The organism is Tolypothrix sp. VBCCA 56010, assembly GCF_050875635.1.
Classification (GTDB): Bacteria; Cyanobacteriota; Cyanobacteriia; order Cyanobacteriales; family Nostocaceae; genus Hassallia.
The window spans coordinates 1-57,198 of record NZ_JBPAOH010000022.1; the positions used below are offsets into that span (position 1 = coordinate 1).

Genomic DNA, 57,198 nt, shown 5'->3' on the forward strand with positions numbered 1-57,198 from the left:
CGAGCCTAAGCCCGTCAAAAGACTGGAAAAAGTCCATGACAAATGGGTAATGAGGTATGCGTGACAAGCACCAAATCATTGAGGAGCCGTGTGAAGGGAAACTTTCACGCACGGTTTTGAAGACCAACGGGGTTGGTGACAACCTCGTTGAGTTTAATAACCTGGCAACATTATCAACAGGAATCAATTTTGTTAATCCAAAAGCTTTAAAAAAAGCGCAAAAAAGATTAACGAGATTACAGCGTCAACTATCGAGAAAAATTCCAGGTAGTAATCGTTATAAAAGACAAAAGCTGAGAATATCTAAACTTCATCGACGTATCAGTAATATACGTTATGATGCGACCCATAAAGCAACTACATATATCTGCAAAAACCACGCAGTAATTGCTTTGGAAGATTTGAATACCTCAGGAATGTTAAAAAATCATAGGTTAGCAGGTGCTGTCAGTGATGCAAATTTCTATGAATTCCGCAGACAGGTTGAATACAAAGTAATTAGATATGGTGGAACTGTCGTAAAAGTTGATAGATTTTACCCATCTAGTAAAACCTGTTCAAATTGTGGAGAAGTTCAAGAAATAAGTCTTTCTGAACGTGTTTATGTGTGTCAGAAATGTCAGCATATTCAAGACCGAGATTTAAATGCATCTGTGAATTTAGAAAAATATGCACGGCGGGCTAAACCGTGCCTGGACGTTAAGGGATAACCGCTCCCATGCTCCCGTGGAAACGTCAAATAATGTCTAGGTTTGTCTAGGTTTTATGTAGCAGTAATTTATATCTAGAAGTAGCCAGAGAATCACTAGCGAGAGCTTCAGAAGTTAATTTAGCATAATTGCTTGTTGCCTGAAAGCGAATTCGTATTACATTTCTTAATGATGGCTGTGGAAAATGTGGAAAAGCTTCGATAGTTCTGTTCCACTGATAATTCCACAAGCCATTACCTGTGGAAAAAGTTGTGGAAAAACCCGATAGTTTTTCCACAGAGTAATTATACTCAATGAATTTTGGCAGATAGTTAAAGTTTATTTTTGGGAACTAGTCATATTAATGCGATCGCTTAATTGACGTAAGGTTTGTACCAAAGTGCGATCGCTTTCTTGTAGCTGAGTTATTTTATCGCAACTATAAATCACCGTTGTGTGGTCTTTACCCCCAAAAACTTCTCCAATTCTCGGCAAACTCAAATCTGTGTGCTGTCGCATTAGATACATACCAATTTGACGTGCCCAGCTTATTTCCCGTCGTCGCGAGTTGCCTTTTAAATCTTCAATTGAGACATTCAAAGCATCAGCTACTACCGATAAAATTGCTTCTGGAGTGGCTGGCAATTTTTCAGTTTTTGGTTGTAAAACTGGTACGAGATTTTCCACAGTCATGGCTAAACCCCAAATCGAAATATACGCCACTGCCCGAATTAAGGCTCCTTCTAACTCGCGAATATTAGAAGTGTAATTTAAAGCTATATATTCAACTACATCTTGAGGCAAGATAATATTTTCGTATTCAGCTTTTTTTTGTAAAATTGCCATTCTCGTTTCTAAATCTGGCGCTTGGATATCGGCAATTAACCCCATCGAAAAACGAGAACATAAACGTTCTTGTAAGCGGGGAATTTGGTTTGGGGGACGGTCGGAAGCTATAATAACTTGCTTGCCAGCTTCATATAAAGTATTAAAAGTGTGAAAAAATTCTTCTTGCGTAGACTCCTTACCCTCAAGAAATTGAATATCATCTACTAACAGTACATCAGCCGCTCGATAATGCTCTCGAAAACCTTGTCTGTTATCATTACGGATGGCAGTAATTAAATCATTAGTAAACTGCTCGGTAGAAACATAAAATATTTTAGAATCAGAATAATTTTCTCGGCGATAGTGTCCAATAGCCTGCATTAAGTGGGTTTTTCCCAATCCGACACCACCGCATAAAAATAAAGGATTAAACTCTCTTCCCGGAGATTCAGCAACAGCTAATGAAGCAGCATGAGCCATCCGGTTATTTGCACCAACTACAAACCGCGAAAATACATATTTATAATTTAATTCAGTAGTTATCGTTTTGCTTTTAGAAGCATTTTCTAAAATATTATTTGGAATAGGAACTGCCTGAGTCAGCTCTCCTTCATTCAAAAAAGAAACTTCATCACCTTGAGCAACGGTAAAATAAATTTCAACAGGATGACCAAGAATGTCTTGTACTACACGAGCAATTGTATTTATGTAATACTTTTGTAACCAATTACGCGCAAACGGGTTAGGAGTAAGTATCACCAAGCAATTATTTTCTAATCGCTCTGCACTAGCAGTTTTAATCCAAGTTTCAAAGGTGGGACGGGATAATTCTAGCTGTAAGCGCTCCAATACCTGAATCCACAGAGTTTTTATGGGAATTTCCATGTTACATACCACCTTTGCTGCTAATCGTCAAAATAGAAGATATAAGCAAGCACCCATTTAGCATTGCTCAGATGCTCTAGACCTAGAACAAGCTTTTAAGTTGTAATTATTCTTGTTCCCGGTAGGCAAGATCCTACCACTCACTGACTCATAAAGGAGTTACACGCAACACATGAAGATAACACATGACTTTGGGCAAAAAAAAATTGATACCAGAAGTTTGCCTCAACCTTGGGCAGCAACTGGTATTATGTTAATGCTACTGAGTGGCGCAGTGGTGTTTCTTGGGGGCTGCTCGTTACCTATCGGTAGTGCTGGTATTGAAAGTCAAAGAAATGATTCTCAAGCTCAAGTAGAAGCCCAAAATACAAGCGATCGCGATCCAGTAATTGCCCCACCACCAATTCTCGCCAAGTCTGGAGATCCTAACTTTGTAGTGGGAGTAGTACAAAAAGTCGGACCTGCGGTAGTGAGAATTGATTCTACTAGAGTCGTAAATTCTCGTACACCAGATGAATTTAACGATCCATTTTTTCGGCGCTTTTTCGGAGATCGGCAATCAGAACCCAGACAAACAATAGAAGGTAGCGGCTCTGGGTTTATAATTAACTCCGGAGGTCAAATTTTGACTAATGCCCATGTGGTGGATGGTGCTGACACGGTGACGGTAACATTGAAAGATGGTCGGACTTTTGACGGCAAAGTGCTAGGCGAAGACCGGGTAACTGATGTTGCAGTAATTAAAATTGCCGCAAATAACCTGCCCACTATTGCTCTTGGTAACTCCGAGACATTGCAACCGGGCGAAGCAGTAATTGCTATTGGCAATCCTTTAGGTTTAAATAATACCGTAACCTCTGGCATTCTCAGTGCTACAGGTCGTTCTGGTAGTGACATCGGCGCTAGTGACAAGCGCGTTGATTACATTCAAACAGATGCTGCTATTAACCCTGGTAACTCTGGCGGACCGCTGCTAAATGCTGAAGGTCAAGTGATTGGGATGAATACAGCGATTTTGCGTGGCGCTCAAGGATTGGGATTTGCCATCCCCATTAATACAGCACAACGAATCGCCCAGCAATTAATTGCCAAGGGAAGGGTGGATCATCCTTATTTAGGTGTCGCAATGGCAACGCTGACCCCAGAAATTAAGAGAGTCATCAGTAATGCTTCTGACGGTCAGCTGAAAATAACAGCAGATAAAGGAGTATTGATTCGCGGTGTTGTTCGTGGTTCGCCAGCCGCGACAGCCGGATTACGAGCAGGTGATGTGATTCTCAGTATCAATAACAAATCTGTTGCCAAAAATGAAGAGGTACTAAAAATATTAGAAAATAGTCAAATAGGTAGCCCGTTACAAATACAATTGGAGCGGAATGGACAAACTGCACAAGTCGCAGTTAGCCCTGCACCTCTACCTGCTCCACGAGAAAGCTGATTTTACTAAGATAGCTAATAGTTGTGAGCTATTAGCTATTAAGTAAACCTAAAATATTGTTTTGATTCGTAGTGAGCGGTTTACCGCTCAAATATTCAATTTTAAGGGCTGAAGCCCTTACTACCTAAGAAAAAGAGTTATATTATGGGTGAACTACGAAAAATTATTCAATTAGGCAATCCGATATTGCGCTCCAAAGCTGCGGAAATTGAAAATATCCAATCCGAGCAGATACAAAAACTAATTGAAGATTTATTGACAACAGTTGCTGATAGTAACGGTGTGGGAATTGCCGCGCCTCAAGTTGCAGAACAAAAGCGTTTATTTATCGTTGCGTCGCGTCCCAATCCCCGGTATCCCAACGCCCCAGAGATGGAACCAACAGCGATGATAAATCCGAAAATAACGGCACATTCAAATGAAATTGTCAAAGGTTGGGAAGGTTGTTTAAGTATTCCTGGAATTAGAGGATTAGTTCCCAGATATCAAGCGATAGAAGTAGAATATACTGACCGCAATGCCAAGTTACAAAAACAAGAATTTACTGATTTTGTAGCGCGTATTTTTCAACATGAGTACGACCACTTTGAAGGAATTGTTTTTTTAGATCGGCTAGAGAGTACTTTAGATATAATGACTGAGAACGAGTATCAACAGCGGATTGTTTCAACTAACAATGACGACATTAATGAAAAATCTGAAAATTTAGTGTGCCAAAAGAGAGAAGATGTAGTATAATTATATGCTTATTTAATCAATAATCATCACCCCAATACTGTTTAGAAAGGCGATGCACCAGTAAAAATGCCAAGTTTGCCGTGACAAATTTAATGACTAAATTTTATTTGGTTGCCTTGGTCATTTTTTAAAACCTGTATACAATACTAAAGCTTGTCCATTCGCGGTTCTTCTGTCAGGAATCTCACGGCGCATGAGCTTTTTTGTCTCGTTTCCGCGTGTTTCCTCAACCCAAATTTGATAGGTGTCTTTATCGAAATATGCCTCAGTAACACCAACAAAAGAACAAGAAGCATTGATGATACGGAATAGTGGATCTGAAGGTGCTTGTTTATTAGTTGCATAAATTAGCCCACCGAGAACTTCAGTAAAACCATTATCTGTAGTCTCAATTTTGGTTTTACTTCCTTCTGTCTTCAAACCAAGAATCCACAGCTTGGCGCCGCGATTGACTACAGCAGTTTCTACACTTCCTTCAGGATTAAGCTGACGTGCCCAAATATGTTGGGCAGGGTTGAGTAATCTAATTGTATGCATTGCAGCATCATCAATGAATAAATCTCCGGTTCCTTGGCTTTCGAGGTCAAGACCCAATATGCTACGGTAAACAATAGTTCGATTAGCAACGTTCTTCCATTTCAACTTAGAATTATATGCGACGAAGAAGTTTTCAATGATGAGAGTAGGTTGACTGCCGTCCGATGCAACTATCTCTCCAGAACCGTTTAGCACTCCTTCAGTTCCCAGAAATCTTCGCACATTTCCTCTAAGTTTGAGAGAACCATTGATTGTAAAAATTCCTGGTTTTGGCACTACTACTGTCGTGGCACCAGAATCAATCGCCGCTTGAAAAGCTGCTGTATCATCCTTTTTATCACTTGCGATCGCCCCAAACTTCTCGACGCTTACCCATGTTTTTGGATCGTCCCACTCTAGCTTCGGAAATTGTTTAATTGTCAGTTTAAGCGATCGCGATGGTGAAGGAAATTTAGAAAGGATAGGGTGAGAAGCAAATTCATCAATTGCGTTTCCTTTGACGCTTTTTGCCGCGTTTTTTGCATTAGTATTATTTGAAAGAACGTTGCTGTAACCAGAAGATACTACGTTTCTTGCATAGATAAATCCCACAGAAGAAATTGCCGGTGTTTTGCTTGCACCACCGCGACCAATAAGCTTGGCATTTACTAGCGTCAAAGTACTTCCGCGATCGTTACCGGTATGAGGATTGCTACCATTGATAATTGCAGGTACAGAATTCACACTATTAAACTTCTCCAGACTAACTACTTGTCCGCGATTGTAGAAACCTGCTCGCTTCTGATCGCGGACAGTAATATTCTGCATTGATAAACCGTTTATACCGTTGTTAGTGCTTATCCCCTCATCAAATCCAATTATTTCAACATCCTCAACTAGCAACGGACCGACCTCACCATGAGTCAGTGCTAAACCAGTTGTACCTTGATTATCAGAAGAGATAATTTTAACGCTTCGTACTGCACCTTGATTGTTGGCAACAAAATTGAGTCCTTGCGCTCCTGGATTATTTTTGCCTATATTGATAGTGAGATTTCTGACGGAATTGCTAAAGCGTTGAGCTACCTGACTTGCTTTAAACTCTTTAGAGTTTGGATCTAAATCTGGGTTAAACCCTGTAGAAATAACAGGTCGAGGCTTGTCTGGGTTTTGGAACTTCGGAGAACTATCGTTTAGTTGTATAACAACACCATCTCGACTTTGCCCTTGCAGCACAATACGTTTGTAGTCAGAACGGAAAGGAACTCCGTTAGCCCAATGCAAGCTATCAGAAATGTTATACACCCCATTGGGTAAGTAGATAACTCGTCCCTGATTGGGAAACTGACTCAACGCCTTTTGGATAGCCGCAGTATCATCCTTACCATCGTTGGGTATGGCTTTATACTCAGGCGATGTGACATCAATTACTGCCGCGCTTTGAGGGTATCGGATATTCTCATTAATTCTAGGAATAGCTTGCGCGATCTGGACTTCATTATTGCTACAGTCAACACAAGTAACAGCAAGGGGAATCGCGACGAATAAGGAAGAAAGTAGTTTGAATAGTGATGCCGGAGTAGAAATCACAAGCGTATCTTCTCTTGGCTAATTTACTACTAGCTATTTACATTCGTCAAAAGAAGAATCCGTAAAAACTCGGATGATTTTCAATCATGTTGATGTAGTTAGTGCATCTAGAAAAACTGAAATAGGATGACTCTTTACCCAAGGAAAGGAAATCAAAAAACAGCATCGGCGATCGCACTAAACTTTTTGTGGTATACGACAAAGGTACGCGATAATAACATGCATTCTCAGGTAAGCTGCAATAAAAGCAAAATATAAGGCAAAATTTTGAATAATCTGATTGACATTGCAGACCGATTTAAGCCACAAGGTAAGGTTATTGACATCCAGGAATTTGGGCATGGCAATATTAATAGCACCTTCCTTGTAACTCTGGATTCCCTAGAAGAAAAGCATTTTATTCTGCAACGCATCAACACGCAGGTGTTTCGTCAACCAAAACTGGTGATGCAGAATATGAGTATCTTTACTCTTCATGTAGGCGATAAGCTGAAGGCTTTAAGCTCCGCTTATCGCCTGCAACACACCCCCCCAAATCGCCGCTGGGAAGTACCGCGTGTACTTTTGACACAAAACGCCCAAAATCACTTTATCGATGCTGAAGGCTCATTCTGGCGGGCAATCAGCTTTATTGAGGCTGCGGAGTCTTTTGACATCATCAAAGATAGCAATCACGCTCGCGAAGTCGGTTACGCGCTGGGTATGTTCCATAACCTAATCAGCGATTTGCCTACCGAAAAACTCGCTGACACTCTTCCAGGATTCCACATTACACCGCGCTACCTCCAGCAATATAACGAAGTTCTACCTAAAAGTAGCGTCAGCCAATCTGCGGAAGTCAAGTATTGCTTGCAATTTGTAAGCGATCGCTCTTCTTGGGCACACGTTTTAGAAAATGCCCAAGCACAAGGACAACTGCATCTGCGCCCAATTCACGGCGACCCCAAGATAAATAATGTCATGATAGACACCACAACCGGGCACGCTATCAGTATTATCGACCTGGACACCGTTAAACCAGGCTTGGTTCATTATGATATCGGGGACTGCCTGCGCTCAAGCTGCAATTTTTTGGGAGAAGAAACAGACCAGTGGGATATGGTGCGCTTTGACACCGATATTTGTCAGTCTGTTTTGCAAGGTTATCTCTCAGTAGCGAGAGAATTCCTCACTATAAGCGACTATGAATATATGTACGATGCAATCCGCTTGATTGCCTTTGAGTTGGGATTGCGATTTTTCACTGATTATTTAGCGGGTAATGTCTACTTTAAGATTAAGTACCCAGAACATAATCTGAATCGAGCGATCGTCCAATTTAAGCTCACCGAAAGTATCGAATCTCAAGAAACCGCTATCCGCGCTATCATTCAGGAAATGCGATGAACGAGCAAAATTTTTCTTTGCAGCCATTTAATTTAACAAGCTCGCTGTCTGATTTAAAGATTACAGGCAGTATCGCTCGAAACGGCAATAAATTAACTATTTCTTATGCACTGCTTGGCGATTTGACAAAAGTCGAAATTCCCACACCAGCTGACTTGTTAAAGCGCAAATACGATCTTTGGGAAGAAACGTGTTTCGAGTTATTCGTTGGAATTAAGAATTATCCTGATTATTGGGAGTTTAATCTTTCACCAGCCGGACATTGGAATGTCTTTCACTTAGATAATTATCGGCAAGGGTTACAAGAGGAAATGGCTGTTACATCGCTACCTTTTAGCGTTGAGCAGAAATCAGACGCTTTGTTGGTTGATTTAGAAGTTGATTTAGATCAGTTTATCCTGGCAGAGCAATCTTTAGAAGTTGGAATTACTACTGTGATTAAATCGAAAGATGGTAATCTTAGCTATTGGGCATTAACTCATTGTGGTGAGGAAGCGGATTTTCATCGACGGGAAAGTTTTATTGTTGAATTGTGAGATAGTTGTTGATGTGTCGGGTAACGAAGTTTGAGGAAATCAACATGCATCGAGAACAACTCGCCAAATGGCTGCTTGGAGCTGCTGCGCTTTCAACAATTATCATTCCCATCGCTGTGGATGCAGTTTTACTAGCAAACGCTCATATGAATAACCCTGCATGGCTACCTCATGCAAAACTGCATTGTGCCATGTCGTTTTTTGCGGGTGCTTCGTTGGGACTTGCTGCTTTAGCGATTTTGTTAGTTCGTCCGGTAAGCGATCGCTTTTCGATGGGTCTTGCTGCATTTCTCGGTTCTGCCTTTTGGATTGGGCTAATTGCTGCCGGATTCTTGCCGGGAACTTCTTACGGGTTTCTTAACGATCCAGTTTTTGGTAATATTCGTGAACCTGAGTTAGGTGGAATCACGATTTATCCGAATGTCGCGCTTGGTGCGATTACTATTGCGATCGCGATTGCAGGTTATTGGTTAACAAGTCAGGCAAAGTCGATTGACCAATCAAAGTGAACAATCGTTATGCTTATTTGCGATCGCTTTATTTTCAGATGAGGTGAAGAGCGATCGCCTAATTTTCAGATTATACGATACTAAAATAACTTGATTGAATTAAGCGCAAGAGCGATATGGATACATTTATTGTTAACAAGGTGATTTCGCAGTAGCACTTTGCGCTTAGATTCGGCTTGAGATTTTGCCACAGTCATTGCTCAACACCTGTTTAGTTACTGTATTTAAATGCTAGTAAGCACACAGAGCAAAAACAGCGATCGCCTGACTTTTAAGTAACGGTTAGTGCGATCGCACTGTAGACTCCCCAGCTTTTCTTAACTGTCGCATCAGCAAAAATACTAACAATCCGATAATCATCCACTGACAAATAACTGCCAGAAAGACCGATATGAATGACTCTGGGTATCCTGTGGGATATAAGATAAGAAGTGGAGCAGCGATTGAAAACAGCCACGCAAATGTATTGTTTCCGGGGTTGGAGAACAGCATAGCTACAATTACCAGTGGTAATATCATTACCGCACCCACCGTGCCAGTAGCCCATAACACGCGCTGCTCAGTTTTCATCAACAACATTAGTTGAGCTAAACCTGCGTAGATTGTAGTTAAATTACCAGCGAAAATTAAAGATAAAAAGGCTGGTATTGCCCCATCAAGTTTAGTACCGGAAAGTAAAATAAATAGACTTAAAGCAGTGATGGCAATTATTGCATTTAAAGCGATCGCTACTAAACCCGGACTTTTTTCACTCCAAATTAAATCCTTAATTAACTTGCTATTAGCAAATTCCTTAAAACTATAAACATGTCGATAGCGTGCCCAATCATATAGACTTTGCCGTTGAGGGTTGAGAGCAGCAATAAGATATAAAAACAGCCACAAATTCAAGAACAATAGACATGCCAAATTTTCACTTATCATATAGGAATTGCCCTTAGCAAATACTAATTTTTGCCAATTAGCGCATCCTATTGTTAAAATTGCAAAGCAAGACGTTAGCAAATAACTTTGCTGTTTACTTAACATAGTGGCATTAGGATCGCGAAAACAACGCTGCAAAGATTGCCAAATAAACCAAGTTGCGATCGCATAAATCAGCAAATCAAAACCAATTATAGTTACAAAACTAGTTCCTAACGGTATGGCAAACCAATGGAAATTTGCTAATTCTGAAGCAACAGATTTAAAAGAAGAATTATCCGAATAATGCGGAATTAAATAAACAGGGTTAATTAACTTCAAGACAACAAATGGATCTTCAGATTGTCCTACTTGAGAAAATATTCCTTGCCTAGTTAATATGAGAAAACCCAAAACTGCACCGCTACCCAACCAAGCTTGAAAACCGCTTAACCAAGAACCAACTAAGCCAAATAACAATGCGCCACTATAGTATAAAATGCAAGCAGCAACAATAATCGCATAAAAGCTGAAAATCTCAACCAGCGGAATGTTTGCGGCTAAACCCGACCACAAATGCAAAGGAATTGCTAGGAATACTGCAAGATACAGCAGGATAGGCACACCTAACATTTTACCTAATAAGATGCTTTGGGGTGACTGAGGACTAAGGCGAATAAAATTCAGTGTCTGACGACGTTCTTCATTAGCTAAGTCACTGATAATTAGATAGGTTCCTGCAACTAAAATGGTAAAGCAGCCAATAATGCTCAACCATGTAAATATGTTTCTAAACCACAATTCCCAATTAATGATAATATTGCCCAATTCATCCTGCAAACATACCCGCGTAGCAGCATTTATATAAGTGTTTTCTCCTGTACAATATTTGTTGGTGATAGTTTGAATTGCATTTGGAGTCTTTTCAGTTATTACCTGGGTTTGGAAATATAGAAGTAGTAAAAATTGAACCAACAGAGAAATAACAATCGTTAGTAGAATGTTGCGTGGTTTAATACGACCTTTGATTTCTCGCAACAATTGCGGATTCCAGTTTCCTAAACGGTCTACAAAATTTTGCATCATAGCAAAACTCTCCATAATTAGTAGTTAGGGATATGGCTTACACGTCGTAAACGTTGACAGAAAAGTAGTCAGTGCTGAAGCGCTGAAGCGCTGACTACAATTAACGTCAGCCTAACAATGCTTTAGTAGCAGATTCCCCTGCTAACTTTACCCGCTTTGTCAATTGAAAGTTTAACAATGCTAAAATGCTAAACTCAGTCAAGAGTGCCAGAAAAATTGTTGTTGTAGAAGCATATTCTACACCTGCCCAAGGAAAGCTGGAAAACAGCCAGAGGGTAGCATTTTTCGAGGGATAAATGGTGAGGAATTGGAGAATCATCGGTGGTAAAAACATTACCGCAGTTACAGTACCAATTGCCCACAAAGAACGCTTAGAAGTTTTCATCATCAACATCAGTTGAGCTATGGTAGCGTAAATCATCATCAAGGTGATGAATAACGCTAAAGCAAAAACTACATGAATTCTGTGAACATTGTTTCCAAGTCCAAGTAAATTACGGCTCTGGTGAACATTTAAAATCGGTGCAACTGCAATCCAAACTATTAATGGGATAATAGCGATCGCTAAATTAATTGCCATTGCTACCAGTGCAATACTCTTTTCACCAAAAATCAAATCTTTTAGCAAATTCTTCCAAATACCCTGATGTCGATACCTTGCCCAATCTTGTACAGCTTGACGGTGAGGTGAAAGAATTGCAATTAAACCAAGAAGCAGTACTGAGTTACAAAATGCTAACAAAATGAAATTCTCGCCAATTTGAGAATTCACACCGTACAAGCAAGTAGAAGGTTGATTAACCAGATTAGGTAGGCAATAATTTTTTACATACTGCAAAGTGAATCCCCACATCATCACTTGCAAACCAGCTACCACCAAATAACTTTGAAGCTTGCTGATAACAGCGGTATTCGGGTTACGAAAGCAACGTTTTAATGCTTGCCAAATACCAAACGTACACAAGCCATAATTAAATACATGGAATCCAACAATACTAGTAATATTTGTTCCAATTGGTAAATAGAAAAACTGCAATTGTTTCAATGGCGAACCATTGTATATATGGTACAAGTTGGGAAACAGATAATTTGTGATATCGAAAGGACTAAACAACCTAAACCAAGTCGTTGAATTGTTAAAGTTTCCTCCAGAAGACGATGCCATCATCATCGTCATAATTAAGAATACTAGAATCGAGCCACTACCTAACCAAGGTTGAAAACTATTGAACCAACGACAAACTAAACCAAAAAGTAGCGCTGCACTATAAAAGAAAATACAGCTAGCAGCAAGAACTGCGTAAAAACTAAAAATGTAACTTAAAGCGATATTAGCAGAACGTCCAGCATACAAATGTAAAGGCACTGCTACTAAAGTTACAAGATAAACTAAAATTGGCACTCCTAACAGCTTACCAGTCAAAAGATTTACTTCTGACTGGGGACTGAGGCGAATAAAATTTAGCGTACCGCGACGTTCTTCAGTAGCTAAATTATTTATTAGTAAATAAGTTCCTGCTACTAATAGTGTGAAGATAAAAATCACGCTCAATGAGAGAAATATGTATTCCCAATGTTCTCGCCACCACGATTGCATATTTAATTGATCGGTTGGGCAAAAATTATCGGAAATGTATTTACTTAAAGCTTGAAGTTTTGCATTTGTCGATTTGAGTTCTGTTTGCAAATCTAGAAGCGATGCTTTATCAAATCCTTTATTTCTCTTTAAACTAGATATTGCTGTATTAAGTGTGCTGCTTTGTCGATAAAGTGTCTCTTGTTGCTGAAGATAAGATTTACTTAGGCGACAGTATTGACCGACTATAGAGTAATTTTCGCCGGGAAAATCTTTTAATTGAAATAAAAATAATACCAGTTGACCAAGTAGCGATATAATCAAGGCGATCGCTACAGGCAAAATTTTCAACCGACCTTTGAGTTCGCGCAACAATTGCGGATTCCAATCACCGATTTTATCTATTAAGTTGAGCATCATACTCACAAATCTCCAGTGAAGAGGGGACAAGGGGACAGGGGGACAAGGAGGACAAGGGGAGGACACAGCGAGTGCGGGGGTTCCCAAGCCACTGCGTTGCGGAGGTTCCCTCCGTTGAAGCATGTGGCGTCCCCGTTAAGGAACGTGTCCGTGGACAAGGGGGACAAATGCCCAATGCCCACCAACAACTAACAACCATCAACCAACAACTAACAACAATTCTTCAAGATGCTTGTTTATGACCGAGTTTGAGGAAAATTGTTTCTAGGTCTTCTTGAGTGCAATGAAATTCGCTTAGAGGAATGTTAGCTTGGATGAGCGATCGCAAGAGATTTGCACTATCTTCTTGATTCCCTGAAAAGTAGACGCGCACACCCTGTTTATCTGGCATAACTTCCCACTCTTCCACTAGACAATGATTTTTCAACTCGCTTAAAAGTGGTTCTAAATTTCCCAAAGTCGATAACAAAATTTGCTGGCGAGAAAGACGCTGATAAAGTTGTTTTAGTGAAGCACTTTCTACCAAAAAGCCAAGTTCCATAATTCCCACTGAAGTACACAGTTCTGCTAAGTCGCTGAGGACGTGCGAGGAAATTAATATCGTCATCCCAGCTTCTTGCAATGCTTTAATGATTTCGCGAAAGTGCATTCTGGCAATGGGGTCAAGTCCGGAAACTGGCTCATCTAAAAGTAGTAAAATCGGTTCGTGGATAATTGTTCGTGCCAAACTGAGGCGTTGTTTCATCCCCCGCGATAAAGTAGAAATCTGACTGTGGCGTTTATTGCCGAGTTGTATTAATTCTAAAACTTCATGTAAGCGTTGAGTGCGACGCGGTTCTCGCAAGCGATACAAACGCGCAAAATAATCGAGATAATCCCAAACTGTGAGATCCTCATAAAGCGGGTAGTCATCGGGTAAGTAGCCGAGACGACGCTTGAGAGTCGGATTAGTTTTGTCACGTAGTAAGCGAGTGCCATTAATATAAATCTCACCTGTAGTCGGTTCCTCAGCAGTTGCCAACATCCGGATGAGAGTTGTTTTACCGGCACCATTCGGACCAATCAGTCCGTAAACCTCACCCGCTTGGATCTCCAAATCAACATCATTAACCGCAACGTGGCGATCGAATTGCTTAGTCAGTCCACAGGTGCGAATTGCCAGTTCTTTTACCATAGCTGCAAAGGGTGCGGTTTAACAGTTAACCTAACTTCTCTCTACAGCTTTTGTCAGGCTTGTTTCAGAAATTGAAACAAAGTAGGCATTCGAGTGCGCGAAACGCTGATGTAAAATATAGGACTTACGCAAGGTCATGGAAAAACGTACCGCCAAGGGCGCTGGTTGTACGCCAAGATTCATAGGTTAGAGAGAGTTTTTGCGTAAGTCAAGAGATAATTCCATTTTTTCTTTAACCGGAACTACTACAATTACTATTGATGCTAGATAATGGGAAAGCTTTGACATAAACTAGTGCAGCGTGGCAAAAATAACTATGCAGTTGATAAAAGCCTACTATCACAAGCTTTCTTTCCTTCTGCCTTCTGCCTTCTGCCTTCTGCCTTCTGCCTTCTTACACTAGCCCATCTAGCTCCAGAAATAAGTATTAAGACCTATGCGAACTCACTATTGCGGCGCACTCCGTTCCTCACATATTGGAGAAACTGTCACCTTGTACGGATGGGTAGACCGTCGCCGCGATCATGGGGGTGTGATATTTTTAGATTTACGCGATCGCTCTGGCGTTGTCCAAATTGTCAGCGATCCCCAACGTACCCCAGATTCTTACGAACCAGCAAACGCTTTGCGTAATGAATATGTCGTGGAAATCACCGGGAGAGTGACGCAGCGTCCTTCTGAATCGCTAAATACCCGCATCCCCACAGGCGAAGTGGAAATCTACGCCGATAAAATCGAATTGCTAAACGCTGTTCGCAAACAGTTACCTTTTCAAGTTTCCACCGCAGACAGCGAAACGGTGCGGGAAGACTTGCGGCTGAAATATCGTTATCTAGATTTGCGACGCGATCGCATGGCGCATAACTTACAATTGCGCCATGAAGTTGTCAAAACCATGCGTCGCTATCTCGAAGATGTAGAAAACTTCATCGAAGTTGAAACTCCCATCTTAACTCGTTCCACCCCCGAAGGCGCACGCGATTACATCTTACCCAGTCGCGTCAGTCCTGGTGAGTGGTTTGCACTTCCACAATCACCGCAGCTATTCAAACAGATATTGATGGTAGCAGGATGCGATCGCTATTATCAAATTGCTCGTTGTTTCCGCGACGAAGACTTACGCGCTGACAGACAACCAGAATTCACGCAATTGGACATGGAAATGAGTTTCATGTCCCAAGAAGAAATTATCGAACTTAACGAAAAGTTAGTTTCGCATATCTTCAAAATTGTTAAAGGTATCGAATTACAACTTCCCTTTCCACGTCTCACCTACGCCGAAGCGATGGAACGTTACGGCTGTGATAAACCTGATACCCGCTACGGTCTGGAACTAGTCAATGTCTCGGATGTATTGAAAGACTCTGGTTTCAAAGTCTTTCGCGAAGCCGTTGCCAATGGCGGTATTGTGAAAATCCTACCCATCCCCAACGGTAATGATACAATCTCCAATGTCCGTATCAAACCGGGCGGCGACTTATTTAAAGAAGCTGCTGAAGCAGGTGCGAAAGGTTTAGCATACATCCGCGTCAGAGAAGATGGTGAAATCGACACCATCGGCGCAATTAAAGACAACTTAACACCAGAACAAAAGCAAGAAATTTTACGCCGCACCGATGCCAAACCCGGACATTTGCTATTATTTGCAGCAGGTGATGCGGCAACTGTCAATAAGACTTTAGATAGATTGCGTCAAGTCATCGCCAGAGAATATAAATTAATCGATCCGGAAAAAATCAACTTGCTTTGGGTGGTAGATTTCCCGATGTTTGAGTGGAATGCTGACGAAAAACGCTTAGAAGCACTTCACCATCCATTTACAGCACCGCATCCTGATGATTTGTCCGACTTGAAAACCGCCCGCGCCCAAGCGTATGATTTAGTATTTAACGGCTTTGAAGTTGGCGGTGGTAGTCTGCGGATTTATCAGCGAGAAATTCAAGAAGAAGTATTTGAAGCGATCGGTTTATCTCCGGAAGAAGCACAAAGTAAATTTGGCTTTCTTTTAGAGGCGTTTGAATATGGTACACCGCCGCATGGTGGTATCGCCTACGGTTTAGATCGCTTGGTGATGTTGTTAGCTGGGGAAGAATCAATTCGCGATGTAATTGCTTTTCCGAAAACGCAACAAGCGCGTTGTTTGTTAACAGATGCACCTTCTGGGGTGGATGCAAAGCAGCTCAAAGAATTGCACGTTGCATCAACTTATAAACCGAAGTCTTAGACTTCATCCCCGCTTCTTGAAAAGTTAGATCCCCGACTTATTTAATAAGTCGGGGATCTAAACACCGCAAATTTTTACAAATCATATAGGATTGGTATAAAAACCCGTCGTAGAGACGTTCGGTGTGGAACGTCTCTACAATCAATATGTGTAATTTGTAGGACATGATATAATTCAGCCACACGACTCTAACTATTTGCTTAATTTCCAAAGACCAAGATTTTCTGGATAAATGTTTTTTTCAATCTTGTATTTCTGCTGGTTTTCAAGCTTATCTAAGAATACTTGCGGAATAGTATTGTAGTCAGGATTGTATAAAAAAACGTCACTGAAACTATTACTAAAATTATCAGAAATTTGCGCCACATTCGACTCATTCACCAACCGAAGCCGCACTTTTGGAGCCAGCACATGGCTGAGAAACATTCCATGACCTATAGACGAGTTTCCCTCACAGGAAACAATTAAAAGTGGGTTGGCAGTTTGGTTGATAATTCTAACCATCTGAGGAGTATAAATGTTAAGAAACTTGAGCCACCAAGTTTCTGCTTGAGAACTAATTGCACAAGACATGACTCCGGCTGAAATCAGCAGAACCATCACAAGTTGCCAAAGCTTTCGTTTCCAGTTGTTAACAGTGGAGATAATTTGAGTTGCCAGCAGATATGCAACAGCAAGCTGAATACCCAAATAGGTAGGAATGAGATACCGAGAAGCTTGCGATCGCACTCCTCCAAAAATTAAATCAGGCATTGCTAGAGGTAGCGCTGTAACCCCAATCAATGTCAATATAAATAACCAAATTCGCTGTTGTGTATTACGACAAAGAAAATAAATCGAATAGCCTACTAAAATTAAGATAACAGGAATCAAAAATTTAACTATCAATTTCAATACTGAGTCATTATAAACACTCCTCAAATCGTAGTTAAAATCAATAAAAAAATAGCTCAAGTTAACAAACCAAGACTTAATCAAACTTAACCTGGGTATTTTATTAGATGTCCAGCTTGTTGTTTCATTAACTTTCCCTAAATGAGTAATAAAAATCACTAGCCAAGGTGTGAAAGCTAAAAATCCCAATAAAGACGCCAGCAAATAAGCAATAACCCTCTGACTGAATCGAAAGCGTTCAATTACGAATACATAAACACCATGAGCGATCGTCACTAACACAGAAAACAAAAATGTATACAGCCCTAATGTCACAGATATTGCATACATTAACCAACTAAACTTTGTTTGCAGTCGCATTGCCCGTAGCAGTGTTGCACTAGATAGCAAAATTGTCACAGTCCACAAACTATACTCCCGCGCTTCCTGTGCGTACAAAACATGAAATGGTGACACAGCTATCAGTGCAACTGCAACCCATCCCACGAGCGACGAGTTAAATAATTCCCAGCATAGCCAATAAATACAAGGGAATACTAGCAAACTAATGATGGCAGACAAACTTCTTATTACCGCAACAGAACTACCAAACCATTGCGCCCAAAATCGCGCCAGCACATAATATAGCGGCGGATGTTGAGCGTTTTCTACTACAAAAGAGTTAATAGTATCTGTTAAAGTTTTTTCCGGAGTAAGACGTTGATATTTCTGTAAATCTTTAACCCCAATTTCTTGACCAGTGCAGACTTGCCCAACTGTTTCTGACATTGTGTAGCCAGAAATCCGTAATGAGGTAAGAGTCTCGTCAAACCAGTAGACTTTTCGCTCAATATTGACGAAGCGAAAAAATATACCTAATGCTAATAAAACAATCACTAAAAATCGTAATACTTTGGGAGGAAATGCCCAAACAGACGGCAATTCGCTGTTCATATACTAAACGTCTCTACAATATATGTAATTGCCGCACCTGATATAATTAAATCACATTAACGAGGATAACTCGGCATGACATCAAGCTAATTAATAATTATTAATTCATAATTCATAATTAAAGAGGGTTTGTTCATGTGTGCCGACTAAAAGCATTTTTGTTTCAAGTGGGATCTAAATCTCCTCAAGTACATAATTATGAATTATGAATTTTTTTCAAAAATTACAACTATTTACTTAGTTTCCAAAGCTGGATATTTTTGGGGTAAACATCCTCCTCTATCTTGTATTTTTGCTCTTTCTCAAGCTTATATCGCAATATCGGCAGGGGAGGATTGTAAAAAGGATTGTAGAAAAACACATCACTGAAAGTATTAGGAATTTTGGGGACATTTGACTCGTTCACCAACAGAAGCCGCACTTTTGGATCGAGCCGATGCGAGAGAGCCATTTCATCACCCAGAGGCCACGTTGCTTGACACGAAGTAATCACCAGTGGCTGGGGAGTTTGGTTGACGATCGCAACCACTTGGGGAGTATAAAGGTTAAGATCCTTATACCACCAAGTCTCTGTTTGAGAAATCATCGCACAGGATATGACTCCGGCTGAAATCAGCGCAACCATAACAAGCTGCCAAATCTTTTGTCTTCCAATGGTAACGGAAGAAGAGAAAATTTGAGTTGCTAAAAGGTAAGAAACAGCTAGCTGAATACCTAAATAACAAGGAATTAAATACCGAGGGACTTGCGATCGTATCCCCCCAGAAATAAAATCTGGTATAGCTAAGGGTAGCGCTGTCATTCCAATCAATGTTAAGACAAACAACCAAACTTGCTTTGGAGACTTACGACAGAGAAAATAAATTGAATATCCGACAAAAATTAAGATAAAAGGACTTGAATATGCTACTAATAATTTCAACCAAGAGCCTTCAGCACCACGTATGGTATCGTAGTTAAAATCAACGAAAAAATAGCTAAGGTTAACAATCCAGTTTTTAATCAGAGCTAACCGACTTATTTTAACTTCACCTGTCCAGCCTGTTGTTTTATTAAGTTGAGCTGATTGACTAAGAATAACTACTAACCAGGGCGTGAAAGCTAGAAATCCCACTAAAGGCGCAACTAGATAAGCAATAACCCTCTTAGTTAATCGAAAGCGTTCAATTGCAAACACATAGACACCATGAGCAATTGTCACCAAGCCAGAAAAGAGAAATGTATACAGCCCCAATGCCACAGTTACTGCATACATTCCCCAACTGAGCTTTGTTTGTAGTCGCATTGCCCGTAGCAGTGTTGCGCTTGATAGCAAAGTTGTTAGACCCCACAAACTATACTCCCGCGCTTCCTGTGCGTACAGCACATGAAATGGCGACACAGCAAGCAGTGCAACTGCAACCGATGCCACGACCGACGAGTTAAATAATTCCAGACATAGCCAATAGATGCAGGGTAATGCCAGCACGCTAAACAGTGCCGTCAAACTTCTGGTTACTGCAACTGAACTGCCAAACCATTGCACCCAAAATCGCGTCATCACATAATATAGCGGTGGATGTTGAGGGTCTTCTAGAGCTAGAGATTTAAGAGTATCTGTTAAGGTTCTTTCAGGAGTAAGATGCTGATATTTCTGTAAATCTTCAACACCAATTTGTTGACCATTGCAAAGTTGGGCGATCGCTTCTTTTTCTGTGTAACCAGAAATCCGTAATGAGGTAAAAGTTTCGTCAAACCAGTAAACTTTTCGGTCAATATTGGCAAAGCGAAAAAATACACCCAATACTAATAAAACAATCACTAAAAATCGTAACCCTTTCGGAGGAAATGCCCAAACAGGTGGCAAGTTGCTGTTCATATATTAAGTGAAAGAGCCATTTTATACAAAGTAATTTGACAGTATTAGTTGATTGGCAAGTCAAGCTTAGTATAAAGAATAACGATAACTTTGTTATTACCTCTTTTGGCTGAAAATACAAACGAGAATTGCTAATTTTAATTTTTTGGTAAAAAATATTACTTTTTGTATACGTCTTTTGGTAGAAAATTTATAACACTAACTCTACATAGCTTTCCTCAAGCATAATTACTAACAACACCGTTTCCCCCTATAGTCATTTCTGCATGAGTATAATTGAACCTAATTCACTTTTGTCAGTGCCAACTGGTGCATTACAGATTCCTGAATTACCGCCAAGTAGTGTAAATGCAGGTAGTGAAAACATCCTCTTGTCTTTAGTGATTCCGACTTACAAAGAACGAGAAAATATCAAGAATGTTGTCAGAATATTGAGCCAACTGCTAGATGAGTCTATCCCTGGAAATTACGAGTTGATCGTAGTGGACGATGATAGCCCAGACCGCACTTGGGAAGTTGCCGAGTCTCTGACGCGAGAATATCGGCAATTACGGGTGATGCGTCGTCAAAACGAGCGGGGGCTTTCAAGTGCGGTGATTCGCGGCTGGCAAGCAGCAAGGGGACGTGTTTTAGGAGTAATTGATGGGGATTTGCAGCATCCGCCAGAAGTGCTGACGCAATTGTTACGCGCCATTCAAAAAGGTGCAGACATGGCAGTAGCTAGTCGTCACGTAGACGGTGGTGGTGTAAGTAGCTGGAGTTTTATCCGGCGTTTCTTGTCTCGTGGCGCTCAGTTGTTAGGGTTAATTATTTTACCTGATGTACTGGGTAGGGTATCTGACCCGATGAGTGGTTATTTTATGGTGCGTCGAAGTTCCATAGCAGGTGCGACGCTTAATCCAGTAGGATACAAAATTCTCCTTGAGGTGATTGGACGGGGTAAGGTGCGCGAAATTGCCGAAGTTGGCTATGTATTTTGCGAACGTGTTAAGGGTGAAAGTAAAGTCACGAGTAAGCAATATATCGACTACATACACCACTTAGTACGGTTAAGGCTGGGAACAGGACGGTTAGGAAAAATCAGTCAACGCATCAATTTCCCTGTTGGTCGATTCATCCGTTTTGGCTTGGTGGGACTCAGTGGAGTATTTGTAGATATGACAGTGCTTTACTTGCTCAGTGACCCAAGTACCTTGGCTTTGCCTTTAACTCGCAGTAAAATCATTGCGGGTGAAATTGCGATTATCAATAATTTCTTGTGGAATGATGCTTGGACTTTTGCTGATGTTTCTAGCGGGCAGCACGAATGGCGTCAACGCATGAAGCGATTTTTGAAATTCAACATTATTTGTCTTGCCGGTTTAGTGTTGAATGTGTTGGTATTGAATATTGTGTTTAATTTTATTATACAAAACCGCTATATCGCAAATTTGATTGCGATCGCTGTTGCTACTGTTTGGAACTTCTGGGTTAACCTTAAACTCAGTTGGCGCGTAACGCAAGTCAAATAAAACATCAAGGATGAAGGATGAAGTAAGACCATTACTACAAGCACCATTATTTATTTATGGTGCAGAGAAAAAGCACATAAGATATTTCAATTCTTATGATTTGTCTGCCAGAGTCTAACTTTATACTTCATCCTTCAAATTACATACCCGGAAAGACTTACATTTAATTAGTTTATCAATGACAAAAGAACAACTTACTGCCGTAGAGTTATTTGCTGGTATCGGCGGTTTTCGTCTTGGCTTGGCAGGTGCGAATATTGAGACGATTTGGGCGAATGATATCAACGAACTTTGTTGTAAAGTTTATGAAAGTAATTTTGGTAAAGATTCAATTACTTTAGGCGATATCAACGAAATTCCTATATCAAATATACCTGTTCACGACATTTTAACTGCTGGCTTTCCTTGTCAACCCTTTAGCCCCGCTGGAAAAAAACTCGGTGTGAGAGATATTAGGGGAACACTATTTGAGCGTATTGTGGAAATTATAGACCAAAAGCAGCCAAAATATTTCTTTTTAGAAAATGTCAAAAGACTTTTGACGATGGAAAGCGGCTATCATTTTAGGTTGATTTTAAATGCACTTTCTGAATTAGATTATTTTGTGGAATGGAGAATAATTAATCCGCTTCAATTCGGTATTCCTCAAAATAGAGATAGAGTTTTTATCTTTGGTACTAAATTAAACTCAACAGATATAACACCTCTTGCTTTAGAAACCCTGTCGGTATTTTTAACAGATAGTGATAAATTTTCGTTGACACAATCAGAGGAGAAACTGGAAAAATATATGTTGCCTATCATATCTATAAAAAGCAAAAACGATAACTGGGGAATTGCCTATAAAAATAAAATGTATACTCAACATCTTTCTGCCTTGCCAGACATCCAGCCGAGAAAGAGGCTTAAGGATATTCTTCAGGATGAGTCAATAGTCGCTCCTGAGTTTTATTTTACTGCTGATACCTTGGAACGCATCAAACAAAGTAAAGCTGTAAATCGTTATTGTAATGGAGTTGAAATATTGTACAACCAAGACGGAGGTGCCAGACTTGGTTATACAATATTTGGGACTAATGGAATTGCGTCAACTTTGACTGCATCGACTTCCAGGCATTATGAACGCTACCAAGTGGATGATAAATTTCGCCGTTTAACTAATATCGAATATGCCCGACTTATGGGCTTTCCTGATGACTGGTGTCGAATTGCCAGAATTTACGATCAATATGCACTATTTGGTAATGCGATTGTACCCGCTTGTGTAGAGTGGGTGTGCCAAAGAATTGGTAAAAGAAACTTTGAATTTAGTAAGTCTGGCTGGCAACAATTAAGTTTGGCTATTTAAAAAATGGAAGTGCTAACTTTAATTGCTCTCAAAAGTGCTGCACGAGACTTTTGTCTCTCATTGAGTCAAACACCAATTCCGAATTTATATGGTATTACAGATGGCAAAGCAGTAGGAACATACGTTGAATTTGCTTTTAATCAATATTTGTCTGCAATGTATGAGTACACTCTTGGTAGTGCTGCTTTGGGGATTGACTTTCCGGGATTAGAGGTTGATTTAAAAGTGACGTCAATTCGACAACCACAGTCTTCATGTCCTTTCCGCAATGCTAGTCAAAAGGTGTATGGATTAGGTTATCATCTCCTAATATTTGCATACGAAAAAATTGATGATCGCATTTCTCACACTGCTAGTTTAAACTTCCAACACGTTGTCTTTGTGGCACGAGAACAAACCGGAGACTATCAAACAACCTACGGTTTAAGAGAAATTTTACGCCGCAATGGTAACAAAGATGATATAGTGGCGTTTTTAGAGGAACGCAATTTTCCTTTAGATGAAATTGGACGTGAAGCACTTGCAGAAAGAATTTTGCAGCAACCGCCAGAAATTGGCTATTTAACAATTTCTAATGCACTACAGTGGCGACTGCAATATAGCAGAATTATTCAAGTAGCAATTACAACCACAACAGCAGGTGTAGAAAATCTGCTCGTGCAGACACGAATTTATCAACATTTACCGGAATTTAATCAACTCAATCAGTATCAACAATGACAGGGCACAACAATCAATGGCTGATTGACTTTTAATGATACCACGGTGAAGCATAAAAAATGATTAAATTTCTCGTCAATTGCTTAGTTTTCGTTATCGACAAGTTATATAAAAAACGTCCTTACGCCCGTTTTTACGTTTTGGAAACCGTGGCGCGTGTTCCTTATTTTTCCTTTGTTTCAGTACTGCACTTATACGAAACTTTAGGGATATGGCGCAAAGCTGAATGGCTCAAAGTCCACTTTGCTCAAGCTTGGAATGAATACCATCACCTGCTAATTATGGAATCTTTAGGCGGAAATCGCCGCTTTATTGATAGATTTCTTGCCCGTTTTACAGCCTTGATTTACTACTGGGTGATTGTATTTTTATACATGGTTTCACCGCGTCACGCTTACTACTTCAGCCAATTGGTAGAAGAACATGCCTACCACACTTATGATAACTTTCTGCGTAGAAATGCAGCGAAACTGAAACAGCTACCCGCACCGATAGTTGCAATCAACTATTACCGCGATGGGGACTTGTATATGTTCGACGAATTTCAAACATCCCGTCGTCCTTACGATCGCCGCCCGGTGATTAACAACTTGTATGATGTCTTTGTCTGCATTCGCGATGACGAAGCAGAACACGTTACGACTGCGATCCAATGCCAACACCCACAAGCGCAAACAACTTTTAAAAGTCCCCACGCCGCTTATATAATTACTCCCAAAGCGAGTGCAGCAGACACAGAGTATAAAACTGTTGGTTAGGGCTTTAAAACAAACCTCTCCCTGAATTTGCCTTTAGCCAAATTCGTCCCTCCCCTAGTAGGGGAGGGGATGTAAAGCGCAGCTTTACGGAAATTATGGGTAATTTACCAAATATGATGTAACGCCAAAAAAGAAAACCCGCTTTCGCGGGCTGTTTATCAAGAAATAAATCTTTACAATTGTGGCGCTGATTTAACCTATATACTTCATTTCGGCTTCTAGTTGACGTACTAGCTTTTCGTCACCTTTAGCTCTAGCTACTTGCAAGCGATGTTCTAGGTTTTTTTGCAAATTTTGGTGATGAGTTTCATCAGCTTGTTTTGCTGCTTGCATTCTGTTATTAAGCATAAGTTTTTTCCTTTATATCTTCATTTATTAATATAGCACAACTTCCGTAACATAAGCTACAGAAATATGTGGTTTGATATATTTTAATGAAAATATTTTTTTGTTAGATGAGTCAAATTACGTTACTCAGCGATTTTGGCGATCGCGATGTGTATGTCGGCGTAATGAAGGGAGTAATCGCCCAAATCAACCCAAAATTAACAGTGATAGACTTAACGCACCAAATTCCGCCGCAAAACATCGCTGCGGCGAGATTTTGCTTGATGAATGCTTATGCTTATTTTCCAAAGGGGACAGTGCATGTAGCGGTGGTAGATCCGGGAGTGGGAGGAATCAGGAGAGCGATCGCCTTACAATTAGCTGATGGGTTTTTGGTGGGACCTGACAATGGTATATTTAGCGGAGTATTTAGTCAAAGTCCTGCCATTAGCGCAGTCGAACTGACAAACTCTCAATATTGGCGAACTCAACAACCTAGCAGAACTTTTCACGGTAGAGATATTTTTGCACCTGTGGCAGCGCATCTGAAGAGCGGTGTTTCTTTAAAAGAGCTAGGCAAAGAAATCGATTCAGCAAAGCTGATAAAGTTAAATTTAGCAGAATGCAGTTTAACACAAACTGGTGTAACGGGTTGCATACAATATATTGACCATTTTGGCAACTTAATCAGCAATATTTCTGCAAGTTACGTGCAAGATAAAACCTGGTATGTGAAAGCTGCGGGATTGACGATACCAGGTTGTGAAACTTACGCTGATGTGCAGATTGGGGATGCGATCGCTTTAATTGGCAGTCACGGTTGGGTAGAAATTGCTATCAACAGCGGTAATGCACAGACACAGATGCATATACAGTTGGGAGATGTAGTAGAAGTATTTTTAACGCAGAAGAACCCCGATTTCTTAGAGAAGTCGGGGTTCTAAGCAGAAGTTTTGCGGGGATGCGATCGTAGAATGAAGACTAACTAACATCAACGAGCAAAAAAGTGGATAATCTCTCCTAGCATAGGAAATATAGATTCAAATCCAAGATTGTTATGACTCTAACAGAATCGCCATTACAAGTTTATCAAGGTCAGTTTGGCGAATTTACAATTAATCAAAGCGATCGCACTGGTGTAATTATCTATCGCACTGCTTTAATGGTAGCCGCACTCAGCTTTGCGATCGCCAGCGTTTTGGTATTGTTTTACACCAACCCAATTTCCATCCAAGCAATTACACCTTTGTATACTGTCTTTTGTCTTGCTTTGGGTGTAAGTTTACTGACTATTCATATCTACTTAGCACCGCTGCACCGACTTTTACAAGTGTTCTGGCTGATTGGTTGCATTTCTTCATTTGTATTCGGACATTTTGACAGTCAACCTTTTGCTGTCACAGTTTACACTCACCCCCTGACTTTATTCGGAGTGGGTTTTATCTTCGCAGCCTTAACAGGTATATTTTTCAAAGAAGCTTTTTGCTTCAACCGTCTGGAAACTAAAGTATTAACGTTTACAGTGCCGATACTGCTGCTGGGACATTTAGTAGGAGTTTTGCCAATTCAAGCAGAACGGATTTTATTAGGAATCTGGGCAATTTTGTTTGTAGTATTCGCATTGCGGAAAGCTGTACAAGAAATTCCTCCGGATATCGGGGACAAATCTGTGTTTGCTTATTTGAAAAGCAAGAGTATAAAAACAGCTTAATGCCCAGGAAAAACCATCAAAATTCCAAAATACCAAAAATCAGGCTGCTAAAACGCCAACAAATGTGGACGCTGACGGCGCCGGGATGGGTAATAGCGATCGCTTTAATGATTTCTGTAATGTTTTTCAGCACTACTCATTTATACCCGTTTCTCGCCGTCACTTCTCCCATCAAAGCCGATGTCTTAGTTGTCGAAGGATGGGTAACAGACTACGCAGTAGAACAAGCATTTACCGAATTTAAAAGCGGTTCCTATCGAGAAATATTCACCACAGGAGGTCCGGTAGAAAGAGGATTCTATCTAGCTGAATATAAGACTTTTGCAGGAATTGCGGCTGCAACTTTAAAAAAGCTGGGTGTACAACCAGAAAAAGTGACAGTTGTGCCTACACCGGATGTAATTAAGGATCGGACTCATGCATCTGCGATCGCACTTCGTCAGTGGCTAGCAAATTCAAATTTACCGATAAAATCAATGAATTTGTTAACCTCTGATGCCCATACTCGCAGAAGTTGGTTAATATTTCAACAAGTACTTGCCCCGAAAATCAAAGTCGGAATAATTGCCGCCAAACCAGGAAATTACAATCCAAATAAATGGTGGGTTTCTAGCGAAGGTGTGCGAACTGTGATATCGGAAATTATCGCTTATATTTATGCCCTATTTGTAAATTGGTAGTGAGGACTTTAGTCCTCTTTCGTAGTGAGGACTTTAGTCCTCATATTATTAAGATAAGGACTTCAGTCCTTACTACATTATCCCAACACCTCCACTTGTTGAACCACATTAAGTTCATCAAGAAGCCGCCAAATTTCCTGTAACATTGGCTGTAACCCAGCGCCGGTAACAGCGGAAATCAAAAAAACCGGCGCAAAGGATAGATGATTAAGTTCCATCGCTAAGGCATTTAAATCTACAGATTCTCGATCAACCGCATCAATTTTGTTCAGTGCTAAAACAAGCGATCGCTCTGCTAAACCTCGTCCGTAATCTTGTAACTCTTTTTTAATCGTTTTATATTCGCCTATAACATCTTCACTGGTCGCATCTATCAAATGCAACAGTACCCGCGTGCGCTCGATGTGACGCAAAAAATCGTGTCCCAACCCCGCACCACCAGAAGCACCTTCAATCAATCCGGGAATATCAGCAAAAACCGTGCCATAGCCTGTAGCTTTTCGCACTACACCCAAGTTTGGTATCAAAGTAGTAAACGGATAATCAGCAATTTTCGGACGTGCTGCTGACAAAGCTGATATCAAAGTCGATTTTCCTGCATTTGGTAGTCCAATAATTCCTACTTCTGCTAACAGTTTCAACTCTAATCTAAGTTGCTTTATTTCTCCTGGTAATCCTGGGAGCGCGTATTCTGGAGCGCGGTTGCGGTTGCTCAAAAAATGTTGATTTCCCAAGCCACCTTTACCACCTTTAGCTACCACAAAAGTCTGGTTTTGCTCAATTAAATCTGCCAACAGTTCGCCACTTTCCGCATCATAAATAGCCGTACCGCAGGGAACTTCGACAGTTAAATCCTTACCATTTGCGCCGGTACAGTTATTTGGTCCCCCGCGTCCACCGTTTTCACCTTGAAAGCGATGGTTGTATCTGAAATCTAGCAAAGTTTGCAAATTTTCCTTCGCCACAAAAATGACCGAACCACCGCGTCCCCCATTTCCGCCAGAGGGACCACCAGCCGGCACATACTTCTCCCGACGAAAGGCAACAATACCATCGCCACCCTTGCCGGCTTCAACTTCAATGTTTGCTTGATCGATAAATTGCATAGTTTGTTGGTTGTTGGTAATGGGCATTGGGCATGGGGCATGGGGGAGGCAGTGCGTTGGACGGGTTCCCCGGCTTGAAGCACCTGCCGTCATGGGGCATGGGGCATGGGGCATGGGGCATGGTCTGGCGTGAAATGAGGAAACTTCTTTTTATTCCCATTGCCCAATGCCCATTAAACAATTGCCCATTGCCCAATGCCCAATGCCCCATTCCCCACGTTCCTAAATATAAGGTGAAATATCTTCACCGCAATCATCTGCTAGATAGGAGAGGGCGCGAAAACGCAAACCCACAAGTTGTTCATAAAGTGGATTGATTTTACACATCGGGGGAATGTGAACTATTTTCCGCCCAAAGAGGTTGACATCGCGCTCAAAGGGACACTGCGAAGGTATCATTTTGCACAAAAAGCGGGCTACTCTGGGGTCGTGAATCTCCAGTTTGTCTAGCCACTGACGCACCGGGCGCAATGCATCAAGTTGCCGTTTTGTCAAATCGGCGGAAGGAGTCTGTAGTTGCTGTGGGTGTTCTATAGTGTAGCGCAGCGCTTTGAGTAATTCCTCTGGCTGTTCTAAGGCTTTGCACAATTGATGCAAAAGTTGGTCTTCACTGGCAGAATAAGTACCATCGGCGATCGCTACCATCACCGCTGTTCTTAAAAAATTTTCCGCTGCTGTTGTATTTTTACCCAACACCGCAGCTAATTCCTCTGGTTCAATTGGCTCTAGTGACTCAAACTTGATTTTCGGAGCCAATTCTTTGTCAGTGATATTAGCTATTAATTCTTGTTCTTGGGCATCAAAGTTACCATCCGCCCACGCGACTGTCAGTAATCCCCGCAGCCAAGCGGCAATTTGTTCGTTGCTATAACGAGATTGGACAGCACTTTTCATAATACTCACACTTTAAGCTACCTTACTTTTATGTTAAGCCCTCAAGCTGGAAGCCTGGGACTTTGTTCTTGTAGTCGCGACTTTAGTCGTCGGACTATAAATTTATCAGCAAAAATGCGGAAAGTCGGAACGTTATTTTGTTTAAAAACGTGTAAAAGTATATTAAAATCAACCCGCGTCAGAGGGATTTACAGATATGACTGACCCCGTAACAACCTTAACAGCTTTGGCGATCGCTGAATTTGCCTTCAAAAAGTTTTTCGAGTCCGGTGTCGGTAAGCTGGGGGAAAAGTTCACCGAAACAGCGCTTACCAAGATGGACGAACTGCGTCAAAAGATTTGGGATAAGTTACGCGGAAATCCAAGAGCCGAAAAAGCCTTGCAGGAAGTAGAAAAAGGCTCAAAAGACCATTTGAATAAACTGGCGGTTTATTTAGAAGATGAAATGAAGGATAACCCTGATTTTGCGGCACAGGTAAGCACTTTAGCTCAAGAAATCAAAGCGGGTAAAATTCAAGTAAATAGCCAAAATATACAGCAAAACTACGATAACAGCACAGGCTTTCAAAACGATATTGATGGTGGTGAAAATTTTATCGCTCACACTATCAACATTCATAAACCTTGACTGGAGTCGTCCGGAGGGGAACGGACAAAGAGAAATCCCGTTAGTTCTATTATCAACGAATTACCCCCTGAAACCCAGAATTGGCACGGGCGCACAGATGAACTTGCCCAAATGCAAGAATGGTTGCAAGCGGATAACGTGCGTTTAATTGGCATTACCGGGACTGGTGGTTATGGCAAATCTTCGCTGGTTGCGAAAGTCTTTGCAACTGCACAAAGCTTTGAAAAGCAAGTTTGGGCAACTTTTAGCCAAAATTACCCGTTTGCGGTTTGGGCACGCTGGTTATTGGAAAAGTTAGGCAAAGCAACACCTGAAAAAGAAGCAGATTTATTAACTGCGGTTTGTAATAATTTGCGAACAGGGCGCTATTTGCTGGTATTAGATAATTTAGAAACTCTGCTAGAAGCTAACGGAGAATGGCATGATAAGACTTACTATGATTTCTTGTTGCGGTGGTTGAGTAGCCACACTGAAAGTATAATTTTAGTCACTAGCCGCGAACAACCTCAACTACCGCCCAATACCCTCAATTACTGCCGTTGGTTGCCATTGAAAGGACTTTCAACCGATGCTGGGGTAGCACTGCTAGAAGATTTAGATATTCAAGGTGCTGATGCACAAATGCAAAAATTTGTCAAGCAAGCGGATGGACATCCTTTATTAATCAAGCTGGTGGCTGGAGTGTTGCACGCTGATGAGGGGGATGTGGTTGATATCAGCGCTTTGAGACAAAATATCTTTGAAATTCTGGGGTTACACCGGGGCGATCCGCAAGCGAGTATTGGTAAGATTATTGATGCCAGTATTGCCCGGTTAACGCCAAAGTTACAAGAACTATTATTTAATTTAAGCGTATATCGCCCCGCTTTTAACGCCACAGCCGCAGCCGCACTTTTACCAGAACAAGAAGTGACACAAGCAGATTTGCGGGGATTGGTTAAGCGATCGCTTTTGCAAGAAAACAAACTAGAAAGCGGTTGGGTATTTGAGTTTCAGCCGTTAATTTTGGCTTATCTGAAACAGCAAGCGGGTGATTTAACCAAAGTACATCAAAGAGCGATCGCTTACTATCAATCTATCGCTAAAGAATCTTGGCAGACGATAGAAGATATCAGACCACAACTAGAAATTTTTCATCACCTCTGCGAACTTAAGCAATATCGACAAGCTTATAACGTTCTTGATTCCTGCGACAATTTTTTGAGGTTGCGAGGATATTACAGTACCATTATTGAACTATCTAGCCGACTAGAAAAGGAATGGCAACCCACTAACCAAGATGAAAATAGGAAGTTTGCAGGTATTCTCACATATTTGGGTAATGCTTACAATTCCTTGGGACAATACCAACTGGCAATTGATTACTATCAGCAGTCACTTACTATTTATCGTGAGATAGGCAATCGCAATGGTGAAGCCAATTCTCTGATTGGTTTGGGCAATGCTTACTATTTTTTGGGACAATACCAAATTGCGATTGACTATCATCAGCAGTCACTAGCTATTTCTCTTGAGATAGGCGATCGCAATGGTGAAGCTGATTCTCTGCTTGGTTTGGGCGGTGTTTACAAATGTTTGGGACAATACCAAGAGGCGATTGATAACCTTGAGCAGTCACTGGCTATTAAAATTGAGATAGGCGATCGCAATGGTGAAGCTGCTTCTCTGGGTAATTTGGGCAATGCTTACGATTCTTTGGGACAAAACCAAATTGCGATTGATTACCATCAGCAATCACTGGCTATTTTTCTTGAAAAAGGCGATCGCAATGGTGAAGCTGCTTCTCTGGCTGGTTTGGGTAATGCTTACCAATCTTTGGGAGAATACCAAATTGCGATTGATTTTTATCAACAGTCACTAGCTATTTCTCTTGAGATAGGCGATCGCAATGGTGAAGCTACTTCTCTAAATAATTTGGGCAATGCTTACAATTCCTTGGGACAATATCAACAAGCGATTGATTACAATCAGCAGTCGCTGGCTATTTTTTGTGAGATAGGCCATCGCAATGGTAAAGCCAAATCCCTTAATAATTTGGGCTATGCTTACTGTTCCTTGAGAGAATACCAACAAGCAATTGATTGTTATCAGCAATTATTAACGGTTCAACGCGAGATAGGCGATCGCAAAGGAGAAGCTGATTCTCTAAATAATTTGGGCAATAGTTACTATTCCTTGGAAGAATATCAGCAAGCGATTGATTTCTATCAGCAGTCACTAACTATTGATCGAGAGATAGGCGATCGCACTGGTGAAGCTGCTTCTTTGACTAATTTGGGCAATGCTTACATTTCTTTGAGAGAATATCAACAGGCGATTGATTGTTATCAGCAATTATTAACGACTCAACGCGAGATAGGCGATCGCAATGGTGAAGCCCAGTCACTTCAAAATCTTGGCAAGCTTTATAATTTAACAGGCAGAATTAAGGAAGGTTACGCAGTTGGTTTTCAAGCTACTCAAATTCAACAAGAACTAGAACTTCCTATTGAAGCTTTGGCTATACCAAAGTGGCAGAAGTCAATTGCTAAATTTGCTCAACGTGGTAAATTACAATTGGGTTTATGTTTTCTTTTGGGGTTATTCGCTTTCCCCTTTGCCCTAGTTTTCATTGTGTCGGTGATGTTGTGGCGCGTGGTAAAATCTCAATTGCGGCGTTGATCGTTTTATAGCCATTTTTGATTTTAGGCATTTATGTATGATAAATCAACGCCAAGCCGTCACATTAGACTTCTTGCATAAATCAAAACGAAGAACCCCACCCCGCCTTTGACTTACGTCAAAGTCTCCCCTCCCCGCCTGCGGGGAGGGGTTGGGGGTGGGGTTTTGGAGGACTTTTGCAAGAGGTCTATTGATAAAAGCAAAAATATCACTGTCAATCAATATTTTATTCTGATTCTAAAAACAATGACTCTAAATCTCTATATCCACTAATTACACGCGTAACGTCAATTCCATCTTCTCTTGGATAATAAAAAATAATATAATCTTCGATACTAAATCCCCGGAGATTAGGAGATAATTGCTCATAACTCTTTCCTATATTGGGAAATCCAGCAACTAGTTTACATTTTTGACGAATTGCATCAAAAAGCTTGCTGGCAGCATTAGGATTATTTTGAGCAATATAGTCACAGATAGTATTTAAATCTTTAACGGCTTCATCAGAAAAAGAGTAATTACTCATCTTTGCGACTCAGCAATTTTATTGATTTTTTCTTGTATTTGAGCAAATACGATCTCTCCGTCTGTAACCTGTCCTCTAGCAATTTGTTCGTTACCAACCCCAATTTTTTGCCGGAGTTCTTCTAAGCGTTGTTCTCGTACTTGCAGCAATTTAAATGCTTCGTTCATCACTTCCTCTGCATTAGCATATCTCCCGGCTTGAATTTGGGATTTAATAAACTGCTCATGCTCAGGTTTGAGGGAAATATTCATAATCACATAATCTTAGTTGATGACTTATTCAAATTTTATCGCTGATTGACTGAATCAATGCGCGATCGCACTATCGAAAGGCAAATCGAACGCAAATACAATTGACGATAAATACCTACAATGTAGGATATAAGCGTGTGGTGCGGGAACGACAAAAGGTAGAGTTATGTTTTAGTAGGAGCGATCGCCCCCCTGAACGGATACATATAATGGACATCGACCGAATTTAATTATGCGTTGCCCAAAACCCTTGTAGAGACGTAGCAATGCTACGTCTCTACGTCTTTTATGGATACATATAATAGATATTTAAGATATTCATGACAATGCCAACCCAAAAGAAAAGTGTTGAGCGATCGCTATTCACTGATTTGGCTCATCAACTTCCGTGAACCTTTACTGATATTGATATCGGTCCGAAGCGATTATCCACCCCACAATAAAGGTTCTCTTCCTCAGATACGGTTTGGTATGCATCGTCTCCGTATCGATAGTACGTTGAGGCACATACTGCATCCACATCAGGATAGGACAAAAGAGATTCAAGACCCCAAATTTCCCCAGGAGATGCTCCTCCAACACGGAAGGACTGCTCAAGCAATGCGAAGCGCTTAACTAACTCACAAGTGCCGTTTGAATATATGGATGCGATTCCGGACACTATATCCAGGTTGAATCTCGCAGTTTTAATCTCTGGAATGTGTTTATTTAAAAGCGCTCTAAAAAGGAGTGCTTTATCTATAATTGCTTGTGCATCTTCGTTGTTGAAAATGCCAACCTGAGCAAGCAACTTAGGAGGGATACGTTTGCCTGTTCGCATAATCACAAGGTCAGTTCCCCTGTATAGTCCTTGAGAGAACCTTTGAACCCCTAGACTCTGTACCTGGTGAGAACCAACAGTAATAAAACTCGCACTATATGTCTTCAAATCTTCTGGGTGAAGATTTTCTTCCACCACCAGTCCGTATTGTTGGAGCTTACCTTGATCCGCAATTTTATCAGAGATAAACTGCTCTAGCTCTTGGAAAGAGCTAATGACAAACTGGCTCATTCCCAAAAATGCAAGCGGATCTTTGAGCCGAATTTGATACACTCCTTTGTTGTAGAGCTCCTTGAAAGCTATTCTCAGATCATCAGTACTGAAAACTGTGAATCCAGGAAGAACAAGATTTCGCTGGGCAAGCTCTTCAGAAAACTCATGAGACCATCCTAGCGGACAAACTGCTTCTCTACTAACCAAGGGATGCATTATTGCTTTTGTAGATTGGTGAGGTCTGGCTACAATTCCACCAAAAAAATCCTTTTCGCTCTCGATAAGCGCATCCTCGATCAGCTTTTGGTTCTCTTTCAACTCAAGGACTATAGTTTTATCAGCAACGTAGTATGTTTTCCCCTGCTCAATACCACCGAATCTCTGGAAGATTTCGGCTATTTTTGCCGCAATCCGAAGATTTCGGTAATAAGCGAACTTAACAGGCGGTTTGTTGCTGTTGATAACTAACGTTTCAACTTTGAACTCAGGAATAACTAAGTTCTTGAAGGGAACTGAGTTTGACTGTCCATCCCACAATGAGGACGAAGACACCTCTAAATCCTGGTAGTGCATTGCAAGAGTTTGGGTGATGTATTCGTTATACTAACCCAAGTTGCTAGTTATGGTTTGATGCCTACACCCTAGTTTTGGTCATTTATTTACAGGCGATCGCGCAAATTACACAACAAAGTTTTAGTAGTCGCGATCGCGTAGCGCGTCCTGTTGCTCAACTGCACTCTTTTCAGTTGCCTCGTTGCAAAGCAACGAGGGAGGCATTTCTGAAAGAAATGCCTCAGCAACATACGGACGATCGCTCTGCCATATCCTACCCTCTGCAAATATTTTTGAGAATATTTATAGTTAAATCCACCAAGAGAGAGTTAATCTGTGTAGTGGAGGTATTTTTATGACTAAAACCACAGTTAACCTTGGTGTTGTTCAAGAAACTCTGCTAATCCCGCTCTGGGCTAGAGCTTGTGAGTTTTCCAAACCCGATCCACTTATACAAGACCCGAAATCGGTCGAGATTATCGAGGCGATCGATTACGATTTTGATAAATTTGCTACTGCCAAAAGCTCTCAAATAGGCACTTGCTTGCGAGGAATGATCCTCGACAACTGGGTACGCGCTTATCTCCAACAACATCCTCAAGGTTCGGTGGTAGAAATTGGTGCAGGACTCAATACCCGTTTTGAGCGAGTTGATAATGGTGAAGTACGCTGGTTTGATTTAGACTTACCAGACTCAATGACGCTGCGAAAGCAGTTTTTTGAAGAAACAGAACGCCGTCAGTTTATCACGGCTTCAGCCTTGGATATAGATTGGATTGAGCGCGTTAAAGCAGTTAATGTACCTTGTATGTTTGTGGCAGAGGGAGTACTGATCTATCTCAGTGAAGAACAGGTACAGCAGTTGTTTGCTAATCTTTTAGAGCATTTTCCTGGTTGTTGGTTTGCGTTTGATTCTATGTCACCCCTGATGGTGAAAAATCAGAAGAGACATGACTCAATAAATTACACCTCGGCAAAATTTAATTGGAGTATCTCAGATATTCGCAAGATCCAAGATTGGGATTTACGCTATCAAGTAATCGAAGTCACTACTTTTGCAGATTTGCCAGCTAAATATCTGCGACGCTTTGGTGTGGTAATTCGCTTGCTTTTTTCCTATATTCCTTTCTTGCGGAATATGTATCGCTTAACATTAGTTAGATTGAGTTAAATTCCCGGAATTAAGTATAGAGAATGTTTTATTTTGGTATTGAGCATGAAGTCGCTTTCTTCAATTATGAAAGAAAGTTTGCTGATTTTTCGCGGACAAAATTCGCTGATTTTAATCAAATCGTAGAAAGATTACCTACATACCCCAGCGACTATCCACAATTACGTGTGGGTGATGCTGGTATTAAACAAAAAAGATGGTATATTGAAGGATTTGAAAGATTTGAAGATTCTGAAAATGTCATCGAATGCATTCCTAAAGGTATCGAAATCAGAACAACTATAAATTCTACTATTCAAAGCGCTATAAATGAATTATCCGAAAGTTTTCGCTTACTGTGTGAAGGTGCTAATAGCTTCGGTTTTTCGCCAGTTTTAGTCAGTTTTAATCCATACTATGCTGTTTTTGAGCCGCAACCCCCATTAAATGATTATGAAATAAAATGGCGGCAAACTTCCCCAGAAAGACAAACGGCACACATTCCCATGTTGACTTATGGTCCTGACTTAAATATATCAGTCAGCGGATTATCTTATGAAAGTATAATTGATATTGGCAGAAAGTTAACTTATTACAGTCCTTACATTGTTCCGTTTAGTTATAGTTCTCCTTTTTATCAAGGTACTTTGTGGTCTGGTTTATCGGTAAGGACATTTATTAGAACCGGCAAAAGACCGGCGGTGATAGTGTTTGTAGAAAAACGCGAACAACTTATAGATAGTGTACCTTCATTAACGAAAATAGCACGCATCCCCGCAGAAGTCGGTAGAATTGAATTTAAGGCTTTTGATAGTTGTGATGATTTTACAATTTATGCCGGCTTGTTAGCATTATTAAAGGGTTTGGTATTAGATGAAACTCTGTTGGGTAGAGCAACTATACCGGATGCGGAGAAACATCAAATATCCGCAAAAGAAGGTTTTGACAACGAAGATATTTTAGCGACAGCCACACAAGTTTTGCAAGCATCTGAAATTGCACTCTTCAACGATCCTGATGTTCAGTTGTTAGCACCGCTGAAAGTTATGCTTGAAAAGCGAGAAACACCGGCTCATAAACTCATTCAAGTTTTTAACCGAGTAGGTTCAATAGAAGAAGCACTCTTGCAAACTTACGCTTTTAAATAGACAAGGGAAGTGGAAATTGCGTAGGGACAATTCATGTAGCCGAAGGCTTCCCGCAGGGTATTGTCCCTACAAACAATTTCAGGTAACGCATAATTCTTTTTGTGGAGATGTCTAATGAAATTGTAGAGACGTTCAGACGGAACGTCTCTACAATATGCAATGCCAAAATTTTTAATTGTTTTGATTATCCTATTTTTTTGCGTCACTTCAGTATAAAATTTTCGTGTTCTCATTATCCGAGAGGTTATGCGGATTTTTACGCGCAGGAAGCAGTGGGTAATCTTAACCCTATTTGTAATTGGACTTGTGGCAGCATGTAATCTAGTTCAGCCAGCAAAACAACATAATGTAGTTATTTTCGTAGCAGATGGGTTGCGTCCGACTTCGATAAATTCTATCGATATGCCTACATTGAATGAAATTAGAGAACAAGGAGTAACATTTGTCAATAGTCACTCATTGTTTCCGACTTTTACCACAGCTAACGCTAGTGCGATCGCAACCGGACATTACCTTGGTGATACGGGTGACTTTAGCAATACTATCAAAGTTAGCGCCCCGGTTAAAAGTGCCAAAAACAGCTTAGTCCCCTTCCTAGAAAATAACGCCGTTCTTAAAGAAGTTAACAAACAGTTTGGTAATAACTTTATCAACGAAGAAAGCCTACTTGCAACTGCGAGAAAAGCAGGTTTCAGCACTGCTGCTGTAGGCAAAATTGGACCCGTCTTAATTCAAGATGTCACCCATCAAAAGGGCGAACCTACTATTCTTTTTGATGATGCAACTGGCACACCTACAGGCATTGCCTTAAGTGAAGAAATTACCCCACTGTTAACCAAAGCTTCACTACCAATAGCAACTCCATCACGGGGAGCAAATGGCAAACCAGGTGATAGTAAAACTCCAGGTACTAAAGTTGCCAATACAGTACAACAACAGTATTTTGCTGATGTGACAACTAAGGTAATTTTACCATTATTCCAGCAACGAAAAAAACCTTTTGTCTTAGTTTATTGGTCGCGTGACCCCGATGGCACACAACACAACCACGGTGATAGCCTTAATAAAATCGTTCCCGGTATCAACGGTCCGACAGTTCAAGCAGCACGTCAAAATGTTGATAAAAATTTAGCGCAAATTCGGACTGCACTCAAAGATTTGGGCTTAGAAACAACAACAAATATATTCGTAACCGCTGACCACGGCTTCTCAACTATTAGCAAAGAAAGCAAAACCAGCTATGCGAAAACCCTTGCTTACTCAGATGTCCCAAAAGGTTTTTTACCACCTGGTTTCGTGGCGATTGATTTAGCGCATGACTTGAAGTTGTCTTTATTTGACCCAGACAATAAAAATGTGCTAATTAATCCTAGCAAAGGACAATTTTCTAAAAATAGTTTAATTGGCAAAGACCCCAACAAGCCAGATGTAATTGTTGCTGGTAATGGCGGTTCTGATTTAATCTATTTACCTAATGTCAAAAACAACAAAATTCTTACCAAAAAAATAGTAGATTTGCTCTTGAAACAAGATTATGTCAGCGGCTTATTTGTTGATGATACATTAGGTTCAATTCCCGGCACATTGCCGAGTAGTGCCATCAAATTGCGAGGAACAGCGCGAACTCCTCACCCGTCGATTGTAGTCAACTTTCGCTCATTTGATACAGGTTGCGGCAATCCGACAGAGTGTGGAGTGGAAATAGCGGATACAGCTTTGCAGCAAGGACAAGGAATGCACGGAAGCTTCAGCCGTGCTGATACTTACAACACAATGGCAGCTATTGGTCCGGACTTCAAGCAAAAATATCAAGACACGGCACCAACAAGTAATGCAGATGTAGCACCAACTTTAGCAAAAGTGTTGAAGTTGAAGTTACCATCTCAAGGTAAGCTAGTTGGTCGGGTGTTAAGTGAAGCCTTAACTAACGGTGTCAATATTAAGTATCAGTCTCAAACTTTAGAATCTCAAGTTGCTGCGAATGGTTTAAAGACAATTCTTAAATACCAAACAGTGGGAGGAACTCGTTATTTTGATACGGCTGGTTTTCCTGGTCGCACTGTTGGGTTGTAATTACTCCCTTCCCGCTACAAAATTACCTATCTTCTTTTTCTTCCTCCTTCTCCTTCACGCCTACGCGGCTGGGCGAACGTGTCCTTCTCCTTCACCAGACGGCAAAGCCGAACGCGTCTTCTCCTTCACGCCTACGCGGCTGGGCGAACGCGGTTCGTTAAATAGGTATTCTTCAAGCGGGAAGGGAGTAGTATTTCGTAGTGAGGGCTGAAGCCCTCAAAGCAAGAATTTAGAGGGCTTCAGCCCTCACTACGAACTAAAAAAACAGGACTTACATAAATGTAAGTCCTAATTAACTGTTATTTTGAGATGGTATAACTCAAAAATATTTACTCAAGGTGTGTACTGTTATTGCGGTTTTGTGCTAGCAACTTTTGCTTCCACTTTCACGCTTTTTACACCCTTGACTTCTTTAACAGCGGGTTCAATTTTCTTCATATCCGCTTCAGAGGGAACTGTTCCTGTAACGGTTACAACACCATCTTTGTCTTGGGCTGTTAACTTGCTGCCGGGAATCTTTTCTGTTAGCTTGCTGTTAACTAAGCTTTTGGTGTCGCTTCCAGCTTTCATCGCGTCGCCATTTTTCATCGCGTCGCCATTTTTCATCGCGTCGCCAGTTGTCTGAGAAGCCTCTTTTGCTGGTGCGCCGGCTTCATTTGTAGTACCAGTCTCTGAACCAGTTTGAGTACCTTGTTGACAACCAATAGTACCAATTAGCAAAATGCCGCTGACTACAAATGGAATTAGCTTTTTCATTTTTTTCTCCTAGTTGAGCAATTGAAGCGATTAATTGATTGATCTGACATGTTGAGGAGCGAATCTTAAAAAACAATTAAAAGTGAAACGGCATAAGTGCTGACTAAAGCACTTAAATTGCCTTGCCGAAATTGAACCTAGAACAACTTCTAGATTCATTACAATGTGTGAGGTAGTTTCTAGAAATGTGAATTCAACTTTGGTTATGGCTACCCACGGCTAGGGTAACTATAAGGGTTGGCTGTCTATCAACTTGGCTTTAATTCAAGGGTAGACTTTGCCCTCCCACAGCGGTGATTTAGATGTTATCAGATTTGGGCACAATTCGCTCATCCGCCCTAAAAATTTAATAAACTTAATAAATTGTAGCGGCAGTCATCTTTGTTGAACCAGTAAAAATACTTAAAATAAATAACAAAATTTACATAATATACTGTCAATCATGGTTAAAGGCTAATAGCTAATTACATTAGCCACTAGCCTTGAGCAAATTATGATGTAGCGTCAAAATTGCTACCTGACTTTTAAATTCTGTTTTATTGTTTGTTTGGTGCTGCTTGTGCTGGGGCTACCTTGGCATTAACTTTGACACTTTTCACACCTTTAATTTCTTGTGCCAAAGTAGGAATTTTACTTAATTGCTCTTGAGTAGGAACTGTGCCGACAACGGTTACATCTCCCTTTTCGGCATCAACCGTTAACTGACTAGCTGGTAGATTTGCTTCTAGTTTTCCGCGAACTTGGCTTTCAAGGTCGGCATCGGCTCTATCTGCGTCGCCACCAGTAACATTATTACGTTCCTCACGCGCTCTGGTGTCAGATTCTATTTGTCTTTTACGGGTATCGCTAGTAGCATCGCTTTCGGTTGTCTGAGAGGTTTCTTTGGTTGGGGCGTTGACGTTTTCTTTTGTGCTATCGGGTGCATCGGCACTGGTTCTGGATGGGGGTTCGCTGCAACTAACTGCACCTACAACTAGGAATCCACCGATTAGTAAGCCAAGTAAGTTTTTCATTTTTATCTACTACGTGAATGCTTGAAGCGATTTGACTTGATTTGTTCTAATTAAAATGCTGAAGTACGATCGCCTTCATCCGTTTACCCCAAATTAGGGTTAAACTTTATACTTTAAACTCGGCGCTCCGGGCGAAGCGCCCGCCAAGAAGCGATGGCGAAGCGCCCGCCCAAAGCGATGGCGAAGCGCCCGCCTTCGGCGATCGCACTTCACGCTCTAGCTAACTGCTTTGAAAAGTGTGCGTTGAGGAGCCTACTTTAGATGCTTTCATCCCGACGGTCAACGATAATTACCTTGGAATCATCGTCATAATTAAGAGTGCTATCGACTACACGACTAGCAGGTTCTACATAATCAGCGTCTCTTGCCATACCAGGTGCATTGTAAATGCCAAACTCCTGAATACCCCGGTTTTGCAGAATACTTTCGGCGCGATAGATTTCTTCTTCGCTGCCATCGACGATTACTAGATAATCACCACTAGACACGCGATCGCTGTAAATTTTCGCTCGTTCTTCCGGAACTCCCAAACCAGCCAAGGCACCTAACAACCCGCCAGCCGCCGCGCCAATACCAGCACCAGCAGCGGCTGTAGCCAGAGTTGAGGCTACCTCACCCGCCAACAATATCGGTCCTACACCAGGAATTGCTAAAGTACCTAATCCTACCAGTAAGCCTGTAAGACCACCTAATACAGTACCCGTTACAGCTCCGCTTGCGGCACCTTCATCAGCTTTATTGCCAACGCGCTTCTGCGTTTCCACACCAGCAATATCATCATGGCGATCGCCATCTTTAGCAATTATGGAAATCTTACCCATATTGAAGCCGGCATCTCTGAGTTCAGTGAGTGCATGTTCGGCATCACGACGGCTAGAGAATACGCCAACCGCACGCTTGTGAGTGCCTAAAGCCATGTTTACTCCTCCATCAAACAACAATAAATCTTGCACAAATACAAAACTTTTCTTTTTGTTTGCGCCTGTATTACTGTTTTGCCTTATTTTCGCCTAATTTTCATCGTCCCCAAGTCTGGGCTGTTTATCTATCGATAGATGGGGAATGGGGAATGGGGAATGGGGCATTGGGCATTGGGCATTGGGCATTGGGCATCGGGCATGGGGCATCGGGCATCGGGCATCGGGCATTGGGTAAAATTCCTCTCCCCCAGCTTCCCCAGCTCCCCCCACTCCCCCCCTCCCCCCTGCCCCCCTACGGACTAACAGGTGTGGAACTAATTGGCGTACTTGGCGGAATTTGTTCAATCGGAATCAGTGCTTCCATTACCGCTTTCACAATCGGTGCGGCAACGGTAGAACCAAAGGCATTTTCTCCTTTTGGCTCATCCACTAATGCCAAAACTACATAACGAGGAGATTCCACCGGCAAGATACCTACAAAACTGGTGATTTTCGCATTGCTGAGGTAGCCGCCGGCGCGACTGGCTACTTGAGCCGTACCAGTTTTACCGGCGATGCGATATCCAGGAATTTGTGATGCTTTTCCAGTTCCTTGAGAAACTACACTTTCCATCATTTCGACAACTTTTTGGGTTGTCGCGCTGGAAAAAATTTGCCGTGGTGCTGGTAAATTAGGTAAATAATGCATATGTCCTTTGGTATCAATCAGCCCACGGACAACATGAGGCGTAACCAGTTTGCCACCATTTGCTAAAGCTCCGTGCATTTGCACCAATTGTAAAGGTGTTAAAGAAAAACCTTGACCAAAGGATGTAGTTGCGGCTTCAATTGGTGAAGCGATAAATTCTTCTTGACTTTTTAACTGACTAGCTACTTCAAAAGGCAAATCGGTTTCAATGCCTTGCCCTAACCCTAAGCGCTCTAGCCAGTTGTAGTAGACTGAAGGCTGCAATCGCTGAATGATTTGCACCATGCCAATGTTGCTAGAGTGTTGCAGAATTTGAGCGATATTTATTCGCCCGTAACGTTTATTTTCAGCATTTCTGATAATTCGGTCAGCAACTTGAATAGAACCTGAGTCATTGAAGGTATCATCTGGTTTAATGATGTTATTTTCGAGAGCGATCGCCACATTCAACGGCTTGAAAGTCGATCCCGGTTCATAAAGATCCGCCACTGTCCAGTTTTTGAACAATGAAATATCAGCTTTTGAATATTCATTTGGATTATAAGTAGGTTGAGAAACCAGAGCCAGCAGCGAACCATCCCACGCATCCATGACAATTACCGCTCCGCGTTTTGCCCCAAACTTTTTCATTTGTTGAAGCAGAGCTAAACGAGCCGAGCGTTGCAACCGACTATCAATAGTCAGTTGCAGACGCAAATCATCAAAATGCAAAAATCCTTCCGGAGCATGATCTGGCATTAGCGCACCATTACCTGCCCGACTGAGGCGCACCGTTTGCCCAGAACGTTCTAACAACTTTTCTTGACTGTATTCCACACCTGCCTGACCGCGACGGTCAAGATTAACATAGCCCACCACATCAGCAACCAAATCTTGTTGCGGGTATAATCGGGAGTATTTTTGAATTAGTTCCAAGCCATCTAAATGTAAAGAAGAAATGCGATCGGCAAGTTCTTCCGGCAAAGCAGAGGAAAGTAGAATACCGCTTTTTTTACTTGAAAAAATTTTCTCTAAATCAGCAGCGTCTTTATCTAATATCGGTGCAAGTTCATTTGCTATATCTGACCCAGACTTATTAAATAGCTTGGGATGAGCATAAACAGTATATACAGGACGGTCGAGCGCTAAAACATTATTAGTGCGATCTATCACTGGACGACGGGGCATAAAAGGTCGCAAATTCACCATTTGCTGATTTCGCGCCTTCTGCGTTAACTTTGGTCCACTGACAATTTGCAGCTGATACAAGTTCACAGCTAAACCAAGACCTGCCGCAACTAATACGCCCCACACCACGAACAAACGCGACTTTGTGTTGGCTGACTGGTCTTTGGTGCTAGCACTTTCTTCTAAAGCTCGTACTGAAGCCTTTTGCTGCTTTTTGAATCCAGATGAAGGCAAATTTCTAAATTTTATTCTGCTTGGTGACTTTCGCATTCAGGTTGTCCTTTGCATATTTGTTAGTTGTCCTTTGCATATTTGTTAGTTGTTGTTTGTTAGTTGTTAGTTGTTGTTTGTTAGTTGATTAACAGTTAACCACTACCCACTACCCACTACCCACTACCCACTAACCACGCTCCCACTACCCACCATCCACGCTCCCACCATCCACGCTCCCACCATCCACGCTCCCACTGACTGACTTTAATATCCCAGCCCAGAGGCGCTTTGCTGCACCTTTTGAGAATTTGGCGTTGTTGTCGTTGGCGGAGCGTCTCCAAGAGAAGGCATTGAGTTGAGATTATGAGATGCCGGATTGATGAAAATCGCCCTAGCGGGAGTTGGCGCTACCAGCCCGGTTGATGGTTTTTCGCCTTCAGTAGCCATTTTGTTTTGCAGTACCTCGCTGGTTGTTGTCAACTGTCGCTCTTGGCGTCGCAAATTTTCCAGCTTGCGGTATCCCTGACTCCAAAGTTCTTGAGAATAAACTGTCCAACCATAAACTACTAGCGTTGCTGCCACTAACAAAAACGCCACAATTGAGGAATTACGATGTATGGCTTGCAAGCGCAGTAACCATAAAGGTGGTGACTCAGAATTAGGCATTACGGGAACGCGCTGTTGATTTCCCCTTGGACTTTTGGGTGTCGCTGAGGAGCGATTTTGCTTTGGTAATTGTGGTTTGGTCAATTGACCAGGTGTGTGCCTAACCGTTTTATTTGTGTTTGAACGCCGTTGTCTTCTAGAGGGCATTGGTGTGGAAGTACTGCGCGACGCTGACTCAAAACGCGCAGAAGGCGATTTCCCTGAGGGCTGGGTAATACGCCGGAACCAATTACCCCTTGCAGCAACAGCTGATTTGCGACCAACAGCCATAACTTTTACTTTTGTGAGGAAAGGAAATACTATATTTTTGGTTGTCTCTTGATTGCTAAAGTTCAAATTACCTTTTAAGCAATCAGCACACATAACACCCTACACCCTTAAGAGTGTTCTGACAGGTAGCTGCACCAATTTTTGCATGTTTGTTAAGTGCGAAACGTTTCAATCAATTTGTATTGCTTGCGACAAGCGGGCTGCGCCAAGCGTTAAGGAATTACAAAAACACAATTTCTGCCCTTAACCCCTAACCCTTTTGTTTTAGAGAAAGTTCACATCAGTATGGCTACATAAAACTAGCGAATGGCAAGATGCACTCCCAGGTGAGGATTTTTGGTATGATAGCGCGGATTGCTACCAAATTTGCTTTCTCTACCTTCAGTAGTAAATTTATCTTCTTCTTGAGTTGAGACAAACCGATCGTATTGCTCTAAAATACTTACCCTGAACGAAAAAACAAGAAAATATTTGCCATAAATCTGTAATAGGAAGCATTTAAAAAAAAGCAACAAATACGGTATGGTATTCAACAGGCGAAAAATAGTTCTTGCCATAATTGGTGAAAGAGGAGTTATGAAAATAAAAATCTTTGGTTTTGCTGCAATGTTAAGTCTGGCTGCTCTTCTCGGAGCTTGCGACAGCGGCGGCGGTGGCGGTACCACGAGCGAACCTGCTGCAACTACTTCCCCCGGCGCACCTGGTGAGCCTGCTGATACTGGCTCTAGCCCTGCTGCTCCTTCTACTACTACTACAACTTCTCCTAGCCCTACTACCAGCCCATCTCCTAGTCCTAAAGCTACTACGAGTCCTTAGATAATCTCTTTGGAAAAGTTTACAAAGCAGCTAATTGGCAGCGCTCCTCACTCTTATCGCACTTAGTTGAGTTAGTTCAAGCGTACTATCAATTTTGAGGTGGATTAAAAGCTTGGAGCGCCCTGAAAGCGCACTGAAATATTAGTAAGTACAACAAGAGGAGGACACTAGTAAAGACGGTCTTCGCCGCTACTAAGTGTCCGCCCGTGTTTTGTTGTAACCGATATATTTGTGGTTCCAGATTAACTGTAAGCCCCATAAATAAGTTGAGTCCAAGAAGTAGACTTAGTTTGCGGGTAAAATCCTTTACACTCTTTGTTTGGCGCAGCGTCTGGTGAGAGGAGGTCGCATCGTTACTAAAAGTTGGTAATGGAAAGATGACCCGGTATGAGGCTTGACAAAGTGCGAGATTTTTATGCAAGTCCGATTTATAGGTGGAATAAAGGCGCGATGTCTAGCGACAAGCCGCTACGCGTCTACGCCTGAAGACCAACAATCTCAATTAGTACGTAAAGATACTTATAAAAAGAGAATTTATTTAGACAAAATTAAGAACAGCAATCCGCACCCCAGACGTGAGAAAATTAGTTGAATGTCAGTACATGCGAGCGTGCCCAGATGCGGAGAGTGAAAGCCAAAAAAGCGATAATATTTTTAGTGGTTAGCATCAGCACTAGTGTAGTGGTATGGTTAGTTAACGATTGGCGGGCATCAGGAATCGCATTACCCGAGCCATCCGATACACCCGAAGAGATACTGCGAACCGAGATAATTATAGAAGCGCGATCGCCTGTTGATGGCAAACCCTTAACTGCCGGCGAATACGCAGAACTACTTACTCAACTGCAAACTAGCCCACCACCAAAACTGACTCCCAAAATCCGCGAACAAGTTTTCTTGCTTCGCATCCGTAAAGCATTACTTCAGGTTTTTCCCTTTTTAAACTTGTAACGTTAAACTTTTCTTTAATTTCCATCACCCGAAAACTACAAGTGCATCACCTTTTTTCTTTATCTCCTTATTTTTCACGCCACAACAAAGCCGAAGGAAGAATTCATTGGTGAAGTCCCAAAATAGTGGCGACAAAATCTGCAAATAAATGTAAAGAATATATATAGATATTAAAAAAGTCGTACCAATCACCATATTTCACGTAGGTAGCTTCATGTCCATGACCACGATCGCTCCAGAACAGGTTAACCGCATCGTTTGGAACCAACATCACGATCCCTTTGAAATACTTGGTTCCCACCTCATCGAACAAAATGGTAAAAACGTCTGGGCTGTGCGAGCCTACCTACCGAATGCGAGTGCAGCTTGGGTAGTTCTTCCTGAAGAACGTAAAGAATACCCAATGGAAACAGTACACGATCCCCACTTCTTTGAATGCACGATTGAAATCTCAGAACTGGCAAACTACCAGTTACGCATTAAAGAAGGAGAACACGAACGTGTCACCTACGATCCTTACGCCTTTCGTTCTCCCCGTCTGACAGACTTTGATTTACACCTGTTTAGCGAAGGCAACCATCACCGCATTTACGAGAAACTGGGAGCGCACGCTACAGAAATAGACGGCGTGAAAGGCGTTTATTTTGCAGTTTGGGCACCCAACGCCCGTAACGTTTCCGTACTGGGAGATTTCAACTACTGGGACGGACGCAAACACCAAATGCGGAAAGGTTCCACCGGCGTTTGGGAATTATTTATTCCCGGACTGGGAGTAGGAGAACACTATAAATATGAAATCAAAAATTTTGACGGACATATTTACGAAAAATCTGACCCCTACGGCTTTCAGCAAGAAGTGCGTCCGAAAACCGCATCGATTGTCACCGACTTAAACGCCTATACTTGGGGTGACGAAGACTGGATGGAAAAACGTCGCCATACCGACCCCCTCACCCAACCAATTTCCGTTTACGAAATGCATTTAGGCTCTTGGTTGCACGCTTCTGCCGCCGAACCACCCAAGCGACCCAATGGTGAAATTCAGCCCGTAGTTTCTGTATCCGAACTAAACCCAGGCGCACGCTTCCTTACCTACAGAGAATTAGCCGAGCGACTGATTCCCTACGTCAAAGACTTGGGATATACCCATATTGAAATGCTACCAGTTGCCGAGCATCCTTTTGATGGCTCTTGGGGCTATCAAGTAACCGGATATTTTGCTCCTACTTCGCGTTTTGGAAGCCCGGAAGATTTCATGTATTTTGTCGATCAATGCCATGAAAACAATATTGGCGTGATTGTCGATTGGGTTCCCGGACACTTCCCCAAAGATGGACACGGTTTAGCTTTCTTTGATGGCACTCACCTTTACGAACACGCCGACCCCCGCAAAGGCGAACATAAAGAATGGGGTACTCTTGTGTTCAACTACAGCCGCAACGAAGTCCGGAATTTCTTAGTAGCAAATGCCCTCTTTTGGTTTGACAAATACCATATTGACGGAATTCGCGTTGATGCTGTCGCCTCGATGCTTTATCTTGACTATTGCCGCAAAGAAGGCGAATGGGTGACAAACCAATATGGCGGTAGAGAAAATATAGAAGCCGCAGATTTTCTGCGTCAGACAAATCACACTATTTTCAGCTATTTTCCCGGCATTGTCTCAATCGCCGAAGAATCTACCTCTTGGCCGATGGTATCTTGGCCCACTTATACAGGTGGACTGGGCTTTAATTTAAAGTGGAATATGGGTTGGATGCACGATATGCTGGACTACTTCAGCATGGACCCTTGGTTCCGTCAGTTCCATCAGAACAATATTACTTTTAGCATGTGGTATCACCACAGCGAGAACTTCATGTTGGCACTGTCACATGATGAAGTCGTGCATGGCAAGAGCAATATCATCGGCAAGATGCCCGGAGATAGATGGCAGAAGTTAGCAAATGTGCGTTGTCTATTTACTTATATGTTTGCTCACCCAGGCAAGAAAACCATGTTTATGAGTATGGAGTTTGGGCAGTGGAGTGAGTGGAATGTTTGGAGTGATTTAGAATGGCATTTATTTCAGCATGAGCCGCACCTACAGTTAAAACAGTTTTTCACCGATTTGAATCATCTTTATCGCTCAGAACCAGCTTTATACAGCCAAGATTTTGCTCAAGCGGGGTTTGAGTGGATTGATTGTAGCGACAACCGTCATAGTGTGGTTTTCTTTATCCGTCGCGATAAAGATTCAGATGATTTTGTTGTCGTGGTTTGTAACTTTACACCGCAACCGCATTCTCACTACCGTATCGGTGTACCCGAATTCGGATTTTATACTGAGTTGTTTAATAGTGATGCGCGTCAATATGGCGGCAGCAATATGGGCAATTTAGGCGGTAAGTGGACAGATAATTGGTCGTTGCACAATCGTCCTTATTCGCTGGATTTGTGTTTGCCACCTTTGGGAGTGTTAATTCTCAAGTTGGATAAAAAGAAGACAGCAGAAGTGATGGAATCTTAAGGAGAAAAATTAAGGCTCACGCAAAGACGCACCAGACGCAAAGTTGTTTGCTGCGTCTGGAGCTTTTTTAGAAGTAATATGAACATTGAAACCTTGTGCTAGGCTATCAAGCATGAAGCAAACTACAGTTTACTTACCAGAAGAAATAGACAATTCTCTCAATACTCTTGCTCAAACGACTGGACGCACTCAAGCTGAACTTATACAAGAAGCAATACAACAATATCTCCTCCGCACAAACCAACCACTTCCTCAGTGCGTAGGAATGGGCGCAAGCGGTATGAGAAACTTGTCGGAGCGGGATGAAGAATTGTTATGGCAAGAAGACAAGAGGTATTAGCAGATACCAGTGGTATTTTGGCTCTTCTTGATCGGGACGATAAACACCACACAGCAGTAGTGGAAATTGTCCGGAATGAAACAATAATAATTCCTAGCACCATTTTACCTGAAGTAGACTATTTAGCCACGAAGTATCTAGGCGAACATGTTGCTAGAGCCTTTGTTGAGGCTGTGACTACACGATGCTTTCAGTACTTAAATGTAGACCTTGATGACCTTGACCAAGCGCTCAAAGTTATGAATCGTTATAAGGATGTTCCGCTAGGTTTAGTTGATGCTAGTTTGGTTGCTTTAATTGAACGTCATCGTATCCAGCGGATTTTAACTCTAGACCGACGACATTTTAACTTGATACAACCGGAAAAAGTTGAATACTTGGAACTGCTACCTTAGCAATCAAATTAGGTTTTGGGATTGAATAAAAAAGCGATCGCTCTTTTTCTTGAATGCGATCGCGCAAATCCAAAAGTAACAAAAATGCAAAAATCAGCACTCATCATCATAAAATATGATAGTTGAAACCTGATGCTAGGCTATCAAGCATGAAGCAAACTACAGTTTACTTACCAGAAGAAATAGACAATTCTCTCAATAGTCTTGCACAAATGACTGGACGCACCCAAGCTGAACTTATACAATAAGCAATACAACAATATCTCCTATACGGGTTTTATTAATCATTTTCTTATTGATAAATAACAAGATATTTTTAGTTAAAATATACGTATCTATAACTATTAATATCTCCAAAAATTAAAAATTGATGACAGCAAGTAATATTAGGCAACAAATATTTGAGCATCTTGAAGCCTTGCCTGGAGAGCAAGTAAAAACCCTCCTATTAACCTGGCTAACAGCTTCGGAAGGAAACTTAGAAGATTTTGAGCAGTTACTACTGAGGACGCAAGGGACAGAAGAATCACTTGAGTTTGGTGAGATTGACGCAAACCTAAATTTTCAACCTCTCACAGAAGCCCAAATGATTAAGCAAAGCAAGTTGGCTCTTGAAGCTTATCGTCGTGAAGGTTCCGGAGTCGAACATCATCGCGTGCGGGAATGGGCAAACAGTTTAGGTACTGATGAAGAAGGTTCATGTCCCAGATAGTTTGGACTCAAGCTGCGATCGCGGATTTAAACCGTCACTATGATTTTATCAAACTTAATGAAGCCGATGCGGCAACACGCGCAGTACAAGCGATCGTTTCATCAGCAGAAAGTTTGCAGCAAAATCCACGTCGGGGTGCGATCGTTGATGAAGTAGCAGGTTTGCGGAAAATAATAGTGCCTTTTGGTAAATACGGTTATATTATTCACTACGCCATTCTTGAGGATGATGTGATTATTTTGCGCGTCTATCACGGACGGGAGAATCGACCTGTTTAGGAAAAATAAGCCTGATAAGTTTAAATTGGCTTGTAGATCAAAGCATTAAAATATACAAAAATTAGAGAAATTTTCTGAAAACAGCACATAATATTACAAAAAAATCACGCAGGAAAGGTAGCTAATGGAACCTTTAACAACTGGTGCGATCGCTCTTTTTCTTGAGTGCGATCGTACTTCGTAACAAGCTGTCGTTAAGTTCAAAAATATTTTATTTATTATTTATTAAAAAACCTAATTTTTAGTGATATACCTGAGCATAATTCCGAAAAACTACTATCAAAATTTGGCGGTTGTCTGAGTAGTTATTTTCTCTTGTTCCCTTAATAAGACAAGATTAATTGTAAATATCTCGGCGATGTCCTATTCTGTGAATCGTGATTAGCAAAGGTTCAGTATCGAACGAATAAATGACCCGATAGTTTCCTACTCTCAATTTGAACAGACCACTCAAATCAGCACTCAAAGCTTGAGGAGTCAGGTCATCAAAATTTTCACATAACCAGCGAATTTTACGTAATAAACGCTCTTGAATTATTGAAGTTAGTATTTCTAAATTAGCAACTGCTTCCGCTTTGAACTCGACTTGATAGCTCATTACCAGTTCAATCCCAGTTTTTTCGCTACTTCCTCCGGAGGAATACCACGTTCCCCGCTTCGAGTACGCTGTAACGAATCAAGTAGCTGCTGTTTAACTTCAGGCTTTAACTGCTTATTCTCCTCAGAATCAATCAACAGAGATTGAATAGTTTCCGTAACAGTTTCCTGAATCAAAAGTTTTAGTTCTTCAACGGTCAAATCTTTAACTTGCATGAGCTTAACTAATAACAACAGACTATTATATTATTGTAATATTTTTTTGATTGAGACTGGGCAAACTTGTAACCATGTGAACGAATTAGGTGATATTTGCTTTTTTTATTAGCTGAATAAATCGACTCATAGCTAAATCGTGTAATACTTATTGTTGAAAAAATCACAGTTGACATAAATGACACAAATACTGATTATAGGGTCAATACTTTTATATAGGAATGCGATCGCCTTCATCTTGAAACAACGCAGCCAATTACGATTTTGGTAAAACTCGTATAGGCTTTTTTTAGCTAAAGCACAATCTGAGGGTGGGCATCACCCACCCTGTCAAATTCATAAACTGTTAGATAATAAAGTGCGATCGCACTCCTTCAACTACAACAAAAAACTACCTTCGCAAACTACGCGGATCAAGCGCATCCCTCAATCCATCACCGAGTAAATTAAAAGCCAATACCGTCAAAATAATCAGTATCGCAGGGGGCCAAATTAGCCAAGGCTGCAATACCAAAATCGAAGCATTGCTTGCCAAAGAAAGCATATTACCCCAAGAAGGATCTGGTGGCTTAATGCCCAAACCAATCAGACTAAGTACCGCTTCTGCTCCAATAAAGCTAGGAACTGAAAGCGTAGCAGCGATAATTACATAAGTAGCAGTTTGCGGCAAAACGTGACGGAGAATAATATAAAGTGGCTTACCACCCATTGCCCGTGCAGCTTGGACAAACTCTCGCTCTTTAATTGAGAGTACTTGTCCGCGAATTACCCGCGCTAACCCAGCCCAACTAATAACCGAAGTAATCAACACAATTAGCAAAAAGTTCTGCGTGCTACTTAAACCAGCTGGTAATACTGCCCCTAAACTCACCAAAAGATAAATACTAGGAAAAGTCATCAGCACTTCAGCTAAACGCATGATTATGCTATCAGTCCAACCGCCGAAATAGCCAGAAATTCCCCCAAACAATAGACCAAGGGGAAAAGTAACAAGTACCCCGATAATTCCAATAAATAAACTAATGCGACCACCATACAACAAGCGGGTGAATTGGTCGCGACCTTGGTCATCAGTACCCACAAGATTGAATTTGACATTATCGGTTGTGCCGAATAAATGCCAATTGAGAGGGATACCTGGGATTATTGTCACTTCGTCCCATTTTGGCGGTACGGGAAAACTAAGCTGAAACAAACGGTACTCTGAACCTTGGACGAATAAACGTAAAGGTGAAGGTTTGCTGCGGTCTACGATTAGTTCTCGCTTACCAGTTTCTAAATTTGTGTCTCCTTGCGTCGTCGGATAAACATGAGGACCGATAAACTGCCCCGATTTAGAAAACCAATAAACTTGAGTAGGTGGCAGGAGCGAACCATTTGCTTGTGTTACGTATGGGTCGTAAGGAGCGATGAAATCAGCTGCAATTACTGCCACATAGAATACTAATAGCAAAATTGCGCCAAATCGCGCCAACGGATTTTTCTTGAGTCTTTGCCACCAATTCATAATAGTTGTTGGTTGTTAGTTGTTGGTGAACCACTGCGAAGAAAGCGCTAGAAGCGACAGTCACGCAAGTGGTGAACCCGAAGGGTTGTTAGGGGTTAGGAGGCCCGGAGTTAGGGGTTAGTGCGAGCGGGGGAGCGTGGTTAATTGTTGGGTACAAGTTATGAATTATGGAACTTTTTTACTTATTCATAATTCACAATTCATAATTCTTAACTCTTAACTCTTAACTCCTAACTCCTAACTCCTAACTCTTCTAAATATCGTTCGTCTTGTTGTTTTTCGTGTTCTACAACAAATACATTTGAATAAAGATTAGCAACAATTTGTTTTCCTTGCTGTGTCAAAGATAAATAACGCAGTCCTTCTTTAATATAAGGATATACGCCATTCCAGTAAAATTTGGCGTAGTTCTTCCGCAAATCGGCAGGAGTTTTATAACCCAAAACCTTATTCATTCCCGTTTCTTCAAACTCGTAGAATAAAGAAGTAATTTTCCGCAAGTAACGCGGATCGCTTAATTGTCCGATCAAATCGGCAGCACGCACTAAGCCTGCAAAGTTACTTGTACCTTGACGATCGTCTGCTGTGGGCACTGGAAACCGAGTCAATTCAATGTTACTCTTAATTACCTCAGAATCTATCAGCGTGTGACCGCCAAAACGCTCATCAATGAATAGTTTTGCTCGATCAACATGATACGGTGTGAGGCTGGCATCCGAAGCGCCGGGATGAAGAGTAATCATTTGCCCATTTTTACCTGTAGCATACAAGTTTTCTGTTTCTCGGTCTTGTAGGCAAACTCCTTTAACATAGCCGATATCGTGGCACACTAAGGAGATGACACAATGCAACCAGTCTTCACTCTTAACACCACCCTCACGGATATGTTTGCCTCTAAGAATTTCCTGTCCCACAAGGGTGACTAAGATAGAATGTTCAACATTGTGATATAAAGCATCGCTATTGGCAATGTTTTCCAAAGCCATATTGCCTGCCCAAGCTATGATGTCCTGGTAGTCAGTTTTTAAGCAGCCGTAAGTGCGGCGGTAGCCTTCTCGAATTTGCTTGACAAAAGCATCAATTAAAATTTCAGTCGCGTTAAACATGCTGTTATTTATTTCTTATCAAAGTTAAATAATTGGGCAGGCATTTGCTGGAATTGAGTACGCAGATTTGTCCAGTAGCTATGAATGCGATGGCGCAAAGCGCCCGCCATAGGCGATCGCATTTATAAGTGGGTGTCCTGTGCTGTGAATGTATCTATCACAGCATAGGCGATCGCCTTCATGAAGCGCAAAGTTATAGACAGTGCTAAACAACGATCTGATTGACTACAACCAAATGTCAATGCGATTGCATTCACCCGATCAGGTGAAGACATTATACGGACTATGAAAGTAAAAATGAAAGAAGTTCGCTTTTGACGGCTTCTTTCGTGGGGAATTTACGGTGATAAATTCTAATTTCGCGCTTTATTGCTACTCAAGCCTTACAGATAGGGGTGCTAACTTCTCCACTTTCGCAAAATATGACTTTTTTATAGATAGATTTTACGTATTCATACAGCCATAAGCGTAGGTAATGAGTCATAGTTAATATATAGTAATTAATTTAAAGTTTTTTTAAGCAATTACCATTATTAGCGTTTGGGTACTTGTGGAGGGAGAGATGACTGTGGGCGAGGAAAAGTTTGAGGTGCAAGACCTTAGGGAAATCGAGGATGCTGACTTTGAGGAAGAACGGGTTAGTAGGCGATCGCGTCCTTGGCTATTACCGCTATTGCTGGGTACTACTTTGGGAATAGCGATCGCTTTAGGCGGAGTGCGTTTATTAGCTAATCGTTCCGCCGGTCAACAAAATCCGGTAGCAACTAAACCTGCCGCAAGTGTTGCCCCCTCAATGACAGTCACCGTCGCTCCAGTTGAAATCACTCGTGTCGCCCGTACCCTAAGTACTACAGGTACTGTAACAGCGCGTGATTTGATTCCGGTATTACCGCAAACTAATGGCTTGCAAATCAAACAAGTCTTAGTAAAAGAAGGAGATTCAGTTAAACAAGGTCAAGTTTTGGCAATTCTGGATGATTCAGTATTGCAAGACCAAATTCGTCAAGCAAGAGCTGATGTGGAATCAAAGCAGGCAGATGTAGGATCTCAACAGGCGGATCTAGCTTCAAAGCAAGCGGCTGTAGCCACCAGTCAGGCAAATGTGGCTTCCCGGCAAGCGGTAGTGCAGCAAAGACTTGCTGATGTGGCTCAAACTAAGGCGAGGTTAGATGAAGCCAGAAAGAATCTCGAAAGCTATCAACAATTAGCAAATGCAGGTGCAATTAGCAAACAAGAACTCTTGACTCGGACAACAACTGTAGCAACAGCTACAGAAGCCGTGCGTCTCGCCGAAGCCAATGTTAGAAGCGCCGAACAGGATGTCTTGAGTGCTCAAGCTGCTGTCAAGAGTGCCCAAGCAAATGTCAACATCGCCAGCGCGAATATCAACAGCGCCCAAGCTGCTGTCAAGAGTAGTAATGCGAAAGTCCAACAAGTCAGAACTCAGCAGGGACAAACTGTGGTGCGTGCGCCAGTTTCTGGGCTTATAGCCGAGAGACTAGTTAGAGTTGGAGATGTGACGGGAGTACCGCCGCAAACTCAGGTAGGAACTGTAGTTGGTGGTACGCAAAAGCTATTTTCCATTATTAGTAACGGCAGTCTAGAACTTCAAGCGCTGGTTCCCGAAACTCAATTACCACAAGTGAAAATTGACGCACCCGCGCAAATTACCTCGGATCTCGATAACCGCGTGCGCTTGCAAGGACGAGTTAGAGAGATACAACCGCTGATTAATCAGCAAAGACGTGAAGCAACCGTAAAAATTGACTTACCGCAGACAAATTTACTCAAACCCGGAATGTTTGCGCGTGCGCTGATTACCACCAATACAACGGTAGGGATGGCAGCACCAGAAAAAGCGGTATTACCCCAACCGGATGGTAGCACCAGTGTATTCATTCTATCGGGTGAAGACACAGTACGTGCTGTGAAAGTAGAAAGAGGAGAAAGTCTTATTGGTAGCAGAGTGGAAATTAAAAAAGGTCTGAAAGTAGGCGATCGCGTAGTTGTAGATGGCGCAGGATACATCAAAGATGGCGATAAAGTGCGCGTAGTCAACAGACAGTAGTTAATGCATAGTGGGGCATGGGGAATGGGGAATGGGGAATGGGTAATGGGGAATTGGGGAGGCAGTGCCTCCCCAATGCCCCATGACGGCAGATGCCTCAACGGAGGGAACCTCCGCACGGCACTGCCTCCCCAATGCCCATTGCCCATTGCCCAATGCCCAATTACCAATTACCAAAATTTATATGTCTTTCAATATCTCGTCTTGGGCAATTAAAAAACCTGTCCCGACGATAGTTATATTTTTAATGTTGACAATAATCGGTTGGTTCTCCTTCATTTCTTTGGGAATTGATACTAACCCAAATATTGATGTGCCAACAGTTTCGGTTAGCGTTACCCAACCAGGCGCAGGTCCTGCGGAACTTGAATCTCAAGTGACGAAAAAAATTGAAGATGCTGTTGCTGGGTTAGGAAACATCGATGAATTGCGTTCCACCGTTACTGATGGTTCATCGAGGACGATAATAACTTTTATTTTGGGTACAAATAGCGATCGCGCTACCAACGATGTCCGCAACGCAATTTCCCAAATCCGCCAAGATTTACCCCAAGATATCAACGATCCGATAGTCGAACGTGTAGATTTTGCCGGCGGTCCCATCGTCACCTACGCTGTTACATCCAGCAAGCAAACTGTAGAAGAATTAAGTAACCTCGTAGACCAAACTATCAGCCGCGCTTTATTATCAGTCAAGGGAGTGGGACAAGTTAGGCGTATAGGTGGAGTTGACCGAGAAATTCGGATTAA

The 57,198-nt window shown here is 41.6% G+C and carries 59 protein-coding genes (1 of these 59 only partly in view); 32 read left to right on the forward strand and 27 right to left on the reverse strand.

What is annotated here, in order from left to right:
- The first annotated feature begins 56 nt into the window (after positions 1-56).
- Positions 57-710, forward strand: coding sequence for an RNA-guided endonuclease InsQ/TnpB family protein (locus tag AABK37_RS10255; RefSeq protein ID WP_432551466.1), 654 nt, complete (start codon positions 57-59; stop codon positions 708-710).
- A 46-nt stretch (positions 711-756) separates the two neighbouring features.
- On the opposite strand, the gene AABK37_RS10260 is transcribed toward AABK37_RS10255, so the two are convergent.
- Complete coding sequence (locus AABK37_RS10260; protein WP_432551467.1) at positions 757-987, reverse strand: hypothetical protein; 231 nt, start codon at positions 985-987, stop codon at positions 757-759.
- Positions 988-1,028: 41 nt separating this feature from the next.
- On the reverse strand, positions 1,029-2,402 hold the full coding sequence (gene dnaA, locus AABK37_RS10265; protein ID WP_432551468.1) for a chromosomal replication initiator protein DnaA: 1,374 nt from the start codon (positions 2,400-2,402) through the stop codon (positions 1,029-1,031).
- Positions 2,403-2,574: 172 nt separating this feature from the next.
- Between dnaA and AABK37_RS10270 the strand changes: the two genes are divergently transcribed.
- Together AABK37_RS10270 and def are read left to right on the forward strand one after the other, a co-directional pair.
- Positions 2,575-3,840, forward strand: coding sequence for an HhoA/HhoB/HtrA family serine endopeptidase (locus AABK37_RS10270; RefSeq protein WP_432551469.1), 1,266 nt, complete (start codon positions 2,575-2,577; stop codon positions 3,838-3,840).
- A gap of 144 nt (positions 3,841-3,984) precedes the next feature.
- Positions 3,985-4,578 (forward strand): peptide deformylase, encoded by a 594-nt coding sequence (gene def / locus AABK37_RS10275; protein ID WP_432551470.1) that lies wholly within the window; start codon positions 3,985-3,987, stop codon positions 4,576-4,578.
- A 120-nt stretch (positions 4,579-4,698) separates the two neighbouring features.
- On the opposite strand, the gene AABK37_RS10280 is transcribed toward def, so the two are convergent.
- Positions 4,699-6,684: a glycosyl hydrolase family 28-related protein gene (locus AABK37_RS10280; protein ID WP_432551471.1), complete on the reverse strand. Its 1,986-nt coding sequence runs from the start codon at positions 6,682-6,684 to the stop codon at positions 4,699-4,701.
- Positions 6,685-6,951: 267 nt separating this feature from the next.
- Here AABK37_RS10280 and AABK37_RS10285 point away from each other — a divergent pair, with 267 nt between their 5' ends.
- From AABK37_RS10285 to AABK37_RS10295, 3 genes are read left to right on the forward strand one after another with little or no spacing between them, the layout of a single operon-like run.
- The gene (locus AABK37_RS10285; RefSeq protein ID WP_432551472.1) at positions 6,952-8,070 is read left to right on the forward strand and encodes a phosphotransferase enzyme family protein; all 1,119 of its coding nucleotides are present in this window, start codon (positions 6,952-6,954) and stop codon (positions 8,068-8,070) included.
- Positions 8,067-8,606: a DOMON-like domain-containing protein gene (locus AABK37_RS10290; protein ID WP_432551473.1), complete on the forward strand. Its 540-nt coding sequence runs from the start codon at positions 8,067-8,069 to the stop codon at positions 8,604-8,606. The genes AABK37_RS10285 and AABK37_RS10290 overlap by 4 nt, the downstream gene beginning before the upstream one ends.
- A 44-nt stretch (positions 8,607-8,650) precedes the next feature.
- Positions 8,651-9,115 (forward strand): hypothetical protein, encoded by a 465-nt coding sequence (locus AABK37_RS10295; protein WP_432551474.1) that lies wholly within the window; start codon positions 8,651-8,653, stop codon positions 9,113-9,115.
- A 282-nt stretch (positions 9,116-9,397) separates the two neighbouring features.
- Here the strand turns inward: AABK37_RS10295 and AABK37_RS10300 are convergent, their stop codons facing one another.
- Both AABK37_RS10300 and AABK37_RS10305 read right to left on the reverse strand, forming a co-directional pair.
- Positions 9,398-11,104 (reverse strand): hypothetical protein, encoded by a 1,707-nt coding sequence (locus tag AABK37_RS10300; RefSeq protein ID WP_432551475.1) that lies wholly within the window; start codon positions 11,102-11,104, stop codon positions 9,398-9,400.
- A gap of 106 nt (positions 11,105-11,210) precedes the next feature.
- Positions 11,211-13,100 carry an ABC transporter permease gene (locus AABK37_RS10305; RefSeq protein WP_432551476.1) on the reverse strand — a complete coding sequence of 630 codons (1,890 nt, stop codon included), beginning with the start codon at positions 13,098-13,100 and terminating at the stop codon, positions 11,211-11,213.
- Positions 13,101-13,171: 71 nt separating this feature from the next.
- On the opposite strand from AABK37_RS10305, the gene AABK37_RS10310 reads away from it, so the two are divergent.
- On the forward strand, positions 13,172-13,342 hold the full coding sequence (locus tag AABK37_RS10310; RefSeq protein WP_432551477.1) for a hypothetical protein: 171 nt from the start codon (positions 13,172-13,174) through the stop codon (positions 13,340-13,342).
- Here the strand turns inward: AABK37_RS10310 and AABK37_RS10315 are convergent.
- Positions 13,324-14,274 (reverse strand): ABC transporter ATP-binding protein, encoded by a 951-nt coding sequence (locus AABK37_RS10315; protein WP_432551478.1) that lies wholly within the window; start codon positions 14,272-14,274, stop codon positions 13,324-13,326. The two genes, AABK37_RS10310 and AABK37_RS10315, sit on opposite strands and share 19 nt — an antisense overlap.
- A 436-nt stretch (positions 14,275-14,710) precedes the next feature.
- Here AABK37_RS10315 and aspS point away from each other — a divergent pair, with 436 nt between their 5' ends.
- Positions 14,711-16,498 (forward strand): aspartate--tRNA ligase, encoded by a 1,788-nt coding sequence (aspS, locus tag AABK37_RS10320; RefSeq protein ID WP_432551479.1) that lies wholly within the window; start codon positions 14,711-14,713, stop codon positions 16,496-16,498.
- Between the two features lie 192 nt (positions 16,499-16,690).
- Here aspS and AABK37_RS10325 read toward each other — a convergent pair whose 3' ends face one another.
- Entirely contained in the window at positions 16,691-18,325 is a 1,635-nt protein-coding gene (locus tag AABK37_RS10325; protein ID WP_432551480.1) for a glycosyltransferase family 39 protein, read from the reverse strand.
- Between the two features lie 229 nt (positions 18,326-18,554).
- Complete coding sequence (locus AABK37_RS10330; protein WP_432551481.1) at positions 18,555-20,183, reverse strand: glycosyltransferase family 39 protein; 1,629 nt, start codon at positions 20,181-20,183, stop codon at positions 18,555-18,557.
- Between the two features lie 266 nt (positions 20,184-20,449).
- Here AABK37_RS10330 and AABK37_RS10335 point away from each other — a divergent pair, with 266 nt between their 5' ends.
- The 4 genes from AABK37_RS10335 (at position 20,450) to AABK37_RS10350 (ending at position 24,520) form a co-directional block, all read left to right on the forward strand.
- Entirely contained in the window at positions 20,450-21,694 is a 1,245-nt protein-coding gene (locus tag AABK37_RS10335; RefSeq protein WP_432551482.1) for a glycosyltransferase, read from the forward strand.
- A gap of 178 nt (positions 21,695-21,872) precedes the next feature.
- Positions 21,873-23,042: a DNA cytosine methyltransferase gene (locus AABK37_RS10340; RefSeq protein ID WP_432551483.1), complete on the forward strand. Its 1,170-nt coding sequence runs from the start codon at positions 21,873-21,875 to the stop codon at positions 23,040-23,042.
- Positions 23,043-23,045: 3 nt separating this feature from the next.
- Positions 23,046-23,762, forward strand: a complete 717-nt coding sequence (locus AABK37_RS10345; RefSeq protein WP_432551484.1) for a restriction endonuclease — start codon at positions 23,046-23,048, stop codon at positions 23,760-23,762.
- Positions 23,763-23,821: 59 nt separating this feature from the next.
- On the forward strand, positions 23,822-24,520 hold the full coding sequence (locus tag AABK37_RS10350; protein ID WP_432551485.1) for an alternative oxidase: 699 nt from the start codon (positions 23,822-23,824) through the stop codon (positions 24,518-24,520).
- Between the two features lie 192 nt (positions 24,521-24,712).
- On the opposite strand, the gene pirA is transcribed toward AABK37_RS10350, so the two are convergent.
- Positions 24,713-24,868 (reverse strand): arginine synthesis PII-interacting regulator PirA, encoded by a 156-nt coding sequence (gene pirA, locus AABK37_RS10355; protein WP_432551486.1) that lies wholly within the window; start codon positions 24,866-24,868, stop codon positions 24,713-24,715.
- Positions 24,869-24,975: 107 nt separating this feature from the next.
- Between pirA and AABK37_RS10360 the strand changes: the two genes are divergently transcribed.
- From AABK37_RS10360 to AABK37_RS10370, 3 genes are all read left to right on the forward strand, one after another.
- Positions 24,976-25,791 (forward strand): SAM hydrolase/SAM-dependent halogenase family protein, encoded by an 816-nt coding sequence (locus tag AABK37_RS10360; protein ID WP_432551487.1) that lies wholly within the window; start codon positions 24,976-24,978, stop codon positions 25,789-25,791.
- A gap of 113 nt (positions 25,792-25,904) precedes the next feature.
- Positions 25,905-26,558, forward strand: coding sequence for a DUF2301 domain-containing membrane protein (locus AABK37_RS10365; RefSeq protein ID WP_432551488.1), 654 nt, complete (start codon positions 25,905-25,907; stop codon positions 26,556-26,558).
- A complete protein-coding gene (locus AABK37_RS10370) occupies positions 26,558-27,238 on the forward strand; it encodes a YdcF family protein (protein WP_432551489.1) in 681 nt (226 codons plus the stop codon). Before AABK37_RS10365 ends, AABK37_RS10370 begins: the two co-directional genes overlap by 1 nt.
- A 77-nt stretch (positions 27,239-27,315) precedes the next feature.
- On the opposite strand, the gene obgE is transcribed toward AABK37_RS10370, so the two are convergent.
- The 3 genes from obgE to AABK37_RS10385 are packed head-to-tail and all read right to left on the reverse strand — an operon-like array spanning position 27,316 to position 29,238.
- Complete coding sequence (gene obgE / locus AABK37_RS10375) at positions 27,316-28,344, reverse strand: GTPase ObgE (protein WP_432551530.1); 1,029 nt, start codon at positions 28,342-28,344, stop codon at positions 27,316-27,318.
- A complete protein-coding gene (locus AABK37_RS10380; protein ID WP_432551490.1) occupies positions 28,316-28,555 on the reverse strand; it encodes a hypothetical protein in 240 nt (79 codons plus the stop codon). Before AABK37_RS10380 ends, obgE begins: the two co-directional genes overlap by 29 nt.
- 11 nt (positions 28,556-28,566) lie before the next feature.
- Positions 28,567-29,238 carry a DUF533 domain-containing protein gene (locus AABK37_RS10385; protein ID WP_432551491.1) on the reverse strand — a complete coding sequence of 224 codons (672 nt, stop codon included), beginning with the start codon at positions 29,236-29,238 and terminating at the stop codon, positions 28,567-28,569.
- 196 nt (positions 29,239-29,434) lie between these two features.
- Here AABK37_RS10385 and AABK37_RS10390 point away from each other — a divergent pair, with 196 nt between their 5' ends.
- Together AABK37_RS10390 and AABK37_RS10395 are read left to right on the forward strand one after the other, a co-directional pair.
- The gene (locus AABK37_RS10390) at positions 29,435-29,866 is read left to right on the forward strand and encodes a hypothetical protein (protein ID WP_432551492.1); all 432 of its coding nucleotides are present in this window, start codon (positions 29,435-29,437) and stop codon (positions 29,864-29,866) included.
- A 51-nt stretch (positions 29,867-29,917) separates the two neighbouring features.
- On the forward strand, positions 29,918-32,527 hold the full coding sequence (locus AABK37_RS10395; RefSeq protein WP_432551531.1) for a tetratricopeptide repeat protein: 2,610 nt from the start codon (positions 29,918-29,920) through the stop codon (positions 32,525-32,527).
- A 226-nt stretch (positions 32,528-32,753) separates the two neighbouring features.
- On the opposite strand, the gene AABK37_RS10400 is transcribed toward AABK37_RS10395, so the two are convergent.
- The 3 genes from AABK37_RS10400 to AABK37_RS10410 form a co-directional block, all read right to left on the reverse strand.
- Entirely contained in the window at positions 32,754-33,053 is a 300-nt protein-coding gene (locus AABK37_RS10400; protein ID WP_432551493.1) for a type II toxin-antitoxin system RelE/ParE family toxin, read from the reverse strand.
- Positions 33,050-33,304, reverse strand: coding sequence for a type II toxin-antitoxin system ParD family antitoxin (locus tag AABK37_RS10405; protein ID WP_432551494.1), 255 nt, complete (start codon positions 33,302-33,304; stop codon positions 33,050-33,052). Before AABK37_RS10405 ends, AABK37_RS10400 begins: the two co-directional genes overlap by 4 nt.
- Before the next feature lie 379 nt (positions 33,305-33,683).
- Positions 33,684-34,910 (reverse strand): DUF3182 family protein, encoded by a 1,227-nt coding sequence (locus tag AABK37_RS10410; protein ID WP_432551495.1) that lies wholly within the window; start codon positions 34,908-34,910, stop codon positions 33,684-33,686.
- A gap of 74 nt (positions 34,911-34,984) precedes the next feature.
- Between AABK37_RS10410 and AABK37_RS10415 the strand changes: the two genes are divergently transcribed.
- From AABK37_RS10415 to AABK37_RS10430, 4 genes are all read left to right on the forward strand, one after another.
- Positions 34,985-35,248, forward strand: a complete 264-nt coding sequence (locus AABK37_RS10415; RefSeq protein ID WP_432551496.1) for a hypothetical protein — start codon at positions 34,985-34,987, stop codon at positions 35,246-35,248.
- On the forward strand, positions 35,245-36,060 hold the full coding sequence (locus AABK37_RS10420; RefSeq protein WP_432551497.1) for a class I SAM-dependent methyltransferase: 816 nt from the start codon (positions 35,245-35,247) through the stop codon (positions 36,058-36,060). The genes AABK37_RS10415 and AABK37_RS10420 overlap by 4 nt, the downstream gene beginning before the upstream one ends.
- A gap of 23 nt (positions 36,061-36,083) precedes the next feature.
- Positions 36,084-37,187 carry a glutamate--cysteine ligase gene (locus tag AABK37_RS10425; RefSeq protein WP_432551498.1) on the forward strand — a complete coding sequence of 368 codons (1,104 nt, stop codon included), beginning with the start codon at positions 36,084-36,086 and terminating at the stop codon, positions 37,185-37,187.
- 306 nt (positions 37,188-37,493) lie between these two features.
- The gene (locus tag AABK37_RS10430) at positions 37,494-39,260 is read left to right on the forward strand and encodes an alkaline phosphatase family protein (RefSeq protein ID WP_432551499.1); all 1,767 of its coding nucleotides are present in this window, start codon (positions 37,494-37,496) and stop codon (positions 39,258-39,260) included.
- A gap of 348 nt (positions 39,261-39,608) precedes the next feature.
- On the opposite strand, the gene AABK37_RS10435 is transcribed toward AABK37_RS10430, so the two are convergent.
- The 7 genes from AABK37_RS10435 to AABK37_RS10465 form a co-directional block, all read right to left on the reverse strand.
- Positions 39,609-40,016: a BON domain-containing protein gene (locus AABK37_RS10435; RefSeq protein ID WP_432551500.1), complete on the reverse strand. Its 408-nt coding sequence runs from the start codon at positions 40,014-40,016 to the stop codon at positions 39,609-39,611.
- Between the two features lie 536 nt (positions 40,017-40,552).
- Entirely contained in the window at positions 40,553-41,029 is a 477-nt protein-coding gene (locus AABK37_RS10440; protein WP_432551501.1) for a BON domain-containing protein, read from the reverse strand.
- Between the two features lie 257 nt (positions 41,030-41,286).
- Complete coding sequence (locus tag AABK37_RS10445) at positions 41,287-41,946, reverse strand: general stress protein (protein ID WP_432551502.1); 660 nt, start codon at positions 41,944-41,946, stop codon at positions 41,287-41,289.
- Positions 41,947-42,039: 93 nt separating this feature from the next.
- Positions 42,040-42,219 (reverse strand): histidine kinase, encoded by a 180-nt coding sequence (locus tag AABK37_RS10450; protein ID WP_432551503.1) that lies wholly within the window; start codon positions 42,217-42,219, stop codon positions 42,040-42,042.
- A 22-nt stretch (positions 42,220-42,241) separates the two neighbouring features.
- Positions 42,242-44,074: a peptidoglycan D,D-transpeptidase FtsI family protein gene (locus AABK37_RS10455; protein WP_432551504.1), complete on the reverse strand. Its 1,833-nt coding sequence runs from the start codon at positions 44,072-44,074 to the stop codon at positions 42,242-42,244.
- A gap of 207 nt (positions 44,075-44,281) precedes the next feature.
- Positions 44,282-45,046, reverse strand: a complete 765-nt coding sequence (locus AABK37_RS10460; RefSeq protein ID WP_432551505.1) for a hypothetical protein — start codon at positions 45,044-45,046, stop codon at positions 44,282-44,284.
- A gap of 206 nt (positions 45,047-45,252) precedes the next feature.
- Complete coding sequence (locus AABK37_RS10465; RefSeq protein ID WP_432551506.1) at positions 45,253-45,510, reverse strand: hypothetical protein; 258 nt, start codon at positions 45,508-45,510, stop codon at positions 45,253-45,255.
- Positions 45,511-45,529: 19 nt separating this feature from the next.
- On the opposite strand from AABK37_RS10465, the gene AABK37_RS10470 reads away from it, so the two are divergent.
- The 8 genes from AABK37_RS10470 (at position 45,530) to AABK37_RS10505 (ending at position 50,954) form a co-directional block, all read left to right on the forward strand.
- Positions 45,530-45,769 carry a hypothetical protein gene (locus tag AABK37_RS10470; RefSeq protein ID WP_432551507.1) on the forward strand — a complete coding sequence of 80 codons (240 nt, stop codon included), beginning with the start codon at positions 45,530-45,532 and terminating at the stop codon, positions 45,767-45,769.
- A gap of 618 nt (positions 45,770-46,387) precedes the next feature.
- Positions 46,388-46,720: a hypothetical protein gene (locus tag AABK37_RS10475; protein ID WP_432551508.1), complete on the forward strand. Its 333-nt coding sequence runs from the start codon at positions 46,388-46,390 to the stop codon at positions 46,718-46,720.
- 220 nt (positions 46,721-46,940) lie between these two features.
- On the forward strand, positions 46,941-49,229 hold the full coding sequence (gene glgB / locus AABK37_RS10480) for a 1,4-alpha-glucan branching enzyme (protein ID WP_432551532.1): 2,289 nt from the start codon (positions 46,941-46,943) through the stop codon (positions 49,227-49,229).
- A gap of 112 nt (positions 49,230-49,341) precedes the next feature.
- The gene (locus tag AABK37_RS10485) at positions 49,342-49,569 is read left to right on the forward strand and encodes a ribbon-helix-helix protein, CopG family (protein ID WP_432551509.1); all 228 of its coding nucleotides are present in this window, start codon (positions 49,342-49,344) and stop codon (positions 49,567-49,569) included.
- Positions 49,545-49,964 (forward strand): type II toxin-antitoxin system VapC family toxin, encoded by a 420-nt coding sequence (locus tag AABK37_RS10490; protein WP_432551510.1) that lies wholly within the window; start codon positions 49,545-49,547, stop codon positions 49,962-49,964. Before AABK37_RS10485 ends, AABK37_RS10490 begins: the two co-directional genes overlap by 25 nt.
- A 149-nt stretch (positions 49,965-50,113) precedes the next feature.
- The gene (locus AABK37_RS10495) at positions 50,114-50,212 is read left to right on the forward strand and encodes a ribbon-helix-helix protein, CopG family (RefSeq protein ID WP_432551511.1); all 99 of its coding nucleotides are present in this window, start codon (positions 50,114-50,116) and stop codon (positions 50,210-50,212) included.
- Between the two features lie 122 nt (positions 50,213-50,334).
- Positions 50,335-50,676, forward strand: coding sequence for a hypothetical protein (locus AABK37_RS10500; RefSeq protein ID WP_432551512.1), 342 nt, complete (start codon positions 50,335-50,337; stop codon positions 50,674-50,676).
- A complete protein-coding gene (locus AABK37_RS10505; RefSeq protein ID WP_432551513.1) occupies positions 50,664-50,954 on the forward strand; it encodes a type II toxin-antitoxin system RelE/ParE family toxin in 291 nt (96 codons plus the stop codon). Before AABK37_RS10500 ends, AABK37_RS10505 begins: the two co-directional genes overlap by 13 nt.
- Before the next feature lie 337 nt (positions 50,955-51,291).
- Here AABK37_RS10505 and AABK37_RS10510 read toward each other — a convergent pair whose 3' ends face one another.
- From AABK37_RS10510 to AABK37_RS10530, 5 genes are all read right to left on the reverse strand, one after another.
- The gene (locus AABK37_RS10510; RefSeq protein WP_432551514.1) at positions 51,292-51,552 is read right to left on the reverse strand and encodes a type II toxin-antitoxin system RelE family toxin; all 261 of its coding nucleotides are present in this window, start codon (positions 51,550-51,552) and stop codon (positions 51,292-51,294) included.
- Positions 51,552-51,767: a hypothetical protein gene (locus tag AABK37_RS10515; RefSeq protein WP_432551515.1), complete on the reverse strand. Its 216-nt coding sequence runs from the start codon at positions 51,765-51,767 to the stop codon at positions 51,552-51,554. The genes AABK37_RS10510 and AABK37_RS10515 overlap by 1 nt, the downstream gene beginning before the upstream one ends.
- Before the next feature lie 391 nt (positions 51,768-52,158).
- Positions 52,159-53,274, reverse strand: a complete 1,116-nt coding sequence (locus AABK37_RS10520; RefSeq protein ID WP_432551516.1) for an ABC transporter permease — start codon at positions 53,272-53,274, stop codon at positions 52,159-52,161.
- Positions 53,275-53,504: 230 nt separating this feature from the next.
- Positions 53,505-54,380: an Npun_R2479 family HD domain-containing metalloprotein gene (locus AABK37_RS10525; protein WP_432551517.1), complete on the reverse strand. Its 876-nt coding sequence runs from the start codon at positions 54,378-54,380 to the stop codon at positions 53,505-53,507.
- A 122-nt stretch (positions 54,381-54,502) separates the two neighbouring features.
- On the reverse strand, positions 54,503-54,655 hold the full coding sequence (locus AABK37_RS10530) for a hypothetical protein (RefSeq protein ID WP_432551518.1): 153 nt from the start codon (positions 54,653-54,655) through the stop codon (positions 54,503-54,505).
- 287 nt (positions 54,656-54,942) lie between these two features.
- Between AABK37_RS10530 and AABK37_RS10535 the strand changes: the two genes are divergently transcribed.
- The 3 genes in view from AABK37_RS10535 to AABK37_RS10545 are tightly spaced (at most 24 nt apart) and all read left to right on the forward strand, a layout consistent with a single transcriptional unit that may run on beyond the window.
- Entirely contained in the window at positions 54,943-56,448 is a 1,506-nt protein-coding gene (locus AABK37_RS10535; protein WP_432551519.1) for an efflux RND transporter periplasmic adaptor subunit, read from the forward strand.
- A 24-nt stretch (positions 56,449-56,472) separates the two neighbouring features.
- On the forward strand, positions 56,473-56,664 hold the full coding sequence (locus AABK37_RS10540; protein ID WP_432551520.1) for a hypothetical protein: 192 nt from the start codon (positions 56,473-56,475) through the stop codon (positions 56,662-56,664).
- Positions 56,633-57,198 carry the 5' end (the start) of an efflux RND transporter permease subunit gene (locus tag AABK37_RS10545; protein ID WP_432551521.1) on the forward strand. The gene runs 2,713 nt beyond the window's last position, so 566 of the gene's 3,279 nt are visible here — the first part of the coding sequence; the start codon lies at positions 56,633-56,635; its stop codon lies beyond the right edge, outside the window. Before AABK37_RS10540 ends, AABK37_RS10545 begins: the two co-directional genes overlap by 32 nt.

What these genes read in the sequence shown, in the direction of transcription:
- aspS (WP_432551479.1), top strand. Translation starts at nt 14,711, where the DNA reads ATGCGAACTCACTATTGCGGCGCACTCCGTTCCTCACATATTGGAGAA.
- AABK37_RS10345 (WP_432551484.1), top strand. Translation starts at nt 23,046, where the DNA reads ATGGAAGTGCTAACTTTAATTGCTCTCAAAAGTGCTGCACGAGACTTT.
- obgE (WP_432551530.1), bottom strand. Translation starts at nt 28,344, where the DNA reads ATGCAATTTATCGATCAAGCAAACATTGAAGTTGAAGCCGGCAAGGGT.
- dnaA (WP_432551468.1), bottom strand. Translation starts at nt 2,402, where the DNA reads ATGGAAATTCCCATAAAAACTCTGTGGATTCAGGTATTGGAGCGCTTA.
- AABK37_RS10515 (WP_432551515.1), bottom strand. Translation starts at nt 51,767, where the DNA reads ATGCAAGTTAAAGATTTGACCGTTGAAGAACTAAAACTTTTGATTCAG.
- AABK37_RS10505 (WP_432551513.1), top strand. Translation starts at nt 50,664, where the DNA reads ATGTCCCAGATAGTTTGGACTCAAGCTGCGATCGCGGATTTAAACCGT.
- AABK37_RS10325 (WP_432551480.1), bottom strand. Translation starts at nt 18,325, where the DNA reads ATGAACAGCGAATTGCCGTCTGTTTGGGCATTTCCTCCCAAAGTATTA.
- AABK37_RS10440 (WP_432551501.1), bottom strand. Translation starts at nt 41,029, where the DNA reads ATGAAAAACTTACTTGGCTTACTAATCGGTGGATTCCTAGTTGTAGGT.
- AABK37_RS10435 (WP_432551500.1), bottom strand. Translation starts at nt 40,016, where the DNA reads ATGAAAAAGCTAATTCCATTTGTAGTCAGCGGCATTTTGCTAATTGGT.
- AABK37_RS10420 (WP_432551497.1), top strand. Translation starts at nt 35,245, where the DNA reads ATGACTAAAACCACAGTTAACCTTGGTGTTGTTCAAGAAACTCTGCTA.
- AABK37_RS10520 (WP_432551516.1), bottom strand. Translation starts at nt 53,274, where the DNA reads ATGAATTGGTGGCAAAGACTCAAGAAAAATCCGTTGGCGCGATTTGGC.
- AABK37_RS10530 (WP_432551518.1), bottom strand. Translation starts at nt 54,655, where the DNA reads ATGTCTTCACCTGATCGGGTGAATGCAATCGCATTGACATTTGGTTGT.
- AABK37_RS10270 (WP_432551469.1), top strand. Translation starts at nt 2,575, where the DNA reads ATGAAGATAACACATGACTTTGGGCAAAAAAAAATTGATACCAGAAGT.
- AABK37_RS10370 (WP_432551489.1), top strand. Translation starts at nt 26,558, where the DNA reads ATGCCCAGGAAAAACCATCAAAATTCCAAAATACCAAAAATCAGGCTG.
- AABK37_RS10360 (WP_432551487.1), top strand. Translation starts at nt 24,976, where the DNA reads ATGAGTCAAATTACGTTACTCAGCGATTTTGGCGATCGCGATGTGTAT.
- AABK37_RS10485 (WP_432551509.1), top strand. Translation starts at nt 49,342, where the DNA reads ATGAAGCAAACTACAGTTTACTTACCAGAAGAAATAGACAATTCTCTC.
- AABK37_RS10390 (WP_432551492.1), top strand. Translation starts at nt 29,435, where the DNA reads ATGACTGACCCCGTAACAACCTTAACAGCTTTGGCGATCGCTGAATTT.
- AABK37_RS10330 (WP_432551481.1), bottom strand. Translation starts at nt 20,183, where the DNA reads ATGAACAGCAACTTGCCACCTGTTTGGGCATTTCCTCCGAAAGGGTTA.
- glgB (WP_432551532.1), top strand. Translation starts at nt 46,941, where the DNA reads ATGACCACGATCGCTCCAGAACAGGTTAACCGCATCGTTTGGAACCAA.
- AABK37_RS10535 (WP_432551519.1), top strand. Translation starts at nt 54,943, where the DNA reads ATGACTGTGGGCGAGGAAAAGTTTGAGGTGCAAGACCTTAGGGAAATC.
- AABK37_RS10465 (WP_432551506.1), bottom strand. Translation starts at nt 45,510, where the DNA reads ATGGCAAGAACTATTTTTCGCCTGTTGAATACCATACCGTATTTGTTG.
- AABK37_RS10405 (WP_432551494.1), bottom strand. Translation starts at nt 33,304, where the DNA reads ATGAATATTTCCCTCAAACCTGAGCATGAGCAGTTTATTAAATCCCAA.
- pirA (WP_432551486.1), bottom strand. Translation starts at nt 24,868, where the DNA reads ATGCTTAATAACAGAATGCAAGCAGCAAAACAAGCTGATGAAACTCAT.
- AABK37_RS10335 (WP_432551482.1), top strand. Translation starts at nt 20,450, where the DNA reads ATGAGTATAATTGAACCTAATTCACTTTTGTCAGTGCCAACTGGTGCA.
- AABK37_RS10290 (WP_432551473.1), top strand. Translation starts at nt 8,067, where the DNA reads ATGAACGAGCAAAATTTTTCTTTGCAGCCATTTAATTTAACAAGCTCG.
- AABK37_RS10305 (WP_432551476.1), bottom strand. Translation starts at nt 13,100, where the DNA reads ATGATGCTCAACTTAATAGATAAAATCGGTGATTGGAATCCGCAATTG.
- AABK37_RS10365 (WP_432551488.1), top strand. Translation starts at nt 25,905, where the DNA reads ATGACTCTAACAGAATCGCCATTACAAGTTTATCAAGGTCAGTTTGGC.
- AABK37_RS10300 (WP_432551475.1), bottom strand. Translation starts at nt 11,104, where the DNA reads ATGATGCAAAATTTTGTAGACCGTTTAGGAAACTGGAATCCGCAATTG.
- AABK37_RS10475 (WP_432551508.1), top strand. Translation starts at nt 46,388, where the DNA reads ATGCGGAGAGTGAAAGCCAAAAAAGCGATAATATTTTTAGTGGTTAGC.
- AABK37_RS10410 (WP_432551495.1), bottom strand. Translation starts at nt 34,910, where the DNA reads ATGCACTACCAGGATTTAGAGGTGTCTTCGTCCTCATTGTGGGATGGA.
- AABK37_RS10425 (WP_432551498.1), top strand. Translation starts at nt 36,084, where the DNA reads ATGTTTTATTTTGGTATTGAGCATGAAGTCGCTTTCTTCAATTATGAA.
- AABK37_RS10340 (WP_432551483.1), top strand. Translation starts at nt 21,873, where the DNA reads ATGACAAAAGAACAACTTACTGCCGTAGAGTTATTTGCTGGTATCGGC.
- AABK37_RS10500 (WP_432551512.1), top strand. Translation starts at nt 50,335, where the DNA reads ATGACAGCAAGTAATATTAGGCAACAAATATTTGAGCATCTTGAAGCC.
- AABK37_RS10510 (WP_432551514.1), bottom strand. Translation starts at nt 51,552, where the DNA reads ATGAGCTATCAAGTCGAGTTCAAAGCGGAAGCAGTTGCTAATTTAGAA.
- def (WP_432551470.1), top strand. Translation starts at nt 3,985, where the DNA reads ATGGGTGAACTACGAAAAATTATTCAATTAGGCAATCCGATATTGCGC.
- AABK37_RS10490 (WP_432551510.1), top strand. Translation starts at nt 49,545, where the DNA reads ATGGCAAGAAGACAAGAGGTATTAGCAGATACCAGTGGTATTTTGGCT.
- AABK37_RS10350 (WP_432551485.1), top strand. Translation starts at nt 23,822, where the DNA reads ATGATTAAATTTCTCGTCAATTGCTTAGTTTTCGTTATCGACAAGTTA.
- AABK37_RS10315 (WP_432551478.1), bottom strand. Translation starts at nt 14,274, where the DNA reads ATGGTAAAAGAACTGGCAATTCGCACCTGTGGACTGACTAAGCAATTC.
- AABK37_RS10455 (WP_432551504.1), bottom strand. Translation starts at nt 44,074, where the DNA reads ATGCGAAAGTCACCAAGCAGAATAAAATTTAGAAATTTGCCTTCATCT.
- AABK37_RS10540 (WP_432551520.1), top strand. Translation starts at nt 56,473, where the DNA reads ATGGGGAATGGGGAATGGGTAATGGGGAATTGGGGAGGCAGTGCCTCC.
- AABK37_RS10495 (WP_432551511.1), top strand. Translation starts at nt 50,114, where the DNA reads ATGAAGCAAACTACAGTTTACTTACCAGAAGAAATAGACAATTCTCTC.
- AABK37_RS10445 (WP_432551502.1), bottom strand. Translation starts at nt 41,946, where the DNA reads ATGGCTTTAGGCACTCACAAGCGTGCGGTTGGCGTATTCTCTAGCCGT.
- AABK37_RS10295 (WP_432551474.1), top strand. Translation starts at nt 8,651, where the DNA reads ATGCATCGAGAACAACTCGCCAAATGGCTGCTTGGAGCTGCTGCGCTT.
- AABK37_RS10255 (WP_432551466.1), top strand. Translation starts at nt 57, where the DNA reads ATGCGTGACAAGCACCAAATCATTGAGGAGCCGTGTGAAGGGAAACTT.
- AABK37_RS10400 (WP_432551493.1), bottom strand. Translation starts at nt 33,053, where the DNA reads ATGAGTAATTACTCTTTTTCTGATGAAGCCGTTAAAGATTTAAATACT.
- AABK37_RS10470 (WP_432551507.1), top strand. Translation starts at nt 45,530, where the DNA reads ATGAAAATAAAAATCTTTGGTTTTGCTGCAATGTTAAGTCTGGCTGCT.
- AABK37_RS10525 (WP_432551517.1), bottom strand. Translation starts at nt 54,380, where the DNA reads ATGTTTAACGCGACTGAAATTTTAATTGATGCTTTTGTCAAGCAAATT.
- AABK37_RS10385 (WP_432551491.1), bottom strand. Translation starts at nt 29,238, where the DNA reads ATGAAAAGTGCTGTCCAATCTCGTTATAGCAACGAACAAATTGCCGCT.
- AABK37_RS10460 (WP_432551505.1), bottom strand. Translation starts at nt 45,046, where the DNA reads ATGTGTGCTGATTGCTTAAAAGGTAATTTGAACTTTAGCAATCAAGAG.
- AABK37_RS10380 (WP_432551490.1), bottom strand. Translation starts at nt 28,555, where the DNA reads ATGGGGCATTGGGCATTGGGCAATGGGCAATTGTTTAATGGGCATTGG.